Source organism: Bacillus sp. Bvel1 (genome assembly GCF_014872755.1).
In the GTDB taxonomy this organism is placed as follows: Bacteria; Bacillota; Bacilli; order Bacillales; family Bacillaceae; genus Bacillus; species Bacillus velezensis.
The window spans coordinates 286351-343796 of sequence record NZ_JAAOBZ010000008.1 but is presented as its reverse complement, the minus strand read 5'-3'; the positions used below and the strand labels follow the sequence as shown (position 1 = coordinate 343796).

Annotated in this window: 56 protein-coding genes and 1 other annotated feature (2 of these 57 only partly in view); of the genes, 44 read left to right on the top strand and 12 right to left on the bottom strand. The window is 48.5% G+C overall.

Going from position 1 to position 57446, the window contains the following annotated elements; genetic code table 11:
* The 5 genes in view from HAP68_RS16050 to HAP68_RS16030 are tightly spaced (at most 4 nt apart) and all read left to right on the top strand, a layout consistent with a single transcriptional unit that may run on beyond the window.
* Positions 1 to 984 carry the 3' portion of an MATE family efflux transporter gene (locus HAP68_RS16050; RefSeq protein ID WP_015387677.1) on the top strand. Its footprint begins 534 nt before the window's first position, so the window shows 984 of its 1518 coding nt (coding positions 535-1518); the start codon falls outside the window, past its left edge; its stop codon occupies positions 982 to 984.
* Complete coding sequence (locus HAP68_RS16045) at positions 981 to 1589, top strand: sugar transferase (protein ID WP_015387678.1); 609 nt, start codon at positions 981 to 983, stop codon at positions 1587 to 1589. Before HAP68_RS16050 ends, HAP68_RS16045 begins: the two co-directional genes overlap by 4 nt.
* Positions 1586 to 2233: an acetyltransferase gene (locus tag HAP68_RS16040; RefSeq protein WP_015387679.1), complete on the top strand. Its 648-nt coding sequence runs from the start codon at positions 1586 to 1588 to the stop codon at positions 2231 to 2233. The genes HAP68_RS16045 and HAP68_RS16040 overlap by 4 nt, the downstream gene beginning before the upstream one ends.
* Before the next feature lie 4 nt (positions 2234 to 2237).
* Positions 2238 to 3410 (top strand): DegT/DnrJ/EryC1/StrS family aminotransferase, encoded by a 1173-nt coding sequence (locus tag HAP68_RS16035; protein WP_015387680.1) that lies wholly within the window; start codon positions 2238 to 2240, stop codon positions 3408 to 3410.
* A complete protein-coding gene (locus HAP68_RS16030; RefSeq protein ID WP_024085827.1) occupies positions 3389 to 4354 on the top strand; it encodes a polysaccharide pyruvyl transferase family protein in 966 nt (321 codons plus the stop codon). The genes HAP68_RS16035 and HAP68_RS16030 overlap by 22 nt, the downstream gene beginning before the upstream one ends.
* 13 nt (positions 4355 to 4367) lie before the next feature.
* Here HAP68_RS16030 and yvfG read toward each other — a convergent pair whose 3' ends face one another.
* A complete protein-coding gene (yvfG, locus tag HAP68_RS16025) occupies positions 4368 to 4586 on the bottom strand; it encodes a protein YvfG (protein WP_003151570.1) in 219 nt (72 codons plus the stop codon).
* 77 nt (positions 4587 to 4663) lie between these two features.
* Here yvfG and rpoN point away from each other — a divergent pair, with 77 nt between their 5' ends.
* Complete coding sequence (gene rpoN / locus HAP68_RS16020) at positions 4664 to 5974, top strand: RNA polymerase factor sigma-54 (RefSeq protein WP_024085826.1); 1311 nt, start codon at positions 4664 to 4666, stop codon at positions 5972 to 5974.
* Positions 5975 to 6011: 37 nt separating this feature from the next.
* On the opposite strand, the gene lutP is transcribed toward rpoN, so the two are convergent.
* Positions 6012 to 7688, bottom strand: coding sequence for an L-lactate permease LutP (gene lutP / locus HAP68_RS16015; RefSeq protein ID WP_014305865.1), 1677 nt, complete (start codon positions 7686 to 7688; stop codon positions 6012 to 6014).
* Positions 7689 to 7893: 205 nt separating this feature from the next.
* Here lutP and lutR point away from each other — a divergent pair, with 205 nt between their 5' ends.
* From lutR to HAP68_RS15990, 5 genes are all read left to right on the top strand, one after another.
* A complete protein-coding gene (gene lutR, locus HAP68_RS16010) occupies positions 7894 to 8613 on the top strand; it encodes an L-lactate utilization/bacilysin biosynthesis transcriptional regulator LutR (RefSeq protein ID WP_024085825.1) in 720 nt (239 codons plus the stop codon).
* A 30-nt stretch (positions 8614 to 8643) separates the two neighbouring features.
* Positions 8644 to 9834, top strand: a complete 1191-nt coding sequence (locus tag HAP68_RS16005; RefSeq protein WP_024085824.1) for an aminotransferase-like domain-containing protein — start codon at positions 8644 to 8646, stop codon at positions 9832 to 9834.
* Positions 9835 to 10014: 180 nt separating this feature from the next.
* Positions 10015 to 10731: a (Fe-S)-binding protein gene (locus tag HAP68_RS16000; RefSeq protein WP_007613889.1), complete on the top strand. Its 717-nt coding sequence runs from the start codon at positions 10015 to 10017 to the stop codon at positions 10729 to 10731.
* Between the two features lie 27 nt (positions 10732 to 10758).
* The gene (locus HAP68_RS15995) at positions 10759 to 12189 is read left to right on the top strand and encodes a LutB/LldF family L-lactate oxidation iron-sulfur protein (protein WP_003151579.1); all 1431 of its coding nucleotides are present in this window, start codon (positions 10759 to 10761) and stop codon (positions 12187 to 12189) included.
* Positions 12189 to 12911: a LutC/YkgG family protein gene (locus tag HAP68_RS15990; RefSeq protein ID WP_024085823.1), complete on the top strand. Its 723-nt coding sequence runs from the start codon at positions 12189 to 12191 to the stop codon at positions 12909 to 12911. The genes HAP68_RS15995 and HAP68_RS15990 overlap by 1 nt, the downstream gene beginning before the upstream one ends.
* A 34-nt stretch (positions 12912 to 12945) precedes the next feature.
* Here the strand turns inward: HAP68_RS15990 and HAP68_RS15985 are convergent, their stop codons facing one another.
* From HAP68_RS15985 to HAP68_RS15975, 3 genes are all read right to left on the bottom strand, one after another.
* Positions 12946 to 14274: a GntP family permease gene (locus HAP68_RS15985; protein ID WP_003151583.1), complete on the bottom strand. Its 1329-nt coding sequence runs from the start codon at positions 14272 to 14274 to the stop codon at positions 12946 to 12948.
* Positions 14275 to 14300: 26 nt separating this feature from the next.
* Positions 14301 to 15845 carry a gluconokinase gene (gene gntK / locus HAP68_RS15980; protein ID WP_007407372.1) on the bottom strand — a complete coding sequence of 515 codons (1545 nt, stop codon included), beginning with the start codon at positions 15843 to 15845 and terminating at the stop codon, positions 14301 to 14303.
* A 182-nt stretch (positions 15846 to 16027) separates the two neighbouring features.
* Positions 16028 to 16885 (bottom strand): MurR/RpiR family transcriptional regulator, encoded by an 858-nt coding sequence (locus HAP68_RS15975; protein WP_003151588.1) that lies wholly within the window; start codon positions 16883 to 16885, stop codon positions 16028 to 16030.
* Positions 16886 to 17036: 151 nt separating this feature from the next.
* Here HAP68_RS15975 and HAP68_RS19665 point away from each other — a divergent pair, with 151 nt between their 5' ends.
* Positions 17037 to 17165, top strand: a complete 129-nt coding sequence (locus HAP68_RS19665) for a hypothetical protein (protein ID WP_254900093.1) — start codon at positions 17037 to 17039, stop codon at positions 17163 to 17165.
* 120 nt (positions 17166 to 17285) lie between these two features.
* Positions 17286 to 17525, top strand: a binding site (T-box leader).
* A gap of 61 nt (positions 17526 to 17586) precedes the next feature.
* Complete coding sequence (locus HAP68_RS15970) at positions 17587 to 18927, top strand: amino acid permease (RefSeq protein ID WP_003151592.1); 1341 nt, start codon at positions 17587 to 17589, stop codon at positions 18925 to 18927.
* Between the two features lie 34 nt (positions 18928 to 18961).
* On the opposite strand, the gene HAP68_RS15965 is transcribed toward HAP68_RS15970, so the two are convergent.
* On the bottom strand, positions 18962 to 19879 hold the full coding sequence (locus HAP68_RS15965; RefSeq protein WP_003151595.1) for a DMT family transporter: 918 nt from the start codon (positions 19877 to 19879) through the stop codon (positions 18962 to 18964).
* Positions 19880 to 19976: 97 nt separating this feature from the next.
* Between HAP68_RS15965 and HAP68_RS15960 the strand changes: the two genes are divergently transcribed.
* Positions 19977 to 20855: a LysR family transcriptional regulator gene (locus tag HAP68_RS15960; RefSeq protein WP_024085822.1), complete on the top strand. Its 879-nt coding sequence runs from the start codon at positions 19977 to 19979 to the stop codon at positions 20853 to 20855.
* 31 nt (positions 20856 to 20886) lie between these two features.
* Here HAP68_RS15960 and HAP68_RS15955 read toward each other — a convergent pair whose 3' ends face one another.
* Complete coding sequence (locus HAP68_RS15955; protein ID WP_003151600.1) at positions 20887 to 21294, bottom strand: hypothetical protein; 408 nt, start codon at positions 21292 to 21294, stop codon at positions 20887 to 20889.
* Positions 21295 to 21569: 275 nt separating this feature from the next.
* Here HAP68_RS15955 and HAP68_RS15950 point away from each other — a divergent pair, with 275 nt between their 5' ends.
* Complete coding sequence (locus HAP68_RS15950) at positions 21570 to 22577, top strand: LLM class flavin-dependent oxidoreductase (RefSeq protein WP_024085821.1); 1008 nt, start codon at positions 21570 to 21572, stop codon at positions 22575 to 22577.
* A gap of 35 nt (positions 22578 to 22612) precedes the next feature.
* On the opposite strand, the gene araR is transcribed toward HAP68_RS15950, so the two are convergent.
* Positions 22613 to 23701 (bottom strand): arabinose utilization transcriptional regulator AraR, encoded by a 1089-nt coding sequence (araR, locus tag HAP68_RS15945; RefSeq protein ID WP_024085820.1) that lies wholly within the window; start codon positions 23699 to 23701, stop codon positions 22613 to 22615.
* A 255-nt stretch (positions 23702 to 23956) separates the two neighbouring features.
* On the opposite strand from araR, the gene araE reads away from it, so the two are divergent.
* The 17 genes from araE to HAP68_RS15860 all read left to right on the top strand — a co-directional run bounded on the left by araE (position 23957) and on the right by HAP68_RS15860 (position 43610).
* Positions 23957 to 25351 (top strand): arabinose-proton symporter AraE, encoded by a 1395-nt coding sequence (araE, locus tag HAP68_RS15940; RefSeq protein WP_003151605.1) that lies wholly within the window; start codon positions 23957 to 23959, stop codon positions 25349 to 25351.
* A 264-nt stretch (positions 25352 to 25615) separates the two neighbouring features.
* Complete coding sequence (gene cggR, locus HAP68_RS15935) at positions 25616 to 26650, top strand: gapA transcriptional regulator CggR (protein WP_003151607.1); 1035 nt, start codon at positions 25616 to 25618, stop codon at positions 26648 to 26650.
* Positions 26651 to 26683: 33 nt separating this feature from the next.
* Positions 26684 to 27691 carry a type I glyceraldehyde-3-phosphate dehydrogenase gene (gene gap, locus HAP68_RS15930; RefSeq protein ID WP_003151611.1) on the top strand — a complete coding sequence of 336 codons (1008 nt, stop codon included), beginning with the start codon at positions 26684 to 26686 and terminating at the stop codon, positions 27689 to 27691.
* A 321-nt stretch (positions 27692 to 28012) separates the two neighbouring features.
* Entirely contained in the window at positions 28013 to 29197 is a 1185-nt protein-coding gene (locus HAP68_RS15925) for a phosphoglycerate kinase (protein ID WP_003151616.1), read from the top strand.
* A 25-nt stretch (positions 29198 to 29222) separates the two neighbouring features.
* Positions 29223 to 29984, top strand: a complete 762-nt coding sequence (gene tpiA / locus HAP68_RS15920) for a triose-phosphate isomerase (RefSeq protein ID WP_003151618.1) — start codon at positions 29223 to 29225, stop codon at positions 29982 to 29984.
* Positions 29977 to 31512, top strand: coding sequence for a 2,3-bisphosphoglycerate-independent phosphoglycerate mutase (gene gpmI, locus HAP68_RS15915; protein ID WP_003151620.1), 1536 nt, complete (start codon positions 29977 to 29979; stop codon positions 31510 to 31512). The genes tpiA and gpmI overlap by 8 nt, the downstream gene beginning before the upstream one ends.
* 27 nt (positions 31513 to 31539) lie before the next feature.
* On the top strand, positions 31540 to 32832 hold the full coding sequence (gene eno / locus HAP68_RS15910; protein WP_003151625.1) for a phosphopyruvate hydratase: 1293 nt from the start codon (positions 31540 to 31542) through the stop codon (positions 32830 to 32832).
* Positions 32833 to 33000: 168 nt separating this feature from the next.
* Positions 33001 to 34281 carry a M28 family peptidase gene (locus HAP68_RS15905; RefSeq protein ID WP_024085818.1) on the top strand — a complete coding sequence of 427 codons (1281 nt, stop codon included), beginning with the start codon at positions 33001 to 33003 and terminating at the stop codon, positions 34279 to 34281.
* Between the two features lie 265 nt (positions 34282 to 34546).
* On the top strand, positions 34547 to 35881 hold the full coding sequence (locus HAP68_RS15900; protein WP_003151628.1) for a nucleotide sugar dehydrogenase: 1335 nt from the start codon (positions 34547 to 34549) through the stop codon (positions 35879 to 35881).
* 48 nt (positions 35882 to 35929) lie between these two features.
* The gene (locus HAP68_RS15895) at positions 35930 to 37060 is read left to right on the top strand and encodes a DegT/DnrJ/EryC1/StrS family aminotransferase (protein WP_024085817.1); all 1131 of its coding nucleotides are present in this window, start codon (positions 35930 to 35932) and stop codon (positions 37058 to 37060) included.
* Complete coding sequence (locus HAP68_RS15890) at positions 37057 to 37986, top strand: NAD-dependent epimerase/dehydratase family protein (RefSeq protein WP_024085816.1); 930 nt, start codon at positions 37057 to 37059, stop codon at positions 37984 to 37986. The genes HAP68_RS15895 and HAP68_RS15890 overlap by 4 nt, the downstream gene beginning before the upstream one ends.
* Positions 37952 to 39208: an aminotransferase class V-fold PLP-dependent enzyme gene (locus HAP68_RS15885; protein WP_024085815.1), complete on the top strand. Its 1257-nt coding sequence runs from the start codon at positions 37952 to 37954 to the stop codon at positions 39206 to 39208. The genes HAP68_RS15890 and HAP68_RS15885 overlap by 35 nt, the downstream gene beginning before the upstream one ends.
* An 11-nt stretch (positions 39209 to 39219) precedes the next feature.
* A complete protein-coding gene (locus HAP68_RS15880; protein WP_003151632.1) occupies positions 39220 to 40101 on the top strand; it encodes a GNAT family N-acetyltransferase in 882 nt (293 codons plus the stop codon).
* Positions 40074 to 40832, top strand: a complete 759-nt coding sequence (locus HAP68_RS15875; protein WP_024085814.1) for a WbqC family protein — start codon at positions 40074 to 40076, stop codon at positions 40830 to 40832. Before HAP68_RS15880 ends, HAP68_RS15875 begins: the two co-directional genes overlap by 28 nt.
* A complete protein-coding gene (locus HAP68_RS15870) occupies positions 40795 to 41472 on the top strand; it encodes a PIG-L deacetylase family protein (protein ID WP_003151634.1) in 678 nt (225 codons plus the stop codon). The genes HAP68_RS15875 and HAP68_RS15870 overlap by 38 nt, the downstream gene beginning before the upstream one ends.
* 7 nt (positions 41473 to 41479) lie before the next feature.
* Entirely contained in the window at positions 41480 to 42400 is a 921-nt protein-coding gene (locus HAP68_RS15865) for a TIM barrel protein (RefSeq protein ID WP_015387694.1), read from the top strand.
* Positions 42375 to 43610 (top strand): MFS transporter, encoded by a 1236-nt coding sequence (locus tag HAP68_RS15860; protein WP_043867435.1) that lies wholly within the window; start codon positions 42375 to 42377, stop codon positions 43608 to 43610. Before HAP68_RS15865 ends, HAP68_RS15860 begins: the two co-directional genes overlap by 26 nt.
* A gap of 43 nt (positions 43611 to 43653) precedes the next feature.
* On the opposite strand, the gene HAP68_RS15855 is transcribed toward HAP68_RS15860, so the two are convergent.
* The gene (locus HAP68_RS15855) at positions 43654 to 44115 is read right to left on the bottom strand and encodes a GNAT family N-acetyltransferase (protein ID WP_024085812.1); all 462 of its coding nucleotides are present in this window, start codon (positions 44113 to 44115) and stop codon (positions 43654 to 43656) included.
* 131 nt (positions 44116 to 44246) lie between these two features.
* Here HAP68_RS15855 and HAP68_RS15850 point away from each other — a divergent pair, with 131 nt between their 5' ends.
* Positions 44247 to 46037, top strand: a complete 1791-nt coding sequence (locus tag HAP68_RS15850; protein ID WP_003151641.1) for a zinc ribbon domain-containing protein — start codon at positions 44247 to 44249, stop codon at positions 46035 to 46037.
* Positions 46038 to 46077: 40 nt separating this feature from the next.
* Here the strand turns inward: HAP68_RS15850 and HAP68_RS15845 are convergent, their stop codons facing one another.
* Positions 46078 to 46788, bottom strand: coding sequence for a hypothetical protein (locus HAP68_RS15845; protein WP_024085811.1), 711 nt, complete (start codon positions 46786 to 46788; stop codon positions 46078 to 46080).
* Between the two features lie 439 nt (positions 46789 to 47227).
* Here HAP68_RS15845 and HAP68_RS15840 point away from each other — a divergent pair, with 439 nt between their 5' ends.
* The gene (locus HAP68_RS15840) at positions 47228 to 47860 is read left to right on the top strand and encodes an NAAT family transporter (protein WP_003151647.1); all 633 of its coding nucleotides are present in this window, start codon (positions 47228 to 47230) and stop codon (positions 47858 to 47860) included.
* A gap of 20 nt (positions 47861 to 47880) precedes the next feature.
* Here HAP68_RS15840 and HAP68_RS15835 read toward each other — a convergent pair whose 3' ends face one another.
* Entirely contained in the window at positions 47881 to 48438 is a 558-nt protein-coding gene (locus HAP68_RS15835; protein ID WP_003151649.1) for a GbsR/MarR family transcriptional regulator, read from the bottom strand.
* A gap of 260 nt (positions 48439 to 48698) precedes the next feature.
* Between HAP68_RS15835 and opuCA the strand changes: the two genes are divergently transcribed.
* Genes opuCA through opuCD form a run of 4 tightly spaced genes read left to right on the top strand, consistent with a single transcriptional unit; the run spans position 48699 to position 52135 of the window.
* Complete coding sequence (gene opuCA, locus HAP68_RS15830) at positions 48699 to 49838, top strand: osmoprotectant ABC transporter ATP-binding protein OpuCA (protein ID WP_024085810.1); 1140 nt, start codon at positions 48699 to 48701, stop codon at positions 49836 to 49838.
* Between the two features lie 20 nt (positions 49839 to 49858).
* Positions 49859 to 50512, top strand: coding sequence for an ABC transporter permease (locus HAP68_RS15825; protein ID WP_003151654.1), 654 nt, complete (start codon positions 49859 to 49861; stop codon positions 50510 to 50512).
* Between the two features lie 37 nt (positions 50513 to 50549).
* Positions 50550 to 51443, top strand: coding sequence for an osmoprotectant ABC transporter substrate-binding lipoprotein OpuCC (gene opuCC / locus HAP68_RS15820; RefSeq protein WP_088412342.1), 894 nt, complete (start codon positions 50550 to 50552; stop codon positions 51441 to 51443).
* 17 nt (positions 51444 to 51460) lie between these two features.
* Complete coding sequence (gene opuCD / locus HAP68_RS15815) at positions 51461 to 52135, top strand: glycine betaine/carnitine/choline/choline sulfate ABC transporter permease OpuCD (RefSeq protein WP_003151658.1); 675 nt, start codon at positions 51461 to 51463, stop codon at positions 52133 to 52135.
* A 34-nt stretch (positions 52136 to 52169) separates the two neighbouring features.
* Here opuCD and HAP68_RS15810 read toward each other — a convergent pair whose 3' ends face one another.
* Positions 52170 to 52703, bottom strand: coding sequence for a GbsR/MarR family transcriptional regulator (locus tag HAP68_RS15810; protein ID WP_003151660.1), 534 nt, complete (start codon positions 52701 to 52703; stop codon positions 52170 to 52172).
* Positions 52704 to 52988: 285 nt separating this feature from the next.
* Here HAP68_RS15810 and HAP68_RS15805 point away from each other — a divergent pair, with 285 nt between their 5' ends.
* From HAP68_RS15805 to HAP68_RS15780, 6 genes are all read left to right on the top strand, one after another.
* Positions 52989 to 54134, top strand: coding sequence for a betaine/proline/choline family ABC transporter ATP-binding protein (locus tag HAP68_RS15805; RefSeq protein WP_024085809.1), 1146 nt, complete (start codon positions 52989 to 52991; stop codon positions 54132 to 54134).
* A 16-nt stretch (positions 54135 to 54150) separates the two neighbouring features.
* Positions 54151 to 54804 (top strand): ABC transporter permease, encoded by a 654-nt coding sequence (locus HAP68_RS15800; RefSeq protein ID WP_003151662.1) that lies wholly within the window; start codon positions 54151 to 54153, stop codon positions 54802 to 54804.
* 14 nt (positions 54805 to 54818) lie between these two features.
* The gene (locus HAP68_RS15795) at positions 54819 to 55736 is read left to right on the top strand and encodes an osmoprotectant ABC transporter substrate-binding protein (protein WP_014305837.1); all 918 of its coding nucleotides are present in this window, start codon (positions 54819 to 54821) and stop codon (positions 55734 to 55736) included.
* Positions 55737 to 55754: 18 nt separating this feature from the next.
* The gene (locus HAP68_RS15790) at positions 55755 to 56432 is read left to right on the top strand and encodes an ABC transporter permease (protein WP_007613829.1); all 678 of its coding nucleotides are present in this window, start codon (positions 55755 to 55757) and stop codon (positions 56430 to 56432) included.
* A gap of 110 nt (positions 56433 to 56542) precedes the next feature.
* Positions 56543 to 57256, top strand: a complete 714-nt coding sequence (locus tag HAP68_RS15785; protein ID WP_003151665.1) for a lantibiotic protection ABC transporter ATP-binding protein — start codon at positions 56543 to 56545, stop codon at positions 57254 to 57256.
* Positions 57253 to 57446, top strand: partial view of a lantibiotic immunity ABC transporter MutE/EpiE family permease subunit gene (locus HAP68_RS15780; protein WP_184123320.1) — the beginning only. It continues 541 nt past the right edge of the window; the window shows 194 of its 735 coding nt (coding positions 1-194); it begins with the start codon at positions 57253 to 57255; its stop codon lies beyond the right edge, outside the window. The genes HAP68_RS15785 and HAP68_RS15780 overlap by 4 nt, the downstream gene beginning before the upstream one ends.

The following is a 57446-nucleotide window of genomic DNA, read 5'->3' as shown; positions in this document are numbered from 1 at the left end:
ATCTGGCAGATCCAGCTTTCGGCATTAGCGGGAGCTGTCTGTGCAGCTGTGCTGACTTTTTTCTTCTTTAAGAAATTGATTCCGTGGTTTTCTTTCAGCCGTAAAACTTTATCATTACAGACAAGCAAAGTGCTGTTTTCGGCCGGTGCCTGGAGTTCTGTCAACCAGATCGGCGTGCTGCTGTTTCTGCAGATTGACCTCATGACGGCCAACCTCGTGCTGGGGCCGTCTGAAGCGGGTGTCTATGCGGCGATTATTCAATTCCCGCTTCTGCTCAGAAGTCTTGCCGGGACGCTTGCTTCACTGTTTGCGCCGGTTTTGACTTCCTATTATTCAAAAGGCGATATGGAAGGTCTCCTGTCTTACGCCAATAAGGCCGTGCGGATGAACGGGCTTCTCCTCGCGCTTCCCGCCGCATTATTAGGAGGGCTTGCCGAACCGTTTCTGGCGATTTGGCTGGGCCCGTCGTTTGTGCAGACGGCGCCGCTTTTATATATTCACGCCGCGTATTTGGCGGTCAGTCTCTCTGTCATGCCGCTTTTTTACGTATGGACGGCTTTTAATAAACAAAAAACGCCCGCCGTCGTTACTTTATGTTTAGGCGGACTGAATGTCATATTGGCCGTGGTTCTCAGCGGACCGGCACATCTCGGGCTGTACGGCATCACCATTGCCGGGGCTGTCTCCCTCATTTTGAAAAATGCCGTCTTCACGCCGCTGTATGTTTCGCATATTACCGGCTTTCAGAAAACCGCGTTTTACAAAGGCATGTTCGGCCCGTTGGCGGCGGCCGTATTTGCCTGGGCCGTCTGCCGGGGTATCCGGCTGTTTTCACCGCTTGACGGCTGGGCCGGTCTGATCGCCGCGGGGCTTGCCGTATGCATAAGCTATGCCGCATTCGCTTTTTTCTTCATTTGTACGAAAGAAGAAAGGCGGCTTGCTTTACAGAAATGCCGAAAAGTGAAAGGAGCTGTTCAGATTTGAAGGTGAAACGTGTATTTGATATAGCGGCCGCGACGCTGTTATTGTGCGGCGCGAGTGTCATTCTTCTCTTCGCCATGGCAGCCGTCAGATGCGCCATCGGGTCTCCGGTATTGTTCAAACAGACGAGACCGGGGCATAACGGGCGTCCGTTTACGTTGTATAAACTCAGAACGATGACGGATGCGCGTGATGAAAACGGTGTGCTGCTTCCGGATCATCTGCGCCTGACCAAAACGGGAAGGCTGATCAGAAAACTGAGCATCGACGAGCTTCCCCAGCTTTTTAATGTGCTCAAAGGCGATATCAGTCTGGTCGGCCCCCGCCCTTTGCTGATGGATTATCTGCCGCTTTACACGGCGGAGCAGGCGCGGCGGCACGAGGTGAAGCCGGGGATTACGGGCTGGGCGCAGGTCAATGGGAGAAACGCGATTTCATGGGAGGAGAAATTCAAGCTCGACGTGTGGTACGTCGACAACCGCACCTTTCTTCTCGACTTAAAGATTCTGCTTTTAACAGTGAAAAAAGTTCTCGTGTCAGAAGGCATACACCAAGCCGGCCATGTGACGGCAAAGCGCTTCACAGGCAGCGGAGATATGTCATCGTGAAAAAGGTCGTGCTGATCGGAAACGGCGGACACGGAAAAGTCGTGAAGGAAATCGTGCAGGCCCGTTCCGATATGGAGCTTGCGGGCATATTGGACGACGGATTCAGCGGTTTTACCGCTCGGAACGGTTTATATACGGGCCGGACGGAAGACGTGCACATGCTTCGGAAACTCGTCCCCGAGGCCGTGTTCACGATATGCATCGGCCGCAACGGCGTCAGAAAGCAGTTCGCTGAAACGCTTGGGATTGAAGCTGCCGATTATGCTTCACTCATTCACCCCGGGGCGATCGTCAGTGAAACGGCTTCCGTCGGACACGGAACGGTTGTGATGGCGGGCGCCGTCATTCAGGCGGGCGCTGACATCGGCGCCCATTGCATCATCAATACGGGGGCGGTTGCCGATCACGACAATGCAATCGGAGATTACGTCCATCTTTCACCGCGCGCGGCGCTTGCCGGCGGAGTGAAAGTCGGGGAAGGAACGCACATCGGAATCGGCGCGTCCGTCATACCGCAGATGGACATCGGCCCTTGGTCCGTTATCGGCGCGGGGGCTGCGGTCATCAGCAGAATTCCCGGCCATGTGACGGCGGTCGGCGTTCCGGCCCGCGTCATCTCCCCTATCCATAATGAAAAAGGATGATTTCATGCAAACAAACAAACGGATTTATTTGTCTCCGCCTCATATGAGCGGAAAAGAACAGGAATACATCGCAGAAGCCTTCCGAACCAATTGGATTGCCCCGCTCGGTCCGCTCGTCAATTCGTTTGAAGCGCGGCTCGCGGAATATGCGGGAGTGAAAAGCGCGGCGGCCTTAAGCTCGGGAACGGCCGCCATCCATCTTGCCCTGCGGCTTGCGGGTGTGAAAAAAGGAGACGTTGTATTTTGTCCTTCCTTTACGTTTGTCGCCACGGCGAATCCGATTGTGTATGAGCAGGCTGAGCCCGTTTTTATTGATTCGGAATGGGAGACGTGGAATATGTCGCCCGCTGCGCTTGAGCGGGCGCTCCGGGATGCAAAGCGGCGCGGCAGACTCCCGAAAGCGGTGATCGCCGTCAATCTTTACGGCCAAAGCGCGAAAATGGATGAATTAATGAGCCTTTGTGACGCATACGGCGTCTGTCTGATTGAAGACGCTGCCGAGTCCTTAGGATCAACATATAAAGGCAGGCAGAGCGGCACGTTCGGCCGTTTCGGCATTTATTCCTTTAACGGCAACAAAATCATTACAACATCGGGAGGCGGCATGCTCGTGTCTGACGATGAAGCCGCGATTGAAAAAGCGAGGTTTCTTGCGTCACAGGCGAGAGATGCCGCCGTTCATTACCAGCACAGCGAGCTCGGTTACAACTACAGGCTCAGCAACATTCTCGCGGGCGTGGGGATATCGCAGCTGGAAGTGCTTGAAGATCGCGTCCGGGCGAGGAGAGAAATCTTTCACCGGTATCGGGAAGCGCTCGAAACATATCCGGGCATCCGCATGATGCCGGAGCTTGAAGGAACGGTTTCAAACCGCTGGCTGACGGCTCTGACGCTTGATAACGGCGTGACGCCGGAAGAAGCCGTCGCCTGTCTTGCGGAACAGAATATTGAGGCCCGGCCGCTGTGGAAACCGCTGCACACGCAGCCGCTTTTCTCATCTTCCGTCTTTTATCCTCACAGCGACCATGAGCGTGTCTCTGAGAACCTTTTCAGCCGGGGGATTTGTCTGCCGTCCGGGTCTGACCTGTCTTCTGAGGAGCAGCAGCGTGTCATTGACGCACTTGCGCAACTGTTTGAAACGAAAGGGGAGAAAACATGGACAGCCGCCATGTTATGAGCCGATTAAAAGAGACGCTGACGGGTCTGCTCAGCGTTATACCGCCGCAATCCGACATCATATATGCCGACTATCCCCTCTACGGAAATGTAGGGGATTTATTGATTATGAAAGGGACGGAGGCGTTTTTTAAAGCGCACGGCATCCGCGTGAAACAGCGCTGGAATCCCGACAATTTTCCATTCGGGCGCCGGGCGGACAAAAAGACGATCATCGTCTGTCAGGGTGGCGGAAATTTCGGGGATCTCTATCCGTACTATCAGACGTTCAGGGAAAAAATCGTCAAATCCTTTCCGGAAAACAGGATCGTCATCCTGCCGCAATCGATTTATTATCAGGATGAGACACGGCTGCAAAAGACATCGGCGCTTTTTGCGGAGCACAAGGATCTCCACCTGTTTACGAGAGATCATGTGTCATACGAGACTGCGAAACGCTTTTTTTCGGCGAATCATATCGGGCTTATGCCTGATATGGCCCATCAGCTGTATCCGATCGCGGCGTCAGCGGTTCCGTCACGCGGCAGGCTTTATTTTATCCGCACGGATGGGGAAATCAACCCGAAGCTGCAAAACAATTCTTCCGTTAAAAGCTGTGACTGGCAGGATGTTCTGTCAGCAAGCGACCGCAGGGGAATCGCTTTTTTCCAAACGCTGAATGTTTTGAATAAAAAAGCGGGAAACCCGCTGCCGATTGCGCGGTTTTGGAAACGCTATTCCGATTTCTTAACGAAAAAAGCGGTCCTGTTTTTCAGCAGGTACGAATCGGTGGAAACGTCAAGGCTCCACGGCCACATCCTGTCCTCGCTTCTCGGGAAACCAAATACCGTCATTGATAATTCATACGGGAAAAACGCGAACTATTATTACACCTGGACGCACGAAGCGCCGGACGTCCGGCTGATCGGTGAAACCGCCGGCACGAAGGAAAACCTTCCGCTTTGAATGAGCGGAAGGTTTATTTTGTTTCTCCGCGTTTTACTTTGTTGTACGCCTCATCCAAATGCTGAATTCTTTTGAGCACAACCGAGTTTTTCGTCAGCTGATCCTGTACAAGGGTTGAGACGACGGAGCGGTAATAGCTGTTCATCGCATGAATTCGGTCTTCATTCGGATTCATTTCAATGTGCTGTGTAAAGTTTTCAATAAAATAGGGAACAGAAAAAAGTTCTGACATCTATAAAGCAACTCCTTTTAATAAGTATATACGGTATGAAACCAATCATGTACAATGAAAAAAGGGGAGTGAGCATGATGGATATCAAACTTCAGCAAACACAAATGTTAAAGCCTCAATTAACGCAAGAGCTTAAACAGGCCATCACATTACTCGGATACAATTCCGCGGAACTGGCCGGATATATTGATGAGCTCTCACTGGAAAACCCTCTGATTGAACGAAAGGAAACAGACACGCCGCCACTATCTTACCATAAAACAAATAAAAACAGGATGAAAGAACGGGACGGAAGCCAGCAGATCAGACTTACCCGCAAAACGCTGCAGGATTCGCTCAAACAGCAAGCCTTAGACATGAAGCTGTCCGATGATGAGAAAAAAATTTTCAATTATCTGATACATTCATTGGATTCAAACGGTTATTTAAAAGAGGACATACCAGCCGCCGCCGACCATGTATCCGCTTCACAAGAGGAGACGGAAGCGGTTCTGAAAAAGCTTCAATCCCTTGAGCCCGCGGGAATCGGCGCCCGGTCTTTGCAGGAATGCATCCTTCTTCAGCTCCGCCGTCTGCCCGAGCGGAACGAACAGGCGGAATGGATTGCCGAAGCCTATTTTGAGCTATTTGCAAGAAAGAATTGGAAAGCGCTTACACAGAAAACGGGCATTCCGCTTAAAGACATTCAGGACATCGCTGACATGATCAGCGCGCTTGATCCGAGGCCGGGGCTCCGTTATGCGCATGAGGAGCCGGGTTTTTACGTAGAACCGGATATTTTCATCACGGTGAAAAATGGCATCATTCAAGCGCGGCTCAACAGCCGTTCGTTTCCTGACATCCAGCTTCATGCCCATTATCAGCCGCTCCTGTCAGCCGCCGGGTGCCGTGACACGAAAAATTATCTGTCGGCAAAATATCAGGAATGGCGCTGGCTGAACCGGGCTTTGTCGCAAAGAAAACAAACGATCACGAGAATTATCGGCGTCCTGACTGAACGGCAGGAATCCTTTTTTCTCACAGGAAAAAGCGGAATGCAGCCGCTGACCCTAAGAGAGGTGGCGGAAACGCTGGAGCTCCACGAATCAACGATCAGCCGGGCCATCAAAGGGAAGTACGTTCAGACGCCGTACGGACTGTATGAAATGAAAACATTTTTCTCGGCGAAAGCTGAATCATCGGGGGACGGCGGCGCCTCCAATTATGCCGTAAAAGCGCATCTGGAAGCATTGGTCCGTAAAGAAGATAAAAAGAAACCTTTTTCAGACCAAAAGCTTGCCGATCTGCTGCATGAACAATATGACATCCGAATCTCAAGGCGCACCGTCGCCAAATACCGTGACCAATTAAATATTCCGCCGTCATCGGCGAGAAAACGGTACAGCTGAAACCTCCCCGAGCCAAACCCCGGGGAGGTTCTCCGTGTTACGGGATCATCCATGAAAACAGATGATGCTGTAAAAATGTAATGAGACAGACGAGCAGAAGCAAAAACAGACTGTGCTTAATCGTAAAGCGGAAAAGGTCGGCTTCCTTGCCCGCCAGACCGACAGCGGCACAGGCAACCGCAATGGATTGCGGAGAAATCATTTTTCCGGTGACACCGCCTGATGAATTGGCGGCAACGGAGAGAACCGGGTCCATCCCGACAGATAGCGCCGTCACCTTTTGCAATCCGCCGAACAATAGGTTGGCCGATGTATCAGAGCCGGTAATAAATACGCCGAGCCAGCCAAGCACCGGCGAAAAAAAGGTAAACATCGCGCCCGTCATGGCAAGCGCAAGACCGAGTGTCGTGCTCATGCCGGAAGCATTCGTCACATATGCAAAGCCGACAACAGAAACAATGGTCACGACCGGAAGCGTTAACTCTTTCACCGTTTCTATAAACGCTTCGCCCCACGTCTTCCACGACATGCCGAGGGCGAACTTGGAGATGACGGCGGCAATCAGAATCGCCGTTCCCGCTGAACCGAAAAGCTCAAGTTTGTACACGGCTTCAATCGGCGTGCCGTCCGCCTGAAGAATCTGCTGATTTACAAATGGGACGGGAGGCGTGAAGGTCAATGCTTTCCCGGCTGCATTCAGCCAGGAAAGCCACATTGACGTTCCTTCATAATGACCGGTTAAAGCAGCCTTCACGCCGGGAATCCCCCAAACGGATATCATGGCCGTCAGAAGAAGGAAAGGAGACCACGCTTTAAACACCGCGGCGCCCCCGTACTTGATCGGCGCCCGGTCAGCGGCCGCTGCTGATTCCCGTTCTGCCGCGAAACGAAAGGCCGTTTTCGGTTTCCAAAATTTCAAAAATACAGCGAGTGCGGCCATGGAAACAAGCGCCGACAGCACATCCGGAAGCTCAGGCCCTAAAAAATTCGAGCTTGCGTACTGCACGGCCGCAAAGGAGACGCCGGAAACAAGAATGGCCGGCCATACTTCAAAAGCCTTTTTAAACCCGCTCATCAAAATGATTAAGTAAAGCGGAATAAAGACGGATAAAAAAGGAAGCTGCCGGCCGACCATTTGGGAAATTTCCATTGCCGGTATCCCGGTCGGACCTTCGACGGCGGTAATCGGAATGCCGATCGCACCGAAGGCAACGGGCGCCGTATTGGCAATCAGGCAAATTCCCGCCGCATACAGCGGCTGAAAACCAAGTCCGACGAGCAAAGCGGCCGAGATCGCGACGGGAGCGCCGAAACCGGCGGCGCCTTCTAAAAATGCCCCGAATGAAAAGGCGATGAGCAGCGCCTGCAAACGCCGGTCATCTGTAATTGAGAGCACCGAACTCCGGATAATCTCAAACTGTCCCGTTTTCACGGTGATTTTATACAGAAAGACCGATGTGACGATAATCCAGCCGATCGGAAGCAGCCCGTACACCGCTCCCTGAGAAGCGGACATCACCGCTTTTTCCGCCGGCATGCCGTAAACAAATACAGCGATTAAAAGTGAAACGGCTAACGTTAAAAGCCCCGCTATGTACCCCTTCATCCGTTTCACCGCAAGCGCCCAAAAAAAGAAGATAATCGGCACGAGCGCGCAAGCTGCCGATAAAAGCAAATTTCCCCCTAAAGGAGCGTACCCCTGTGTCCATTGCATCCCTAAAAAACCCCTCCTTATGTCATGTAAACGATTACTTTTTATGATAAGGTCATCTGATGACCGGGTTAATTAGCATTATATTTTGAAAGTTTTGAAAGTACAATACTTTTCTTGAACAAATTGTCTGAACCTGTCGGCAACACAAAAAAAGAAGTATAATAGACGATAAACATCAAGATTCACAAGTGACGGGGTGATCGCGTTGAAATATAAACAAATTAAAACGAAAAAAATCTACGAGGAAGTCGCTGACGCATTGCTGGAGAAGATAAAAGCGGGCGAGCTTAAGCCGGGTGAAAAGCTTGATTCCGTTCAGGCGCTTTCCGAGAGTTTTCAGGTCAGCCGCTCGGCGGTCAGAGAAGCGCTGTCGGCTTTGAAAGCGATGGGGCTCGTCGACATGAAGCAGGGAGAAGGCACATACATAAGAGAATTTGAGCCGTCTCATGTTTCCCAGCCGCTTTCTTCCGCCCTCTTGATGAAAAAAGAGGACGTCAAACAGCTGCTCGAAGTCAGAAAGCTGCTTGAACTCGGCGTCGCCGCCATGGCCGCTGAAAAACGCACCGAAGACGATTTACAAAAAATCCGCCAAGCTCTCATGGAGATGAAAGACATTGACGGAGACGAAGAATTGGGCGAAAAAGCAGATTTCTCCTTTCACATGGCGCTGGCGGAAGCATCACAAAACGGGCTGCTTAAGCATCTCATGAATCATGTCTCCGCGCTCCTTTTGGAAACAATGAGAGAAACGAGAAAAATTTGGCTGTTTTCTAAACGAACGAGCGTGCAGCGATTGTATGAAGAGCATGAACGCATTTACAGCGCCGTCGCCGCCGGAGACGCGGATGAAGCGGAAGCCGCGATGACGGCGCACCTGACGAATGTGGAAGAAGTGCTGGGGGCTTATTTTGAAGAAAATGTATAGAAGCTGACTTGTGAAAGGGGATAACATCACATGCAGGCCGAATCTTTTTTTTCTGACCATGTAAAGAAAGCTCTGACAAATGATCCTCCCGGGGAATGGATGCCGGCAGTTCCGAAAGCGTGCATCCCTCTGCATTCCGGCTATCCCGATCCCGCACTCGTTCCTGATAAGGAGCTGAAAGAAGCCGCCTCCCGCCTTCTGGATGAGGAGCGTGATCTGCCGCTGCATTATATAGGAAGCCCGAGGACGGCCGTTTTAAAAAAGCAGATTCAAGAACGGTTAGCCATCCGCGGCATTCACTGCCGGGACGATGAGCTGATCGTGACGTCAGGCGCCTGTCAGGCGATAGATCTGGCTGCGCGGGTTTTCCTCGATGAACAAACCGCCGCTGCCGTTGAAGCTCCGGTCTATATGGAAGCGCTCGAGATTTTTAAAAATTATACACCGCATATCATGAGCATTCCGACAGATCAAGAGGGTCTGCAAACAGAAACATTAGCGTTTATGCTTGAGGAAAGAAAACGAAAAGGGCTTCTGCTTCCCCGTCTTCTCTACACGATACCCGCTTTTCAGAATCCGGCGGGAACCGTAATGTCATCGAAGCGGAGAACCCGCCTGCTTCAGCTTGCCGAAACGTATGATTTTCTCATCTTGGAGGATGATGCATACGGCGAGCTCGGATTCACCGATATTCCGCCGCCCTTGAAAGCCATGGATCAAAACGGCGGGGTGCTGTACGCCGGTTCATTATCAAAAGTCATCGCCCCGGGTATGAGAATCGGCTGGATTGCAGGGGACGCCGCATTCATCACGGCATTGTCATGGTTAAAAAAAGACTTAGGCCACCCGTTTTCCCAAGCGGTGACCGCCGTCTATCTGGAACAAACGAATATTGAAGAACGGCTCGCCGCCTTGCGGGAAGCATATCGAAGCAAACGTGATGTTTTGCTCTCCGCATCAGCGCGATATCTTCCGGAATCCGCATCCTGGCACGTGCCTGAAGGCGGTTACTTTGTATGGGTGAAAGCGCCGGGGGCTGATACGTCCGCACTGCTGGCGAGGGCTCTGTCTCACGGCGTTTCCTATGTACCCGGAAAATATTTTTTTCCGCATCAGGAAGACGGTGCCGAATATCTCCGCCTGTCGTTCAGTTTTCCCGGTAAAGCCGCGATAAAAGAGGGTGTGCAAAAACTGGGACACCTGCTGAAAAACGGGATCTAGAGGAGCATGGGAAGCTTTCAGGCTTCTCTTTTTTTGCACCCTTCAGCGCATCAGGCGAAAGGATTTTTCAGAAAAACCTTCCAATCCATATTCAGAATAGTGTAGGATATTTATAGAGCTTTCCAAAAACAGGTCATCAGATGACCGGATCACATACTGAGGATGAAAGAGGGGTTCATCATGAAAGTCTCATTATTTGTCACGTGCCTTGTGGATATGTTTCAGACCAATGTCGGAAAGGCGACGGTTGAGGTGCTGGAACGGCTCGGGTGTGAGGTGGATTTTCCCGAGGGGCAGATTTGCTGCGGGCAGCCCGCATACAACAGCGGGTATGTGACGGATGCGAAAAAAGCAATGAAGCGGATGATTGCCGCGTTTGAAGAAGCGGAGTACGTCGTCAGTCCGTCAGGTTCCTGTACGACGATGTTCCGTGAATATCCGCATCTGTTTCAGGACGATCCGAAGTGGGCCGCAAAAGCGCAGCAGCTTGCGGACAAAACATATGAGTTAACGGATTTTATCGTCAACGTTCTCGGGGTGGAGGATGTCGGGGCGGTGCTGCATAAAAAAGCGACAGTCCATACATCGTGCCACATGACGAGGCTGCTCGGCGTGTCGGAGGAGCCGATGAAGCTTTTGCGCCATGTCAAGGGGCTCGAGCTGACCGCGCTTCCCGGAAAACACCAATGCTGCGGATTCGGAGGAACATTTTCTGTGAAAATGGCGCAAATCTCTGAACAAATGGTGGATGAAAAGGTCGCCTGCGTGGAAGACACGGAGGCCGAGGTGCTGATCGGGGCGGATTGCGGATGTCTGATGAATATCGGCGGGCGTCTTGACCGTAAGGATAAAAACGTCAGAGTCATGCACATCGCAGAAGTGCTGAACAGCAGATAAGACGAGAAACAACAAGGGGGTAAAATCATGGCGATGAAAATCGGTACCGCCGCTTTTAAAGAGCGGGTATCAGAAGGAATAGATAATGAGTTTATGAGAGGAGCCGTCTCCGGAGCGCAGGAACGGCTCAGGACAAGGAGGCTTCAGGCGGCCGAGGAATTGGGAAACTGGGAGGATTGGCGTTCACATGCGGAAGAAATCAGACAGCATGTGCTGGACAATCTTGATTTCTATTTGGAACAGCTCGCCGAAAACGTCGCCAACAGAGGCGGGCATGTCTTTTTCGCCGAAACGGCGGAAGAAGCGTCCTCCTATATCCGCGATGTCATCCGGCAGAAAAACGCCAAAAAAATCGTAAAATCCAAATCCATGGTGACAGAAGAAATCAATATGAACGAAGTGCTTGAGGAAGAGGGCTGTGAAGTCACAGAAACGGATCTCGGCGAATACATTCTCCAGATTGACGATCACGATCCGCCGTCACATATCGTTGCTCCCGCTCTTCACAAAAACAAAAAGCAGATCCGTGACGTGTTTAAAGAGAGACTCGAATACAAACAGACGGAAAAACCGGAAGAGCTCGTCATGCACGCGCGCAGCGTTCTCCGGAAAAAATTTCTCGAAGCGGATGTCGGCATCACGGGCTGCAACTTTGCAATCGCGGATACCGGATCGGTCAGTCTCGTGACAAACGAAGGAAACGGCCGCCTTGTGTCCGCGCTGCCGAAGACGCAGATCACCGTGATGGGAATGGAGCGGATCGTTCCTTCATTTTCTGAGTTTGAAGTGCTTGTCAGCATGCTGACGAGAAGCGCGGTCGGCCAGCGGCTTACAAGTTACATTACGGCGCTGACGGGCCCCCGGCAGCAAGGAGAAGCTGACGGGCCTGAGGAATTTCATCTCGTGGTTGTGGATAACGGGCGTTCCCGCATACTCGGCACGGAATTCCAATCGGTGCTGCAATGTATCCGCTGCGCCGCCTGCATCAACGTCTGTCCCGTGTACCGGCATGTCGGCGGACACTCGTACGGGTCCATCTATTCGGGTCCGATCGGCGCCGTCTTATCGCCTCTTCTCGGCGGATATGACGAATACAAGGAGCTCCCGTACGCATCTTCCTTATGCGCGGCCTGTACGGAAGCGTGTCCCGTTAAAATTCCGCTGCACGAGCTGCTGCTCAAGCATCGGCAGAACATTGTGGAAAAAGAGGGCAAAGCGCCGATCAGCGAAAAACTGGCGATGAAAGCCTTCGGGCTCGGCTCGTCATCCCCGTCCCTTTATAAACTGGGATCGAAATGGGCGCCTGCCGCCATGACGCCGTTTACGGAGGATGACAAAATATCAAAAGGGCCGGGGCCGTTAAAAGAATGGACGGCAATACGGGACTTCCCGGCGCCGCATAAATCGAGATTCAGAGATTGGTTTAAAGACCGGGAAAAACAAAAGGGGGAAGAATGATGATGAAAGGGACGGTTACACATCAGGAATCCTTTCTAAACCGGATCGCCGGAAGTCTGGGCAGAGAGCGCAGGAAATCAGGCGTGTCCCTGCCTGAATGGAAGTATCAGCCTCAATATCAAACGCATGCGGACTGTACGGAAGACGATCTTGTCACGATGCTGAAAGACCACTGCGTCAACATTCATACCGAACTGATCGAAACGGATGCAGCCGGGCTTTACGACGCTTTGCGCACGCAGGTGAACCGCTTTGAAGGAGGGCCTGTCATCATTCCGAAGGACAGCCGGTTTGAAATGTACGGCTTGCAGACCCTTATGACAGAAGAGTGGCCGGACGAAGGGATTCCCGTTTGGGAATGGGACGCGGAACAAGGAGCGAAAAATATTGAAAAAGCGGAACAAGCGAATGTGGGCATCACATTCAGCGAGATCACGCTTGCGGAATCAGCCACCGTCGTTTTGTATGCGTCAGAGCATGCCGGCCGTTCCGTCAGCCTGCTTCCGACCACCTATATCGCAATCATCCCGAAATCTTCCATTGTGCCGAGAATGACACAGGCCAGCGATATACTGAAACAGCAGATCAGAGACGGCGTCACCGTTCCTTCCTGCATCAACTATATTACCGGACCGAGCAACTCGGCCGATATCGAAATGGATTTGGTTGTCGGCGTCCACGGACCCGTTAAAGCCGCTTATATCCTTGTGAATGACCGATAAAAAACAAACCCCGGTTTGCGGCCGGGGTTTGTTTTTATATAAACGCGTTAATGATCATGATAAAACAGATCGCACTGACAGAAATAATCGTTTCCATCGCCGTCCATGTCAGGAACGTTTCTTTTACCGTCATTCCGAAATACTCTTTAATGAGCCAGAAACCGGAGTCATTGACATGTGACAGAATCAAAGAGCCCGCTCCCGTTGCCAAAACGAGAAGCTCGCTGCTGACGCCCGGCATGACAGATGCAATCGGAGCAACAATGCCGGCCGCCGTCATCATGGCGACAGTCGCTGAACCTGTGGCGACACGGATGACCGCCGCGATCGTCCAGCTTAAAAGAACGGGAGAGAAGCTTGAGTGCTTCGCCATGTCAGCGATATACGTGCCGACGCCTGAATCAATCAGGACGTTGTTAAAAGCGCCGCCGGCTCCGATCACAAGCAGAATGGAAGCGATCGGTCCCAGACAGTCATTGCTGAATTTTAAAATGCTTTCCCTGTCGAAGCCCTGATAAAAACCAAGGCTGAAAAAGGAGTAAACCGTGGCGATCAAAAGCGCCGTGACAGGGTCGCCGATAAATTTAAAAGTTTCATAGAGCGTGCTTTTTTCCGGAAGCGCAATTTCGGCAAGCGTTGCCATAAGCATCAGGATCACCGGTACCAATATCGTAAACAATGTATTTGCGAATCCCGGAAGCTTGCGTTTTTCATTCCGTTCAATAAATTGTTTTTTCAACAGTTCGGGAACGGGTTTATGAATGCGCTTACCAATCCATTTTCCGTAAAGCGGCCCCGCGATGATGGCAGTCGGAATACCGACGATTAAAGAATACAAAATCGTTTTTCCGACATTGGCGTGATAAATGCCGACAGCCGCCATCGCCGCCGGGTGGGGCGGAACCAATCCGTGCACGACGGAAAGTCCCGCAAGGAGCGGAATCCCGATCGTCACTAATGAAACCCCGGTTTCAATCGCAATCGTAAACAAAAGCGGCACGAGCAGGACGAAGCCGACCTGGAAAAAGACCGGGATGCCGACAATAAAAGCGACGGCCATCATCGCCCAATGCACTTTCTTTTTGCCGAAGCGGCCGATCAGGGTGTGGGCGATCCGCTCCGCACCGCCTGATTCAGCCATCATTTTTCCGAGCATCGTACCGAGGGCCAGCACGATCGCAAGCAGAGACAGCGTATTGCCGAGCCCGGTTTTCATTGAAGTGATAATGTCCGGCAGATTCATGCCCGTTGCGAAACCGACAAGGATGGATGTAATCAAAAGACTGATAAACGGATTTAATTTAGCGACCGTAATCAATAAGAGTAAAACGATAATAGCGGCAATGACAATAAACAGTAACATGACCTTTTCACCCTTTCAAAGAAGAATTAACGGCTTTGTTTGAGCTGAAATTCACTGATGACGTCAAATTCATCTTTGAGCTTGTCATACAGCCGCTCGTATAAGTAAAACAGCTCAATATATGTTTCGCTGTTTTTGACGTTCGGTTCATGGCGGTGCGAAATTCTGATCCAGTCCTGAACATCCTCGATCCGTTCCATTTCGCCAAGGCTGTGCAAAGCGAGAACGGCCGCTCCGAGCGCAGAGGCTTCGTAACTTTCCGGAACGAGGACTTCCCGTCCCATCGTATCGGACAAAATCTGCCTCCACAGCGGCGATCTCGCAAATCCTCCCGAAGCCCGCACGTCTTTTGCGGGGCCCGCCAAATCTCTCAATGCGACACCGATTGAAAAGACGCTCATGATGACGCCTTCCAGCACCGCTCTGATAAAATGCTCCCGTTTATGGCGGAGGCTGATGCCGAAAAACGTTCCGCGGGCATTCGGGTTCCAAAACGGCGCGCGCTCCCCTGATAAAAACGGCAGAAACAGCAATCCCTCAGAGCCTGCGGGCACTTTATCAGCAATATCAATCATTAAATCGTACGGATCAATGCCGAGCCGCTTCGCCGTTTCAACTTCCGGAGAAGCGAATTCGTCTCGAAGCCAGCGCAGCATAATGCCTCCGTTATTCGTCGGGCCTCCGATGACCCAATGCTTGTCAGTCAGCGCGTAACAGAATGTCCGCGCTTTTTCATCCGTAATCGGCGCATCCGTCACCGAACGCACGGCTCCGCTTGTTCCGATCGTAACGGCCACTTCGCCTTTGCCGATCGCGCCGACTCCCAGGTTGGCGAGCACGCCGTCATTTGCGCCGATAATAAACGGTGTATCCGCATGAATGCCCATCCGTGCAGCGATTTCCGGCGCAAGGCCGCGCAGCTGATGAGTGGTCGGCACAATGTCCGACAGCTGATCTTCCCGGATTCCGGCAATCCTGAGCGCTTCTTCATCCCAGGAAAGCGTATCTAATCGGAACAGTCCCGTTGCCGAAGCGATCGAATAATCGACGACATAAGTTCCGAAAAACTCGTGCAGAATATATTCTTTAATACTGATGAATTTGGCGGTTTTCGCGAATGTCTCCTTGTCCTGTTCTTTCATCCACACAATTTTGGAAAGCGGAGACATCGGATGAATCGGCGTACCCGTTCTTTTATAAATATCAAAACCGTTCATCTCTTTTAAAATCCGTTTTGATTGCTCGGCGCTGCGGTTGTCCGCCCAAATGATGCTTTTGGTCAGCAGGCCGCCGTTTTGATCGACAGCTATCAATGAGTGCATGGCGGTGCTGATGCCGATTGCAAGCAGATTGTCAGGACTCAGTCCGGCCTTTGTGACGGCGCCCCTGATGCTTCCGATCACCGCTTCCAAAATGTGCTCAGGATCCTGCTCGGCCCATGCCGGCTTTGGCTGTATTAAATCATAGTGAACCGAATGCTTGGCTAACACTTTGCCTCTTGGTCCGAACAGAACAGCTTTCGTACTGGTCGTGCCGATATCCAGACCGATAACAGCTTGGGTTTCCTTCATAATATATCCCGCCTAATCTGATTGAATAATAAGATAGATTTATAATGTATGCCCTTACAAAGTCAATTATAGGAATAATTTTTTTATAAATCAACGATGAAGAAGAAAAATTTTTTCATAAAATTGCCTCAATTCCCGCTGTATCGGCTTTCTCTCTTTTGAAAAAAATATTTAGAAAACGATTACAAACGTTTGTGCGCGATCATTTTTCTGATTTGCTGCAAGTTGGCGAGCGTTTTCTCCTGCCGCAGCCGGGCCGTGGCGAAATACAGTGTATCAATGACCGACAGCTGGGCAAGCCTTGCGGACATCGCCTCCGTTCTGAAAGCCGTCTCCCTTGTTGATGTATACAGCACAACGTCGGAAATCTGGGTGAGCGGCGACTTTTGGTAGCTTGTAATGCCGATCGTGCCGGCGCCGAGCGATTTGGCCGTTTTGACCGCGTCGAGCACGTCCTTGTTGCTCCCCGAATGAGAAATGCCGATGACTGCGCTTTCAGGACCGAGAAGACCCGCTGACATCGCCTGAAAGTGAGAATCCGTATGCGCGATGCAATTTATACCCGTACGCATAAATTTATGATACGCGTCAGTGGCGATCAGCCCGGAACCGCCGTTTCCGTAAAATTCGATTCTGTCTGCGCGGTGGATCATTTCTACCGCTTTTTCAACGTCGGCCGGATCTAATAATTGAAAGGTATCGGTCAGACCGGAAATGTTTGTGCGGAAAACTTTCCGGATGATGACTTCGATATCGTCGTCGGGGCTCATTTCTTCATGAATGTGCTGCACCGGCTCCTGAACGATCTCCTGAGCCAGCGCGATTTTTAAATCCTGATAGCCGGAAAAACCGAGCCGCTTGCACAGCCTGAAAATCGTCGCTTCAGAGCTTTTCGTTTTTTCGGCCAGCTGAATGATGGAAAGGTGAACCACGTCTTTCGGTTCCTTCACGATATGGTCTGCAATCGCTCTCAATTTTGGCGACAAACCTTTGCTGGCCGCCTGAATCTTCCCGATGCTGCTTGAATTCACAGGGGTCATACTATAACCTCCCTACTCGAATGTAAACGCATACTTTTATGATAAAGCAAGTTTCAATATAAGGAAAACAGAATTTTAAAATTGTTTTTTCAATTTTGTGTGTAAAAAAAGAGAAAAAGCCGCCGATGATAGAAAGTGAGGAGGCATCTGAATGAAAAAAGCATGGATTCTCGTCATATCATTCGGCATTGCGCTTGCGCTGTTTTTATACGCAAACACAAAGGTGAAAGCGGAAAGCATGGCGCCGGAAAGCAAAGCCTTGTGTCCGGATTTCAGCTGAAATTTCCGAATCACCGGGAAGGACAATAGACGGAAAAAATTAGTATTGACTTTGAAAATAGAAGACTGTATATTATGTTACTATATTCAGAAAATAAAAACTCAAGAGATTCATTTAACATAAAACACTGTGAACGGGAGCAGTAAGAGAATCCAGTCAGAAAAAGAGAGCCGCGGGTTGGTGAAACGCGGACTGATTGTTCTTTGAACTCGCCCGGAAGTGGCAGGGCGGAACGGAATTGTCGGAATATTCCCTATGTCCTAACGGCTGACCTTCGTTAAAAGGTTTTTAAGCTGGATTCCGGATATTCGGGATCAACAAGAGTGGTACCGCGGCTGCCTGAGGCACGCCGTCTCTTTTCCTAAAGAGGCGGCGTGCTTTTTTATGTGATGAACACTTTTTGCGAGAGGGCGTGTGATAGATGGAAAAGGACAAGCAAACGTTAAAACGGACGATGTCGTCCAGACACATTATGATGATGGCGCTTGGAGGCGCAATCGGGGCCGGGCTCTTTAAAGGCAGCAGCACGGCGATTGATGAAGCGGGGCCGTCCGTGCTGTTGGCCTACCTCCTCGGCGGAATCATTCTGCTGTTTATTATGCAGGGGCTGGCCGAAATGGCCGTCAGAAACAAACATGCAAGGACGTTCCGTGATTTGGTTCAGCAGTCTCTCGGTTCGTACGCTGCATACTTTTTAGACTGGATCTATTGGAAAATGTGGGTGCTCAATATTGCCGCGGAGGCGGTCGTAGCCGCCATTTTCATTCAATATTGGCTGCCGGAATGTCCGATATGGATACTGGCTTTGATCATTTCCATCGTGGTGACGGTCGTAAACATGCTTTCTGTGAAACTGTTTGCCGAGACGGAGTACTGGCTCGCGCTCATTAAAATTACGGTGATTGTCATCTTTATATTATGCGGAATTCTGCTATTATTTTTCTCATTCGGCAATCACACGGCGCCGGGGCTGTCTCATTTAACGGATCACGGAGGGTTTTTCCCGCATGGAGCGGGGGGCGTCATTACGGCGATGCTCGTCGTGATCTACTCATACGGAGGAACGGAAATCATCGGCGTCACGCTGGCGGAGACAAAAAACCCCGAAAAGGTGATTCCGAAAGCTGTCCGAAGCACGTTAACGCGGATTGTCGCTTTTTACTTGCTGCCGTTTTTCATCATCGTCAGCCTGATTCCTTGGAATCAAGTCAACAGCGTTCCCGAAAGCCCGTTTGTCATAGTATTTAAGATGATCGGAATTCCGGGTGCCGACCATATTATGAATGCCGTCATTCTTCTTGCGATTATCTCGTCTATGAACTCGGGACTGTACGGATCATCCCGCGTCTTATTTACGCAGGCTTCTGACGGCCGGGTGCCGAAAATCTTTTCAAAACTATCGAAGAAAAAGGTTCCTGTCTATGCGATTCTGACTTGTACGTCATTTTTATATGTAGGCGTCCTGATTTCTTTATTCGCAGGAAGCCGGACGTTTAATTATTTGATGGGTTCCCTCGGCTATACCGTGCTGTTCATCTGGCTGATTATCGGATTCGCCCATTTAAAATCAAGAAAACATTCAACAGAACAGCCGGCTTATTACGTCAAATGGTTCCCGTACACGACATGGTTCGCGGTGCTTGCGCTTTTGGCCATCCTGATCGGCGTAATTGCGACGACGTCCATCGTCATCACATGCATCACTGCGGCCATCTACCTGCTTATTACGGCTGCGTATCTCGTAAAAGGGAGACGTCAATAAATAAAAAAACTCTTGCCCAGCGGCAAGAGTTTTTTTAATGAACGGCCTTTTTTTCTGCGGCCAGAGCAGGTGTTTTCAGTTTCTTCGGTGTTATATTCACAAAACAAATGCTTGTGACGATCAGAAGCAGTCCGGCTAAAAGGCTGACGGTCAGCGGCTCATGCAGAAATATCGAGCTGACGACAATGGATATGAGCGGGATCAGGAAGGTGTAAGAGGCAACCTTGCTTGCTTCCCCTGAACCGACAAGCGTAAAAAAGGCGAGCCAGCCGAGTGCGATGACAAATACCGAAATGAACAGAAGGCTGAGAATGAACGGAGCTTTCCATTGAATCGCTGAAAAGCTTTCTGAAAAATGGCCGGAGCTGACAAGCAGCACGCCGCCGATCAGAAGCTGAAGAGCGACCATCCAGATAGAGTCCGCCCGTCCGCCCGTTCTTTTCACATATACCGTGCCGAGCGCCCAGCTGACCGCGGAGCCCAGAGCCAAAAGAATGCCGGCGATGGAAATATGGCCTCCGAAACCGGCTGCGCTGATGACGGCGACACCGGCAAAGCCCAGAATAAGACCGGCTATTTTTAAAGGATACATCGATTCCCCGAGCCACAGCCAAGAAAAAACGCCCATTAAAACCGGCTGGAAAAACACGATGGCTGAAAATAAGCCGGCAGGCAGGTAATTCAAGCCGACCGTTTGCAGGCCGTAAAATAAAGTAATATTTAAAATGGCAGAAATAAGATAGATCGGCCACGTTTCTTTAAAACGCAGCTTTTTAAAACGGGGCAGCGCCACCATTAATAATAGAAGTCCGCCGATCAGCGTGCGGATTCCGGCAAACAGAAGAGGCGGCGAATAGGCGAGCGCAGCTTTTGTCAGCGGCCAGTTAATTCCCCATACCGTGACTAGAAACGCCAGCATAAGAGCCGTCTGTATTTTCGAAAGCTGTTTCACGTCGTTCACTCCTTGTAGAACAATTCCATCATATGATACGGTAATCAGTAAGATAAATAAAATGAATCTTTTTTATAAGGAGCATAAGTAAAACGTTATGACGATTACACAACTGCGGGTTTTTGTTCAAATCGCTGAAACGGGAAGCTTTACAAAAGCGGGGCAGGCGCTGAATATGACACAGCCCGCCGTAAGCCATGCCATCTCGGCGCTTGAGTCAGAGCTCGGCATCAAGCTGATCATCCGCGAGCGCCGCAACGGCGTAAGGCTCACGGACACGGGCGGAAAAATTCTCGTTCATATCAGAGAGGTGCTCAAAGGCATAGAAAAAGCCGAGCAGCTGGCGGCCGCGGAAAGAGGGCTTGAACAGGGAACGATTCACATCGGCACATTTCCGGCCGCTTCCGCTTATTTCATTCCAAAACTGATCAGCATGTTTAAAAAACGGTATCCGAAACTTGAGTTGGTGCTTCATGAAGGAACGGTTAACGAAGTAAAGGAATGGCTCCGCTCCCGGGTAATAGATGTGGGGATCACTCTTTTTCCTACGGAAGACATGGAATATCTGCCGCTGAAAAAAGATAAAATGGCCGTCGTGCTTAGAAATGATCATCCGCTTTGCAGCTGTGAGTCAATTACTCTGAAAGATCTAGACCGCCAGCCGATGATCATCTGTGACGGAGGATACGAATCACCGTTTATTGATATGTTTAAGGAGGCAGGGTCTGTGCTGACTGCCGCATTCACTGTTTACAACGTCAATACGTCCATCAGCATGATCAAAGAGGGGCTGGGAATAGCGATATTATCACAAATGTCTATGTCCGGAATATCGCTGCCGGAAAATGTCGTGACAAGGGAACTCAATCAGGCGGTGTACCGTGATGTTCTGCTTGCCGTTCCTTCTGTAAAAGAGGCTTCATTGGCGGCAAAACTTTTTATTCAAATCGCGCAGGAGCTCACAAAGAATGAATAAAAAGACCCTAATGATCTTAGGGCCCTGAATCTTATCGGTTAATTTTAAAAGAGTTTGTCGTATTGACAAGTTTTGAACCGCTGAACGTAGCTTTGACACGATAATAACCTGTCTTGCATCCTTTTAAAGAGAATGACTTAGTCACCCTTACTGAGAAAGAAAAGGTTGTTTTTTTGCAAGTCGTCCATTTCTTTCCGGACTTTCGCTGTAAGTATAGGTTTCCTTTAAAGGTTCGATCTGACGGATACGCTGTACTGAGAGTGAAATCGACACTTTTCGCTTTTTTCGTGTAGTAGGAGGCATCGGTAAATCCGCTTACATTTAAATGCTGCTGAGTGCCGGAATAAAAGTCTGCGGCATATGCCTTATCGGTGTTTCCGGTAAAGAAGATTGCTGCCAGTAAAGCTGTTGTGAGTGCCATTAAGATTTTTTTACGCATATAGACTATGACTTCCTTCCTATTCAATATATGACATATGTTAACATTATTGGTTCTGTTCTTTCAATGATATCTTTTCATTTTTATATCATTCTAGGCTCTTCATATCTGAATGTAATAGATTCATTCATACAGAGTTCACTAGTGACGACCGCTGACTGATTGTTCGAAGATCATCGAATCAAATTGTTTAACTCACGGGAAAAGCTGTGGTAAGGTGTGTGGTAGAGACCTTGTTTAAGATCTGCTTACACTAAACCATAAAGGAGAAAACGATGGCTGAACATACATTGAAAGATACTGCGTTTTCCGTATTGAATTTATCGCCGGTCGTACAGGGGGGAACGGTTGCTGAATCGTTCCGTAACAGTATGGATTTAGCGCGCCGCGCCGAGGAGTGGGGCTATAACCGCTATTGGCTTGCGGAGCATCATAATATAGAAGGAGTCGCCAGCTCGGCAACGGCGGTGCTGATCGGTCACATCGCCGGCGGCACGAAAAAAATCCGCGTCGGTTCAGGGGGCATTATGCTGCCGAATCATTCGTCACTTATAATCGCGGAGCAATTCGGAACCCTTGAAACGTTATATCCGGGGCGGATTGACCTGGGGCTCGGGCGTGCGCCAGGAACCGACCAATTAACGGCGAGGGCCTTAAGAAGAAACATAAACAGCGGGGAGGATTTCCCGGAGCAGCTTGAAGAATTGAGAAATTACTTCAAACCGTCAGGCAATGTGCGCAATCAAGTCCGCGCCATTCCGGGCGAAGGGCTGGACGTGCCGATCTGGCTTTTGGGATCGAGCGGCTTCAGCGCGCGTCTTGCGGGAGAGCTCGGGCTTCCGTTCGCCTTTGCGGCTCACTTCTCACCGAAAAACACCGTGCCCGCCCTTGAGCTGTACCGAAGCTCCTTCCGTCCGTCAGACGTACTGGATAAACCGTACGCGATGGTCGGCGTCACCGTCATTGCCGCCGATACGGATGAAAAGGCGGAGCATCTGGCGACATCGCATTATCAAAGATTTTTAGACCTCGTCCGCGGCACGCCGAACCAGCTGAAGCCTCCTGTTGAAGACATGGATCAAATCTGGTCGCCGTATGAAAAAGCGATGGTCAATGAACAGCTCAGTTCAACGATCGTCGGCGGACCGGAGCGTGTGAAGGAAAAGCTGGAAAGCTTCATCCGGACAACACAGGCGGATGAAATCATGGTGAATTCAGAAAGCTTTGAGCATGCCGACAGAATGAGATCATTTGAGATCATCGCCGAATTAAAAAACAGCTGAGCAAAAAAAGCAATGTGCCGCGCACATTGCTTTTTTTATTCGCCGATCCGCCTGACGGAATTTCGGATGACGAGTTCCGGTTCATACACGACGTCATCCTTCTTCGGTTTTTTATGCTCTAAGCAGTCGATGACGTATTTTGCCGCCGCTTTCCCCATAATGGATTTCGGATGCTTGACAGAGGTGAGCTTCACCTCGGAAATCTGGGCGAAATGTGAATCATCATAGCCCATGATTGACACGTCATCAGGCACCTTTAAGCCGAATTCTCTGAGAAGATTAATCGTCTTCAGCGCAATTTCATCATTATAACAAAGAATGGCCGTTGGGTATGATCCGCTGTTTTGCTCAAGGGTATGCTTAATTTTTTGAAGAAGCACGGTTTCTTTTTCTTCAGTCGTGTAAGTCACGATCATGTCCGGAGACGGAAAAATCCCGCGCTCCCGGTGCGCCTGAAGATAGCCGTTCATCCGTTTGACGCCCTGCGTGTCATCCGCTTTAAAGATTCCCATAATGTGCGTGTGGCCGAGGGACATGACGTATTCGCAAGCCATCATACCGCCTTTGACATCATTGACGGAAAAGCTCGGTGCGGCCAGCTCCGCATAAGAGGCGTTAATCATGGCAAACGGAATGCCGTTTTTCTCCAGGTTGAGATAGTAGCCGATGTTGGGCGTCTGCAGCGCGCTTTTCGTAGGCTCGACAATCAGCCCGTCTATATTTTTGGACAGCAGGTTTTCAAGGCCCCGCCGCTCACTTTCTGTATTGTTGTTGGTGCTCGTCAGCAGCATGGAATAGCCCTGTTCGCTTAAATAAGATTCAATTCCCCTGATGATGCTCGGGAAAATATAGTCTGATATGTACGTTGTAATGACACCGATCGTTTTGTTTGAATGCATGGCTGATTTCGCCGTGCGTGAAGCGACAAAGGTGCCTCCGCCCTGAACGCTGTACAGCAGCCCCTGCGAGATCAAATCTCCGATCGCCTTTCTGATGGTATGGCGGCTGACCCCGAACTGCTGCATCAGCTCATTTTCCGTAGGCAGCTTTTCGTCCGGCTGTAATTTTCCCTGATTCAGCCATGAACAAATTTCTTCTTTTACTTGAGCATATTTCGGTAGCATATCAATTCCTCCAAAATGTATACGGACAAATTCCAGTATAACATAGTAAGCCCTTTCATCAAGCTGTAAAAATAATTGACAGATTATGAAAAACTGCTTATTCTTTATTTGTACGTACTAATTTTCCTTATTTTTAGATAAAATTCTTTATAAGTACGTACAAATGTGGCGGTTCTGAAGAAAACAAAGCAACTCAAGCGCCGCACTCTGTTTTGTAAGCGTTTTTATTCTATTATTCGCGGGAGGATAAAATTCATGAAGAATCACCCGGCACCAATTGGCTCAAATGTACCTGTCACTCGGCAGCATTCGAAGTGGTTTGTCATTCTCATCTCATGCGCGGCCGGACTGGGAGGGCTTTTGTACGGTTATGATACGGCGGTGATTTCCGGCGCCATCGGTTTCCTGAAAGATTTGTACCGCTTAAGTCCTTTTATGGAAGGGCTCGTGATTTCAAGCATTATGATCGGCGGTGTTTTCGGCGTCGGAATTTCCGGATTTTTGAGTGACCGGTTCGGACGGAGAAAGATTTTGATGGCAGCGGCGCTGTTGTTTGCGGTGTCAGCGGTTGTCTCTGCGCTTTCTCAAAGTGTGTCTTCCTTAGTGATCGCCAGAGTCATCGGCGGTCTGGGAATCGGCATGGGCTCCTCGCTTTCTGTCACGTATATTACAGAAGCCGCTCCGCCGGCCATACGCGGCAGTCTTTCCTCACTGTATCAGCTGTTTACGATATTAGGGATCTCCGGCACTTATTTTATTAACCTTGCCGTCCAGCAGTCCGGCTCGTATGAATGGGGGGTGCACACCGGCTGGCGGTGGATGCTCGCTTACGGCATGATTCCGTCCGTCATCTTTTTTATCGTGCTGCTTATCGTGCCGGAAAGTCCGCGCTGGCTTGCGAAAGCGGGGCGCCGGAATGAAGCCCTCGCCGTGCTGACGCGCATTAACGGCGAGCAGACCGCGAAAGAAGAAATCAAACAAATCGAAACGTCTTTACAATTAGAAAAAATGGGTTCATTGTCTCAGCTGTTTAAACCGGGGCTGAGAAAAGCGCTTGTGATCGGGATTCTGCTGGCTTTATTCAATCAGGTCATCGGCATGAACGCAATTACGTATTACGGGCCGGAAATTTTCAAAATGATGGGCTTCGGACAGAATGCGGGGTTTATCACGACATGCATCGTCGGTGTCGTTGAAGTGATTTTCACCATTATCGCGGTTCTTTTAGTTGATAAGGTAGGCCGGAAAAAGCTGATGGGGGTCGGATCTGCCTTTATGGCGCTGTTCATGATCTTAATCGGGGCATCCTTTTATTTTCAGCTGGCGAGCGGTCCGGCTTTAGTCGTCATCATATTGGGATTCGTCGCCGCTTTCTGTGTATCAGTCGGGCCGATTACGTGGATCATGATTTCGGAAATCTTTCCGAACCACCTCCGCGCACGCGCCGCCGGTATTGCGACGATATTCTTATGGGGGGCCAACTGGGCGATCGGCCAGTTCGTGCCGATGATGATCAGCGGGTTGGGGCTCGCGTACACCTTCTGGATATTCGCCGTCATTAATATTCTCTGTTTCTTGTTTGTCGTGACGATCTGCCCTGAGACGAAAAATAAATCATTAGAAGAAATAGAAAAACTCTGGATAAAATGAAAGCGTTTTACAACAAAAGTCCGCTCCGGCGGGCTTTTGTCTGTCACCTTCATTCCGTTTCTGTATATAATGACTGTATCAAGGAGATACTGGTAAATCCTGCGAAGAATGTCGAGGAATTGACCTTTAACAGTTGAATTAACAATGTCATCCTGTTAAAATAATTAAAGAAAGCAGACATAATTTTTTTTGGCTATGATGGGACGTTTTTTGTCATAGCGGGACATTTTCTGTCCAGTATGAATAGGAAGGAACGTTTGAGTCATGAACCAGTTAATACAAGCTCAAAAAAAATTATTGCCTGATCTTTTGCTTGTGATGCAGAAAAGATTTGAAATCTTGCAGTATATCAGGCTTACAGAACCGATCGGCCGCAGAAGTCTTGCAGCCAGTCTCGGATTGACCGAGCGCGTTCTCAGAAGCGAGGTTCAGTTCTTAAAAGAACAAAATCTCATCGATATTAAAACAAACGGCATGACAATGACGGAAGAGGGCTATTCACTGCTTTCGATTCTGGAAGATACGATGAAGGATGTTTTAGGATTGACGCTTTTGGAAAAGACATTAAAAGAGCGGCTCAATCTGAAAGACGCTATTATCGTTTCCGGAGACAGCGACCAATCTCCTTGGGTCAAAAAAGAATTAGGGAGAGCGGCCGTTGCATGTATGAAAAAGAGATTTTCAGGCAAAAATATCGTCGCTGTAACCGGCGGTACGACAATTGAAGCCGTCGCCGATATGATGACGCCGGATTCAAAAAACCGCGAGCTCCTGTTTGTGCCCGCAAGAGGCGGTTTAGGCGAAGACGTGAAAAACCAGGCGAACACCATATGCGCGCATATGGCGGAAAAGGCTTCAGGCACTTACCGGCTTTTGTTCGTTCCCGGCCAGCTGTCACAAGGCGCCTACTCATCTATTATTGAAGAGCCTTCCGTAAAAGAGGTGCTTCACACGATTAAATCAGCGAGTATGCTCGTTCACGGAATCGGCGAAGCTAGAACAATGGCGGAGCGAAGAAACACGCCTTTGGAAGATTTGAAGAAAATAGATGACAATCATGCGGTGACAGAGGCATTCGGCTACTACTTTAATGCGGACGGAGAAGTCGTTCACAAGGTGCATTCAGTCGGAATGCAGCTCGATGACCTCGATGCCATTCCCGACATTATCGCGGTAGCGGGCGGATCATCAAAAGCAGAAGCAATCGAAGCTTATTTTAAAAAGCAGCGAAACACGGTTCTCGTCACGGACGAAGGAGCCGCAAAGAAGTTATTAAGGGATAACAGTCCCTCAATATAAATATCTCTCACTTATTTAAAGGAGGAAATAATCATGGCAGTAAAAGTCGGTATTAACGGTTTTGGTCGTATTGGACGTAACGTATTCCGCGCAGCATTAAACAATCCTGAAGTTGAGGTAGTAGCAGTTAACGATTTAACAGACGCTAACATGCTTGCTCATCTTTTACAATATGATTCCGTACACGGAAAATTAGATGCAGAAGTTAAAGTTGACGGCAGCAACCTTGTTGTTAACGGCAAAACAATCGAAGTTTCTGCTGAGCGCGATCCTGCGAAACTCAGCTGGGGCAAACAAGGCGTTGAAATCGTAGTTGAATCTACTGGTTTCTTCACAAAACGCGCAGACGCTGCGAAACACTTAGAAGCAGGCGCGAAAAAAGTTATCATCTCTGCACCTGCTAACGAAGAAGATATCACAATCGTTATGGGTGTTAACGAAGACAAATACGATGCGGCTAACCACCATGTTATCTCTAACGCATCTTGCACAACAAACTGCCTTGCGCCGTTTGCAAAAGTACTTAACGACAAATTCGGCATCAAACGCGGTATGATGACAACTGTTCACTCTTACACAAACGATCAGCAAATTCTTGATCTTCCGCACAAAGACTACCGTCGTGCGCGTGCAGCAGCTGAAAACATCATTCCTACATCAACTGGTGCTGCTAAAGCAGTTTCCCTTGTTCTTCCTGAACTGAAAGGCAAACTGAACGGCGGAGCTATGCGTGTGCCGACTCCAAACGTTTCTCTTGTTGACCTAGTTGCTGAACTTAACAAAGACGTAACGGCTGAAGACGTAAACGCAGCTCTTAAAGAAGCGGCTGAAGGCGATCTTAAAGGAATCCTCGGCTACAGCGAAGAGCCATTAGTATCCGGAGACTACAACGGCAATGCTAACTCTTCTACAATCGATGCTCTTTCTACAATGGTTATGGAAGGCAGCATGGTAAAAGTAATCTCTTGGTACGATAACGAAAGCGGCTACTCTAACCGCGTTGTTGACCTTGCAGCTTACATCGCAAAACAAGGTCTTTAATTCATAGCTCCCGGAAAGGGCCGGACTTGGTTCTTTCGGACAGAAACGCTATAATGAAAGCGGACAAGGGAAGGGGACGGACTCCCTTTCCCTTTTTCCATGAGAACCGGCTTTCAGAAAGCGCCGGATTGCTGCAGAACGTCCGCGTTTTGAAGTTTCCGCGGCACTTTCGTTTTCTGAGCCGCCTGCCCTGGCTCAGAAGACGATCTGCCCCGTGCCCGGAAGCTGCAATCTGCCCCGCGGCGGAAGCATCATGAGGCGGTTTCACGTTTCACGTTTTTCGTGCTATGCAAACCATTTTGAAGGAGGATCTCCTAAGGCATGAATAAAAAAACAGTAAAAGACATCGACGTAAAAGGCAAAGTCGTATTCTGCCGCGTTGACTTTAACGTTCCAATGAAAGACGGGGAAGTAACAGACGATACTCGTATCCGAGCTGCGCTTCCAACAATCAAACACCTTGCAGACCAAGGCGCGAAAGTCCTTCTTGCGAGCCACTTAGGCCGCCCGAAAGGCGAAGTGGTTGAGGAGCTTCGTTTAACTCCTGTCGCTGCACGCTTAGGCGAACTGCTCGGAAAAGAAGTGAAAAAAGCGGATGAAGCTTACGGCGATGCTGTAAAAGCACAAATTTCTGATATGAAGGACGGAGACGTTCTTGTATTGGAAAACGTACGTTTCTACCCTGGTGAAGAGAAAAACGATCCTGAGCTTGCTAAAGCATTTGCTGAGCTTGCGGATGTATATGTCAATGACGCATTCGGTGCTGCCCACCGTGCTCACGCATCTACAGCCGGAATTGCCGAGCATCTGCCGGCGGTTGCAGGATTCCTGATGGAAAAAGAGCTTGACGTTCTCGGCAAAGCCGTGACAAATCCTGAGCGCCCGTTTACGGCAATCATCGGCGGCGCGAAAGTAAAAGACAAAATCGGCGTAATCGAAAGTCTGCTTGATAAAGTGGACAACCTGATCATCGGCGGAGGTCTTGCTTACACATTCGTAAAAGCGCTTGGCTATGAAGTCGGTAAATCTCTTCTTGAAGAAGATAAAATCGAACTTGCAAAATCATTCATGGACCGCGCGAAAGAAAAAGGCGTTAAATTCTATATGCCGGAAGACGTTCTCGTTGCTGATGATTTCTCTAACGATGCAAACGTTCAAATCGTGCCGATCTCTGAGATCCCAAGTGATTTAGAAGCGATCGACATCGGAACGAAAACCCGCGAAACGTACGCTGAAGTTATCAAAAACAGCAAACTTGTCGTATGGAACGGACCTATGGGCGTATTCGAAATCGACTTGTTCGCTCAAGGCACAAAAGCAGTGGCTGAAGCATTGGCAGAGGCAAACGATACATACTCTGTCATCGGCGGAGGAGACTCTGCGGCAGCCGTTGAAAAATTCGGCCTTGCTGACAAAATGAGCCATATCTCAACAGGCGGCGGCGCATCCCTTGAATTCATGGAAGGCAAAGAGCTTCCGGGTGTAGCTGCGCTGAACGATAAATAAAAACTGCTATAAGGAAGTGGAACAGATGAGAAAACCAATTATAGCCGGTAACTGGAAAATGAACAAAACACTCGGCGAAGCTGTCAGCTTCGTTGAAGAAGTGAAATCTTCCATTCCAGCAGCAGACAAAGCGGAAGCCGTTGTTTGCGCACCAGCTCTTTTCTTAGAAAAGCTGACTTCTGCTGTTAAAGGAACTGACCTGAAAGTCGGCGCCCAAAACATGCATTTTGAAGAAAACGGTGCGTTCACAGGTGAAATCAGCCCGGTCGCTCTGAAAGACCTTGGCGTGGATTACTGCGTCATCGGACACTCTGAGCGCCGTGAAATGTTCGCTGAAACTGATGAAACAGTTAACAAAAAAGCGCATGCCGCTTTTAAACACGGCATTGTGCCGATCATTTGCGTAGGTGAAACGCTTGAAGAGCGCGAAGCCGGAAAAACAAATGATCTTGTTGCCGATCAAGTGAAAAAAGGGCTTGCGGGTCTTTCTGAAGAGCAAGTTGCTGCTTCCGTTATTGCGTACGAGCCAATCTGGGCAATCGGAACAGGCAAATCTTCTACAGCGAAAGATGCAAATGACGTCTGCGCGCATATCCGTAAAGTCGTTGCTGAAAGCTTCAGCCAGGAAACTGCTGACAAGCTCCGCATTCAATACGGCGGCAGCGTAAAACCTGCAAATATTAAAGAATATATGGCAGAGTCCGATATTGACGGTGCTTTGGTCGGCGGCGCAAGCCTTGAACCGCAGTCATTCGTTCAATTATTGGAGGAAGGTCAATATGAGTAAAAAACCAGCTGCACTCATCATTCTTGATGGGTTCGGATTACGCAATGAAACAGTCGGAAACGCAGTCGCACAAGCGAAAAAACCGAATTTCGACCGTTATTGGAACCAATACCCTCATCAGACGCTGACGGCATCAGGCGAAGCAGTCGGACTGCCTGAAGGACAGATGGGGAACTCTGAAGTCGGTCATTTAAATATCGGCGCCGGACGTATTGTGTACCAAAGCTTAACACGCGTGAACGTTGCCATCCGCGAAGGCGAATTCGAACGCAATCAAACGTTCCTTGACGCCATCAAAAACGCGAAAGACAACGACAAAGCGCTGCACCTGTTCGGCCTTCTTTCTGACGGAGGCGTACACAGTCACATCAATCATTTATTCGCGCTGCTGAAACTTGCGAAAAGTGAAGGACTGACGAAGGTGTATATTCACGGTTTCCTCGACGGCCGCGATGTAGGTCCGCAAACGGCGAAAACTTACATTCAGCAGCTGAATGAGCAGATCGAAGAAATCGGTGTCGGCGAAATCGCCAGCATTTCCGGACGCTACTACTCCATGGACCGCGACAAACGCTGGGACCGTGTGGAAAAAGCGTACCGCGCAATGGCTTACGGCGAAGGCCCGTCTTACCGCAGCGCGATGGATGTAGTCGACGATTCTTATGCGAACGGCATTCATGATGAATTCGTCATTCCGTCCGTCATCACAAAAGAAAACGGTGAACCCGTCGCGAAAATTCATGACGGCGATTCTGTGATTTTCTATAATTTCAGACCAGACCGCGCCATCCAGATTTCAAACACGTTTACCAACAAAGATTTCCGCGATTTCGACCGCGGTGAAAATCATCCGAAAAACCTGTATTTCGTCTGCCTGACTCACTTCAGTGAATCTGTTGACGGATATGTGGCTTTTAAACCGGTAAACCTTGACAATACGGTCGGTGAAGTATTAGCACAGCACGGGTTAAAACAGCTTCGCATTGCAGAAACTGAAAAGTATCCGCACGTTACGTTCTTTATGAGCGGCGGCCGCGAAGAAGAATTCCCGGGCGAAGAGCGCATCCTCATTAACTCGCCGAAGGTCGCGACATATGACCTGAAGCCTGAAATGAGCGCGTATGAAGTGAAGGATGCTCTTGTAAAAGAAATCGCGGCTGACAAGCACGACGCGATCATCCTGAACTTTGCAAACCCTGACATGGTCGGCCACTCCGGAATGGTCGAACCGACGATTAAAGCAATTGAAGCAGTGGACGAATGCTTAGGCGAAGTGGTTGACGCCATTATCGCTAAAGGCGGACATGCCATCATTACCGCTGATCACGGTAATGCGGACATTCTGATTACAGAAACAGGCGAACCGCACACTGCCCATACGACAAACCCAGTCCCTGTCATTGTGACGAAAGAAGGCGTGACGCTGCGCGAAGGCGGAATCCTAGGCGACCTCGCACCAACGTTATTAGACCTTCTCGGTGTTGAAAAACCGAAAGAAATGACCGGAACATCTTTAATTCAAAAATAAGCGTAAATCAAAAGGAGAGACAAACTCATGCCATACATTGTTGATGTTTATGCACGCGAAGTCCTTGACTCCCGCGGCAACCCGACAGTTGAAGTTGAAGTATATACAGAAACAGGAGCTTTCGGCCGCGCATTAGTGCCCAGCGGAGCTTCTACAGGTGAATACGAAGCGGTTGAGCTTCGTGACGGCGACAAAGACCGTTACCTTGGAAAAGGCGTGTTAACTGCTGTTAACAACGTAAACGAAATCATTGCTCCAGAGCTTCTCGGCTTTGACGTAACTGAACAAAACGCAATCGATCAGCTTTTAATCGAGCTTGACGGTACTGAAAACAAAGGCAAACTCGGTGCGAACGCAATCCTTGGCGTATCTATGGCTTGTGCGCGCGCAGCTGCTGATTTCTTACAGATTCCTCTTTACCAATACCTTGGAGGATTCAACTCAAAAACGCTTCCTGTACCGATGATGAACATCGTAAACGGCGGAGAGCATGCTGACAACAACGTAGACATTCAAGAATTCATGATTATGCCTGTAGGCGCGCCTAACTTCCGTGAAGCGCTTCGCATGGGCGCTCAAATCTTCCACAGCCTGAAATCAGTTCTTTCTGCTAAAGGAATGAACACAGCTGTAGGTGACGAAGGCGGATTCGCTCCGAACCTTGGTTCTAACGAAGAAGCGCTTCAAACAATCGTTGAAGCAATCGAAAAAGCCGGCTTCAAACCTGGCGAAGAAGTGAAGCTTGCTATGGATGCTGCATCTTCTGAGTTCTACAACAAAGAAGACGGCAAATACCATCTGTCTGGCGAAGGCGTTGTGAAAACATCTGCTGAAATGGTTGACTGGTACGAAGAAATGGTTTCTAAATACCCAATCATCTCTATCGAAGACGGACTTGACGAGAACGACTGGGAAGGCCACAAACTTCTTACAGAGCGTCTTGGCAAAAAAGTTCAGCTTGTCGGTGACGACCTTTTCGTTACAAACACGAAAAAGCTTGCTGAAGGTATCAAAAACGGCGTAGGCAACTCTATCCTGATCAAAGTAAACCAAATCGGTACATTGACTGAAACATTCGATGCGATCGAAATGGCGAAACGCGCAGGCTACACTGCCGTTATCTCTCACCGTTCCGGTGAAACTGAAGACAGCACAATCGCTGACATCGCTGTGGCAACTAATGCAGGACAAATCAAAACAGGTGCTCCGTCCCGTACGGACCGTGTTGCGAAATACAACCAGCTTCTTCGCATCGAAGATCAGTTGGCTGAAACTGCTCAATACCACGGTATCAACTCTTTCTATAACTTAAATAAGTAATGTAATGGACGCCGGGAGAATATCTCCCGGCGTTTTTTTATGGTCCCGGGCTTTTCCCTCCTTTTTCATCATCTTCATTTGGTCAATAATATTCATTTTTCCCCTTTTTAAAGGAATCAGTGTTCTTCAATCGAAAGGGAAGAGGTGTTAATAAGAGGAGGGATTATGATGAAATTTTCATTTATGTCAGCCGCGGTGGCAGCAAGCGTCATATGGGGCGCGTCTGCCGGGCCGCTGTCCGAAACTCATGCTTATTCAACTGTGACCGCGCCGGTTTTTGATGCTGATGAGGCATTGGACACTATGCATGATCTGAGTGAAACCATCGGTCCGCGGGAAACCGGAACTGCGAAAGAAAAGGAAGCGGCTGAATACATATCGAATCGTCTGCGGGCTCAGGGCGCCAGTGTCAAAGTACAGTCATTTCCATTGAAAAAGTACTTTTCAGGTTCAGTCACAGCGGGAGATCATGAATTCCCGCTCCGCTCCGCTGATCAATCCGCTGTTGAAAAAGAGCTCAAAATAGAAGGCGGGATTTTTGACGGCGGCTGCGGATCACGCAATGACGTAACAGGAGCCAAAGGAAAGATTGCAGTGATACGCGAAGGAAAGATCCCCGTTTCTCAAAAGATCAAACATGCCGAACAAGCGGGAGCCAAAGCAGTCATTATTTATAATCAGACAACAAAACCGCTCGCCGTCCGTCCGCATACCGATAAAGGAATCACGATACCGGCGGCGGGTATGAAAAAAGAAGACGGTGAAGCATTGCTGCAGGAAAAGAAGGCAGTCATTCAATTTAAAAACTATAAAAACCGCATCTCACAAAATATTATAGGAACGCGCAAAGCGGCACAGGCCAACTCTTCTGATGCTGATATTATTTATGTCACAGCGCATTATGACAGCGTAAAAGGCGCGCCCGGAGCGGATGATAACGCCTCAGGCACATCTGCCGTTCTGGAAATCAGCAAGCAACTCAAACATATACCGAAAGACAAAGAGATCCGCTTTATCCTGTTCGGTGCAGAAGAATTATGGTCTGCGGGTTCATCTTATTACGTCAGTACACTCACGAACAATGAAAGAAAGCACAGCCGGGCCAATTTTAATGCCGATATGATTGCGACTGACTGGGAAGAAGCGAGTCAAATGTGTGTCACGACTCCTGACGGCAGGGAAAACCCGAGTGTCCGGTATGCTGAAAAAGCCGCTGAAAAATCCCGGTTGGTCAAGCCAAACCTGATTCAGCTCGGTTACTCAGACCATGTCTCTTTTTATGAAGCGGGGATTCCGTCGGCTAACTGGATTTGGCTCAGCCCCGATACACAGGAGCCGGGGCCCTGGTACCACACCGAAAATGATAATATGAAACACATCAGCAAAGAACGGCTAGAGAAAGCTGGGGCACTCGTTTCCGCGGCGGTAACTGAGGCAATGAAAGAATAAAAAACAGGCTTCGGCCTGTTTTTTTATATTATTTTCTGTATATTCTATCAATTAAGGGAGATTTTCTCACTCGTTACCAGATATATACCATTTAACAGGATTTTATTTTACAAATAAAAGAAAAATAAATAGATAATACCTAATTCACAAAAGGATGTAAAACTCATTTATCAAATTTTAACTTTTGTTATAATTGCGATATCGATCGATATTTGTTTTAAATTGTAAAAAACAATACTCTTTTCTATCTATTAGGGGGCGAAAAATGAATACTGTCACAAAAGAAGCCAGCAACCTTGGTCAAAAACGGCTGTTACATCTGATTGAAACGAAGCAGGCGATAGTAGGCGTGTTAGGCATGGGATATGTGGGATTTCCTCTTGCACTGGAATGTGTCGATAAAGGATACAATGTTATCGGATTTGACAAAAACAGTGAAAAGGTTTCCTTGTTAGCCGCCGGAAGCAGCCATATTCAAGATATAGAGGACGGCAGACTGAACTCGGCTTTACAAACAAAACGCTTTCAAATCAGTGCCGACATGTCGCTCATCCAAAAATGCGACATCATTGTGATATGTGTGCCGACACCCCTGAACAAAAAAGACAAGATCCCCGATTTAACCTACATCGACAGTGCAGTTGACAGCATGATCGCTTATGGAAGGCAGCATCAGCTTTTAATTTTAGAAAGCACCACCTATCCCGGAACAACGAAAAAAAAGATTGCCGACAGAATGGCATCAAGCCGCGGCATGAAAATAGGAACAGACTTTTTTACGGCTTATTCTCCGGAAAGAATCGATCCGGGCAACAGGCAATATGAAGTTTCAGATATTCCTAAAGTAGTCGGCGGAACCACACAGACTTGCACAGAACTTGCCTCAGCGTTTTACAACACCATTGTTACAAGCATTCACCCGGTCACCTCACCCGAAGTAGCTGAAACAGCTAAACTCCTAGAGAATACTTATCGTTATGTCAATATAGCTCTTATCAATGAAATGGCGCTTAATTGCCGTGAACTTGATATTGATATATGGGAAGTCATCTGCGCGGCGGACACGAAGCCGTTCGGCTTTCAAAAATTTATCCCTGGCCCCGGAGTCGGAGGCCATTGTATCCCGATTGATCCTTTTTACTTCAAATGGATCGCGAATGAAAAAGGGCTGCAGACAAAATTAATTGATCTGGCGGACGAAATCAATTCTAACATGCCGATTTCTGTCTCTGACTATGCTTTGAAACTGGCGGGCAAAGACAAATGCAGCATCTTAATAATAGGGGCCGCTTATAAAAAAAATACAAATGACCCGCGTGAATCCTCAGTGTTTACGATAATGGAAGAATTGATGGACAAGGGATGCGCGATTGATTATCATGATCCGTTTATCAGCGAGATCCGCTTGAATGACGGAAGCCGCAAACAATCTGTCCCTTTCACAAAAGAACAAATCAATCAGTACGACGTCATCATCATTCATACAGATCACGATGTAATCGACTACAGTATTTTGAAGGATGCCTCACCGATTATCTTTGACACAAGAAATGTATGCAGGGAAAAATCAGCCGACAATTGCAGAGTTGTCACTTTATAGGAGGGAACGGTCATTAGTAATCGATTTATCTCTTTTCACAGACCTGATATGACAAACGAAGAAATCGCAAGCGTAACCGAAACGATTCAGTCGGGCTGGATTTCGAAAGGCCCGAAGGTAATCGATTTTGAAAAAAAGCTGGGAGAATGTATTGGAGCCGAACACGTCATCAGCTGTAATTCAGGCACCGCTGCCTTACATATGGCTTTATTGGCGCTCGGTGTGGGAGAAGGCGATGAAGTCATCGTGCCGAGCTTCACGTTCTGTTCCAGCGTCAATGTCATCCTGCACGCCGGAGCCGTTCCGGTGTTTGCGGATATATGCGAGAAAAGTCTATGTGCCGATCCTGAAGATGTCAGGAAGAAAATAACGCCGCGCACAAAAGCGGTAATCGCGGTTCATTTTGCCGGCTATCCGGCTGATCTGGAAAACTTGCAGTCCATTTGTAAAGAAAACGGATTGTATCTGATTGAAGACGCCGCTCATGCGCTCGGTACAAAATATAACGGAAGCATGATCGGCACTCACGGTGATGCCGTGTGCTTCAGCTTTTATGCCACCAAAAATATTACAACGGGGGAAGGCGGAGCCCTCGTCATGAAAGACGAACAGGCCGCAGAAAGAGCGAGGCTGTACGGCTGGCACGGCATCACAAAAAATGCCTGGAACCGGTACGGTGAAAAAGGCAGCTGGAGATACGACGTGTTACTGCCGGGTTTTAAATATAATATGACGGATATTCAGGCCGCGCTCGGTCTGGTTCAATTGAAGCGCGCAAACGAAATTCAAGAAAAACGGGCACAGATCGCTCAATTTTATGTACGTGAACTGTCGGGCCAATCTGACAAAGCAGCGCTTCCGCTTTCTGACATTCCGCACGGCATAACGCACTCATGGCATTTATTTATTTTGCGGATCCGAGAGAACGGCGGCATGGACAGAGATCTGTTTATTGAGAAAATGAAAGAAAAACAGATCGGGCTGAGCGTGCACTTTATTCCCGTGCATATGCATCCTTACTATCAAAAACATTTTCCGGCCGAGCTGCCGGTTACTGAACGTGTTTTCCGGGAGATCGTGTCACTGCCTCTTTACAGCCAGTTATCAGATGAGGATTGCAGCTATATTGTCAAGTCTATAAAAGAAGTTTTGACTATCAGCCAGGAGGTAGGATCATGAAACATATTGCGATTATCGGAGGATCCGGTTTTATCGGAAGCGAATTGGCGGCATTATTACAGGCTAAAGGTTATCACACCATTATTGCAGACCAAAAAGAGCCGGCTTTTGACACTGAATACCGCCAAACGGATATCCTTGACCGGACGTCCCTCCGCGAATCACTGCAGGGAGCGGATGCGGTTGTCCATTTGGCGGCAATGGTCGGTGTAGACAGCTGCCGAAGCAATGAAGAAGACGTCATACGGGTTAATTTTGAAGGAACGAAAAATGTCACCGAGGTATGCGGTGAATTGGGAATCAGAACACTTCTTTTCTCATCGAGCTCAGAAGTATTCGGAGATTCACCTGATTTTCCTTATACCGAGACAAGCAGAAAGCTTCCGAAATCGGCTTACGGAAAAGCCAAACTGCAATCAGAGGAATATTTGAGAGAACAGGCATCCGACGAGCTTCATATTCGGGTTGTCCGGTACTTTAATGTATACGGGCCGAAACAGCGCGAGGATTTTGTCATCAACAAGTTTTTCAGCCTGGCCGAGAATGGCTCTGAGCTGCCTCTTTACGGGGACGGCGGACAAATACGCTGTTTCAGCTACATCAGTGATATCGTCACCGGAACTTATCTCGCGCTCATTCATGAAGGGGCCGTCTTTGAAGACTTCAATATCGGGAACGACCAGCCGATCACGATAAAAGAACTGGCTGAAAAAGTCAATGTGCTCTCAGGCAGAGAGAAGGATAACTATCTGTTTAAAAAGCTGGGCGAAGACGGCGTGAGGGGAAAAGACATCGAGATTTTTAAACGGGCGCCGTCAATCGAGAAGGCGAAACGTTTACTCGGTTACGCTCCAAAAGTAAGTCTGAATGAAGGCCTGGAGATCATAAAAGATGAAAGACAAAAGCACAAACTTTCACTTTCCTGAAAACCCGGAAGTAGTCAAATATCCCGTTTATCCCGGACAGCTTTCCGTCAGGGGCCGTCTGCGCGCGGTGAAGCACTTGCTTACTGGCGGACAAAGCGGACTGACTGAAAAACTGGAAAAACGGTACGGAAAAGGGGTTGTGCTGACCTCCAGCGGCAGTGCGGCACTGGTGCTCGCATTAACTTATTCGGGAGCCGGGCCGGGGAAAGAAGTGATTTTCTCATCCTTCAGCTGCCCGAATGTCATTGATGCCGTATTGCAATCCGGTGCAACGCCTGTTTTTGCGCAGCTGGATGAGCATCTTTCTTTATCGTTTGAGGATGTCAAAAAAAAAGCGACGCGGCAGACGTGTGCGGTTATCCTCACGCACGTATACGGCCGGAGAGAAAATACCGCCATCATTGACTGGGCGAAGGAACACGGTATTTTTGTCATTGATGATGCCGCTCAAGCCATGTTTACAAAACAAGCGGATACATATGCCGGCGGTCTGGGCGATTTCGGTGTTTTAAGCTTCGGCCCGTCAAAACCGCTTGCGAGTATCGGAGGCGGCGCGTTAATCGCGCCGAAAGAATGGCTTCGGCAAAAAGCAAATCTCCCGATGGAACAGCGCAGCCAAGTGGCAGCTGACTATCGAATTTATATCAGAAATCAAAGAATACAGGCTGTTATGAAACGGAAACGGCATCATCCCGTTTCATATATTTATAGGAAAGCGGGCATCATGCCTTCCATGAAAGCCACTAAGCTCGAAGCTCTGCCGGATAAACCGGCTGTTGTACCGGTGCTTCGCATGCATCCGGCAAGGGAAGCCATTATTGAAGATCAGCTTTCACGTATGGATCAGCTTGTAACAGCTTCGCTCCGAAACTTACAAGCGGCGGGAGAAATCTTTATAAAGGCGGAAGAGACGTACGGCATAAAGATGATCCAGCCCCAAGAAGGAGAACATCTGAATTATTTAACGATTGTATTCCCCCGGGATGAAGAGCGGTACGGGTGTTCCGTTTATTTAGCTGAAAGAGGCATCCAAACATGCTGGAACTATCTTCCCCTCGGACGTATTCCGATTTATGAAACATATGCGGCGGAAGAAGGGGAAGATCCGCTTTGGAAAAGAGTTCTTTCTCTGCCGTTTAAACCTCCTCTTCAAAAGGAGCAAGTCAGATATATAGCCGAATCCGTTTTATCATATTGTGAGCAAAAGAATAAGACTGAATAGTGGTGATAACAATGCAAAAAACAGCAGTATGCACGAGCCGCCAGGCATGGGATCGGGCCGCTGACATGTATCAGGCGGGGTTGTTTCAAAGCTATGATTGGGGAATTCTCATGGAAGAGCTTCCCGGCACGTCATTTCACCCTGTCAGACTGACAACGGACGGAGGACAGGTCATCTATCTTCCGCTTTTTGAACAGAAGGGCGTATTATCCGGCAATATGATCGGATACGGCGGCGTTATTTCAGATCGCCCCATCTCATTTGAATGGCTTCAAAGTGAAATCGAGGCCATATTCGGCCGGAACATATCCCGGATGCTGCTGCCGTACGGTCAGACTTCTTTTACAGAAGAAATCGGGGAAGGATGGACGGAAAAGGCGACACGGATTCTTACGCTTCCGGACACGTTTGACGAACTTTGGACGGGCATTTCCGGAAAAGCCCGGACGGCAGTCAGATACGCTGAAAAAGAGAATATTGTCACCAGGCTGATCGGGCGACAAGAACTTGAATCATTTTACGACCTCTACAAGGAGCATACGGCGGCAATCGGCGCTGCTTATGTGCTGAGTCAAGGATTTTTCCAAAAACTGCTTGACACGTTTGGGGACCGGATGTTTTGGGTCGGAGCATATCAGGATGAGACGCTGATCAGCAGCAGTATTTTTCTCTATGACCGCTCTCATTTCTATTATTGGCAGAATGTAAACAGCCTGGCGGGAAAAAAAGCGCAGGCCTCTTACTTGTTGATGCGTGACGCTTTGCAATTCGCCATCAGCCGCAAGCTTCAATGGGCTGATTTTGGCTATTCACACAGTAAAGAAATCGCAAGACCGAAACGATATTGGGGAGCTGAAGAAAAACAATGCCGACTTTTTACGAAACCGGAATGAAAACAATAAGCGGCCATCAATCCAGTTATCTGCCGTGGTACGGTTTTTTTGAAAAAATGTATAAGTCGGATCTGTTTGCCATTCATGACACGGCTCAATTTGAGAAAAAAGGGTTTCTGAACCGCAACAGAATCAAAACGCCGCAGGGCCCCAGATGGCTGACGGTGCCTTTGCAGATGAAACAATATAAAGACATAGAGCTTCGGCATATGAAAATCGACCAGACACAGGATTGGCGGAAAAAACATTGGATGGCGATTAAGATGAACTATGCGAAAGCTCCCTATTTTGAGCGATACCAGCAATTTTTTCAAGATGTCTATCAGCGGGAGTGGGAATATCTCCATGATTTGAATATGCACATCATTGAATTTTTCCGAAAAGAGCTCCGAATCGAAACGCCGCTCTGTTATGTCTCTGAGCTTGAATGCCGGAAGGAGAAAAAAAGCGATTTTGTTTTAGCGCTTTGTCAGGAGCTGGGGGCGGATCGTTATTATTCAGGCAGTCAGGGTTCCGACTATTTAATAGAAAGCGATTTTGAAAGAAACGGAATTGTCATTGAGTATCAGCAGATCCGGCATTTTGACTATCCTCAATTATTCGGGGAGCATATCCCTCACCTCTCCATGCTTGATATGCTGATGAACTGCGGAGCGGATACAGCTGAAATGTTAGTTAAAGGAGGGCAATATGATGAAAGTAATGGTATTTGCAGCGCATCCCGACGATGAAATTATCGGCGTCGGCGGCACGCTCGCCAAACATGTCCGCCAAGGTGACAGCGTGTCGGCAGTCATTATGGCGGAAGGCAAGTCATCAAGAAAAACGGATTATGAGAAGCCTGAAGAGTCTGTTATGCAGCATTCTGCTCAAGAAACGGAACAAGCGCTCAGCACTTTGGGCATCCATGATTTTGTCAGGCTGAACCTTCCTGATAACAGAATGGATTCAATGGATTTGCTGGATGTCGTGAAGGAAGCGGAGAAACAAATCAATCGTTTTCAGCCTGACATTGTGTATACCCAGTACGGCGGTGACATTAATATTGACCACTCCGTCGTATTCAGAGCGGTCATGACCGCAACCCGTCCGCTTCCCGGCCATACGGTAAAACGGGTTTTTGCCTATGAAACATTGTCTTCGACGGAATGGAATTACTGTCAGAAGGATCAGTTTCATGCCAATTTCTTCGTTAATATTGAAGACGAGCTTGAAACAAAATTGAAATCGATGGCGTGTTACGGCTCCGAGCTCAGAGACTTCCCTCATCCCCGCTCTTTGCAGGCAATCGAACATAATGCCCGTGTATGGGGAGCAAAATCGGGTTTTTCCGCTGCGGAAGCGTTTATGCTTGTGAGAGGAACATGGTGACTGTCCTATGATTGCTCAAATTCCGTTTTTCGGACTTGATCCGAAGCAAATCGATGAGAAATGGGTGGAAGCGGGATACGGTCTGGAAGCGAATATTTTTGATGGCCGCTCCTTTAGTGAAGCGGATTATCTCAAAACATTCAATCAGACGCTGGAATATGCAAAACAGCTGGATCCTTCATTATTGACGCTGCATTTCCCGACAGATCATGCCGATTATGTGCATGAAGATCACATCAAAAAACAGCTTTATCACTTTGCGGAGCTCGCTGTGAAATACGGCGCCAAAGGCATAACCGTTCATGCGAATCAATTTATGACGGTTGAGGAATTTCAAGTGTATGACCTGGAAGGAAACCGTAAAAAAATCATTGAGTTTTTCGCAGAGTTTGATGAGCAGCTGAAAGGGACGGACATTTGGATCGGTGTGGAAAACCTTCCGATCATCGGGAATCTGGGAGAGGATTTTGATCCGATTTTCATTTATCCTGAGGATTTTACAGAGCTGGTTCAGCTGGATCTGAAGCATGTCGGTATTACGTGGGATCTGTGCCATTGGGCGATTACCTATCAGACTCACTTGTCTTCCGCGCTTATGTTCAGAAATGACCAGCTGAGATACCCGGATTTCTTTCAGTTTCTCTCGATAAAAGAGAGCATTAAACATTATCACTTCAGCTCATTTCGCCAGCTTGCGTTCCCGCATGGCGGCGTCCGCTGTTTTGAGGGCCGCCATCCGAGTGAAGGGACGATCGCTGAGGAGCTGCTGAGACGGGCTGCCGATACTTTGCAGGAGCTTTATCGGAATCAAGATACCGGCATTGTATTTGAGGTGATGGAAGAGGATTATACGGAAAGACGGGAATCATGGAGAACGCTGGAATGGTTCGGCGGTGTTTCTGATGCCGAGGATCAAAAAAGGGCCTGATATGACATATCGAACACCGAACTATGCAAAGCTTTGGTGTGCGCAGGTGTTTTCTTCAGCGGCGGACGGTATCTGGCTTATTGCACTGCCGCTGTTAGTGCTGGAATTGACCGGCAGTAAAATTCTTGTCGGCGTTATTTCTTTTATCGAACTCGTGCCGTTGACATTTGGCGTGCTGGCGGGACCGCTGATTGATTTATTCCGAAAAAAGTCGATCTTGTATTTGTGCAATACGGGCCGGGCCGTCATCATGATCCTCTTGGCGGTGCTCAGCGCGAACGATTTATTAACCGTGTGGATAGCAGGGGTGTGCGCCTTTTGTCTATCTCTGCAATCGATGCTGTTTGCGCCGGCGAAAGTCGCGATCATTCCGCTGCTCGTCCGCAAACAGCATCTTGATCAGGCGACATCTCTGATCAATACGAGTGACTTGATCGGACTCATCGTCGGAAAACTGATCAGCGGAATCATGATTGCGGCTATTCCGTTCGGGCTGCTGTTTGCCATAAACGGAACTGCTTTTTTTATCTCCGCGGCATTTATCGCGTTCATTCGTATTTCAGAACAGCCCAATGAAAAAAGCAACGGGGCTGAAGATGTAAAAGCCGGCTACAGAATGCTGAAAGGAAATGCGGCATGGCTGACATCGGTCGGATACTTTTTCGTCGTAAATCTCGTCATTGCCGGTCTTATTTCAGTAATGGGGCCGATTCTTGCTGTGGAACGTTTTCAGCAGAACTATTCTGTATGGTTTGCCGTCATGTATTCAATGTTTCAGGCGGGGATGCTTTTGGGCAATCTGGCCGTATTTTTCAAATGGAATACAAAACGCTTGAACCGGCTGTATCCGCGGACGTTAACGGCAGCGGGACTGCTCATTTTGGTGCTGTTTTTTCCGCTTCACGGGTTTGAGTGCATCATTTTCCTGGTGCTTGGCATCATCATCTCGTATATTGATGTGCAAACGGTGCTGTATTTCCAAAAGACGGTTCCGGCCGCATATTTCGGAAGGGTTTTTGCACTGATTTTTTCCATTGTCAAAATGGGTGAACCGCTGTCTGCCGCTGTCTACACAGGGCTTCTGCTGTTGATGAATGCGGATTATATTTTTGCGGCGGTCGGACTGACCCTTACGATCGTTTTTGCTGTTTTTTCAGTCAGACAAGGGAGTCAAAGAAATTCAGAGAAACAAGCGGATCAATCCGTCTGAATGGTAAACGAAGGGGCGCCGGTATCAGCCGGCGCCCTTTTTATCATAAATCCAAATAAAGCCGTATCATATCCCGGCATTGAATGCCGTTTTCAAAAATGTCTTCATCATAATGTCTGATAAAAAAATCATGGTCGACAGCCTGAATGCGGAATCCGCATTTTTGATAGAGTGACAGCTGATGAATACTGGAATTTCCGGTGCCGATTTCAATCGTGTCAGCTCCCGATTGTCTCGCTTTTTCAATGGCATCTTGCACCAGCTGTTTTCCGAATCCCCTGTTCTGCAGCGATTCTTTTACCGCGATGTTTACGATTTCTATCGTTTTAGGCCTTGTTTGCAATAAAACGTAAACCCCTGCAAGCTCGTCTGACGTCCAAGCCGTATAGCATTCTCCTCTTACAAGATAATCATCGACAATCTCTTTCGACGGATCGGCCAGCAGCAATAGTTCATACAGCGCTTCATCCGGATCCGCGGCTTTTCGGATGCTCAGTTTTTGCATGTCCGTTTCTCCTCCTCCGTTATGATCGACAGCTATTTTTCAAAATAACTCCAAAATCATTCTACTTTATTATAAAATATGAAACATAGGAAAAGTTATACAAGTTTTGTAGATTGAATAGGAGGAAAGTCATGTTTTTTTGTAAGTATTGCGGCCGACAGAACAACGAAGAGGCGCATTTCTGTAAAGAATGCGGAAAACCGATCGGGAAAGGAAGCCGGCTTGAACGGCAGGCGGCTGTAAGAGCGGCTGAACCTGCTTCACAAATGAGAAAGCCGATCCCTAAAAAAACGCTCTTCATATGGGGCGGCATAGCCGCAGCGCTGATCTTATTGATTGCCGCATATAAAACCGGAGCCTGGCTGACATCTGAAAAAAGGCTCACGGATCAATTCGAACAGGCGGTTCATGACGGGGACACGAAAAAGCTCGCAGCCCTGCTCACTCCTTCAGACAAAAAACTGAAGCTGAATGAGACCAATGTCAAACCGCTCCTTGCATACGCAAAGAAACACGATGAACTGCTGGAAACGCTTCGCGGCAATTCATCAGAAAAAGATGCGGTATACGTCAAAAAAGAGGGTAAAACCCTTCTTTTGTTTGACCATTACGAACTGAAAGTCGATCCGGTTTATTTCCGCGTCACCAGCAATTATAAAGGCGCCGATCTTTATATCAACAGCGAGAAAACAGGGACGGTCAAAAAAGCCGATGAAACCCAAATCTTCGGCCCGTATGCACCCGGTGTCTACACGGCGGAAGCCAAGCTTAAAAATGACACGGTTGACGTTGTCAAAAAGCAAGAGGCAGAGGCGGCCGGCAGCCGGAATGTTGATTTTGATCTGCCGTTAGACGCCGAGGATGTGACGTTCACTCCGGCAGACAGCTTCAAAAGCGCGAAAGGCGATCTGCTGATAAACGGCAAGTCCGTCCATAAAGATCCGTTTACATCCGTTACATACGGTCCGCTCTTAACTGACGGTTCCATGACAGCCGCCGTGGAGGCTGATTTTCCTTGGGGAAAAATGAAAACTGCCGATGTTCCGATCAACGGTACTGATATGGAATTAACGCTTATCCCGGATCAAGATACACAACAAACAATCATGGACACGATTGTCAAAACAACGAAGCAGTATACAAAAGCGATGGCAGACGGAAATACCGATCAGATGACCGAGGCTGGTTCCGCCTGGAAAGAGCAGACGAAAGAAGTGGTATCCGGCATGAAGAGTTCCGGCACCTTTTTGAAAGATCAGTATAAAGAGACAAGCTTTGATCTGGATTCATTTGCGATTTCTCAAGAGAACGGCCGCTGGCAAGTAACTGTTACGGGTAAAGAGCTTCATGAGTCTGCTTATTTCGACGGGAATACGAAGCCTGATATGGAAGAGGCTGAGCCGAGCTTTCATTATGTACTCTCATATGATACAAAACATAAAAAATGGGTTTTTGAAAAAGCTGATCCAGCCTCAGATTCTTCTGGGACAAATGTAAAAAAAATAAAAAACGACCAGCCGAAAACCTATACATCCGCATGGGCATCTTCCAAAGGAAATACAGCTTCAGGCAGCGTGACAAACGAGCAAGTCACATCGTTTATGACTGATTACCTGACAAATCAATCAAGCGCCGTCAGCCTTAACAATTTTGCCATCATGGCGGGCAATTTAGAAGAGGGAAGCCCTTTGTATGCTGATCAGCAGAAACTGGTCAAAAAACTGTACAGCGAGGGGACGACTGAAGTATTTAATAAAGTGAATGTCAAAAGCTTTTCACAGAAAGGCTCTCATCTGACGATTCATACGTACGAGGAGTTTTATATTACGAAAGCCGGCGGCAGTCCGAAGCTCAGAACATACAATTGGACGTATGGCGGCGTTGTCAAAGACGGAAGAATTTATTTAACATCCATTCAATAAAAAAACCCCCGCGCCAATCAGGCGGGGGGGTTTTCCGTTTTTAAAAGAAGAAATAATGCATGAGTTCTTTCATATAATGCTTGATCGTGAATTGAAACGTTACGCAAATGATCAAATAGATGACGATAACAGAATAAATGATATCCGCCTTAGTAGTGAGCTGATGCTGATAGCTCGCCAGCATGAGCGGAGGCACGGCAAACGCCGCTCCTAAAAGACCGACAGCCAGAATGGTAAAGCAAACGGTTGTATGAAGCAGCATAAAAATGAGGGCAAGAAGCAAAATAGCTGTAAACGGAATCAAAAATGCTCCGAATCTGGACAGCGAATCTTTAAATGACACCTGCGCGCCGCCGGCCTTCAAAGCGATAAAAATCAAGAGATACAGGCAGAAAACGCATAATGCAAAGGTAAGCGCCGGTTTGATCACAACCGCCGTAAAACTGACGTCACGAAAGCCGTCTGATAAGAGAATATAAAACATAATCGGCGTCACCAGGCAGAAAAGCACCATGTTGATGATGCTGCTGACAAGCTGTTCGCCGCCTGTCGTTTTACATGTTTGATACGGTCTCTTTAACACATCAAGCACGAATAAGGCAAATTGCTTTGAAGCCTGCTTAGCCGCGGCGCCGGCCTGAGCGGCCTGACCCTGTGTTTGGCCTGCGCCTCCCTGCCCGGGCTGGGGCGCACCGCATTTTTCACAAAATTTTCCGCCATCAGTATGATGGCCGCATTGAGAACAATACATTCTAAAACTCCTTTTACAAGTAATATAGGGATTTTGTTCAATATTTACATTATAAAAGAAAATAGGACGGATGTAACGGAGTTTTCTAAAGATATATAAATCACCTTCTCTATGAATTGATAATAGAGAAAAAGTACCCATTATGGTAGAATTTTATTGGAGCTGATAGATATCATGTCTCTCGGCGCATTGATTCAGAGTGAAAAAGGAAATTAACACATGCTAAAAAAATTGAAAATGCTTTATCGGCTGTTGAAATTCGGAAAAGGCTTATGGAGATAGCAAACAGAAAAAAACCGTCCTTACAAGGACGGTTTTTTCTGTTTTCCGGATCGTCCGGCTGAGGTTATAAAAAGCAGACCCCGGGGTAAAAATCATGCATAAGAAACAGCGGAGAACAAAACATAACTCAATAACGGCAAGTCATAAGGAGGTACGCATGTTTTCATTCATCATTCATGTCTTCATTTCACTGTTTGCAGTCTCCAATCCCATCGGAAACGTGCCGATTTTTCTTTCACTGACGGAAGGATACCCGGAGAAAGAACGGACAGCGATCGCACGCAAGGCTTCCGTGCTGTCGTTTATCATCTTGGCTGCTTTTTTAATCTTCGGCCATCTGATCTTTAAACTGTTCGACATTAACATTCATGCCTTGCGTATCGCGGGCGGCATTTTTATTTTCGGCATCGCTTATAATCTTCTGAACGCGAAGAAATCTCATGTACAGTCTCTCCATCATGAAGAGAAAGGGGAGAGCAAGGAGAAAGCCGATATATCCGTGACGCCTTTGTCGATTCCGATTATCGCCGGACCCGGTACGATCGCGACGGTGATGAGTCTGTCGGCCGGCCATGGCGGCATCATCCATTACATCAGCGTGCTTATCGGCATTGCGGCCGTCATCGCGATGACGTTCATCTTCTTTCACTATTCTTCTTTCATCAGCAATAAGCTCGGGAAAACCGAAATGAACGTCATTACCCGACTGATGGGGCTGATTTTGGCGGTGGTGGCGATCGGCATGATCGGCGCCGGTCTGAAAGGCATGTTTCCGATATTGGTTTCCTGACTTAAAAAAGCAGCGCCCGGTTATCTTCGGGGGCTGCTTTTTTCTATTTTCGGCACATGCTGAAACACTTCTTCACTCTCAAAAAATTCTATCAAACGGCTCAGCCAGTCATAATAATGGAGCCAATCCGTCAGTTCATCCAAAAGCTGACGGGCTTTTTCTTCAATATCGGGACTGAGATTTTCCGATTCCAGAAGCTCAGTCAGCTCGCGGTTCAGCTTTTTATAGAGCATTTTGTTTTTGCTGACCGCCTTTGTCCAATTTGCCGTAAACAGGGAGATAAACGTCTGGTAATAATCACGCTCCACGTCGTAAAGGTCTTTGCGAACGCCTTTTTCAAACACTTTTTCCGCCAGATTGGCATCAGTCATTTCACGGACCACCTGGCTCATCCTCGTTTTGCTCATCCCGGTCGCCTCTGACAGCTCATTTAACGTCATCGGCTTGCGGTTCATATAAATAATACCGAGCACACGACCAAGTGTGGCCGGCATTCCGAATGTATGCATATTCTCGGCGATTCTCTCAATGAGATGCTCTTCAGCATGCCCGATGATATCAAGAGCGTTTTTTTCCACGGCTGATCATCCCTTCACTGGCTTTTCATGCTGACAATATATCATATTTTTTACAGTTGATGAAAAAGATGATGCGGCAGGATATGCGAGCTATCGGGAGCGATTGTAAGAACATCCGCATTGTCAGCGGGATAACATGAAAAAATACGTATATTGTATATAATTTCAACACATTGTAAACTTTTTATTTTACAAATTTCATCTTATAATAAAGATTATACTTTTCAGAAAAATAACGGAACCCTTCGGAGGTGCACGGATTGCTGAGATTAGAAAATGTATCGAAAGTCTATAAAGGCGGAAAAAAAGCTGTCAACAGCATTGATTTAAATATCGAAAAAGGCGAGTTTATTTGTTTTATCGGGCCGAGCGGCTGCGGAAAAACGACGACGATGAAAATGATTAACAGACTGATTGAGCCGTCATCCGGAAAGATTTTTATCGATGGCGAAAACATTATGGAGCAGGACCCGGTGGAGCTGAGACGGAAAATCGGCTACGTCATTCAGCAGATCGGACTTTTCCCTCATATGACCATTCAGCAGAACATTTCTCTCGTGCCGAAACTGCTGAAATGGCCGGAACAAAAGCGGAAGGAACGGGCGCGGGAGCTTTTGAAGCTCGTCGATATGGGCCCTGAATATTTAGACCGCTATCCTCACGAGCTGAGCGGGGGACAGCAGCAGAGAATCGGCGTGCTGCGCGCCCTTGCAGCGGAACCGCCTCTTATTCTTATGGATGAACCGTTCGGAGCGCTTGACCCGATTACACGGGATTCCCTTCAGGAAGAATTCAAAAAACTGCAAAGAACATTGAATAAAACGATTGTGTTTGTAACCCACGATATGGATGAAGCCATTAAGCTGGCTGACCGGATCGTCATTTTAAAAGCGGGAGAGATCGTTCAGGCCGGCACTCCTGATGACATTCTCCGGAATCCGGCTAATGAGTTTGTCGAAGAATTTATCGGCAAAGAACGGTTATTGCAATCAAGACCGGACATTGAGCGCGTCGAGCAGATGATGAACAAAAAGCCTGTCACCGTTACGGCGGACAAAACACTTTCGCAGGCGATCCAAGTGATGCGGGAGCACCGTGTCGATTCCCTGCTTGTCGTTGATGACCTGAATGTGCTGCAAGGGTATGTCGATGTCGAGATCATTGATCAGAACCGGAAAAAAGCGAGCCTCGTCGGCGACGTGCTCCGCTCTGATCTGTATACGGTCGAGCAGGGTACACTGCTGCGTGATACCGTACGCAAAATTTTAAAGCGCGGAATGAAATATGTACCCGTAGTTGATGGACAAAGGCATTTAGTCGGAATTGTCACGCGGGCGAGCCTTGTCGACATCGTTTACGATTCAATCTGGGGCGAGGAAGACCAGCTGGTGACAGGCTGACAAGGGGAGGAACGCTTACAATGAATGAAATGATCAAGTTTTTGCAGACGAACGGCGGAGAACTGTTATATAAAACGTGGGAGCATTTATACATTTCGATCATCGCCGTCATATTAGGCATTGTCGTCGCCGTTCCGCTCGGAGTGGCGCTGACGAGAATGAAAAAGGGCGCAGGCGCCGTCATCGGCGCCGTCAACATTGTGCAGACCTTGCCGAGTCTCGCGATACTGGCGTTTTTTATCCCGCTGTTAGGCGTGGGAAAGGTGCCCGCGATCGTCGCGCTGTTTTTCTATTCGGTGCTGCCGATTCTCCGAAACACGTATACCGGCATTCAAGGCGTAAACAAAAATCTGCTGGAATCGGGAAAAGGCATCGGGATGACGGTCTGGGAGCAGATCAGGCTTGTGGAACTGCCGCTTGCGGTTCCGGTGATCATGGCGGGCATCCGCACATCCACCATTTATCTGATCGGCTGGGCGACGCTTGCTTCCTTTATCGGGGGCGGCGGGCTCGGAGACTATATTTTTATCGGCCTGAATCTCTATCAGCCTGAATATATTATCGGCGGCGCCGTGCCCGTCACCATTTTAGCCATTATCATTGATTATCTGCTGGCGGCGACGGAACGGAAGGTGACGCCGAAAGGGCTGAAAGGACTGAAGGAAGTATCATAAGGAGTTGGCTGTTTTGAAAAGAAACCAAAAGAGATGGATGTGCGCACTGGCGCTGTCGGCTGCTCTGCTTCTGGGCGGCTGTTCCCTTCCCGGCCTGAGCGGGGCTTCCGATGATACGATTAAAATCGGGGCGCAAAGCATGACGGAATCAGAAATTCTCGCCAATATGCTCGCACAGATGATTGAGCATAATACAGACTTGAATACGGCATTAATTAAAAACCTCGGATCGAACTATGTCCAGCAGCAGGCGATGCTCGGCGGTGAAATCGATATCGCCGCGACGCGCTACTCGGGAACGGATTTAACGAGCACCCTCGGCATGGAAGCGGAAAAAGACCCGAAAAAAGCATTATCTATCGTCCAGAAGGAATTTGAGAAACGCTTCCATTACAAATGGTTTGATTCTTACGGATTTGAGAACACATACGCTTTTACCGTCACGAAAGAGCTTGCGGAAAAAGATCATTTAGACAAAGTGTCCGATATTAAGAAGCATGCGGATCAATTTAAGCTAGGTGTAGACAATGCGTGGCTGAAAAGAAAAGGCGACGGCTATAAGGGCTTCACCGACACGTACGGTTTTGAATTCGGCACAACCTATCCGATGCAGATCGGACTTGTATACGATGCCGTGAAAAACGGGAAAATGGACGCCGTCCTCGCTTATTCAACGGACGGAAGGATTAAAGCGTACGATCTGAAAATTTTAAAAGACGACAAGCAGTTTTTCCCGCCGTATGACTGTTCGCCGGTCATTCCCGACAGCGTGCTGAAGCAGCATCCTGAACTGAAGGGCATTGTGAATAAACTGATCGGCAAAATCGATACGGAAACGATGCAGGAATTGAATTACGAGGTGGACGGCAAGCTGAAAGAACCGTCCGTCGTCGCTAAAGAATTTTTGGAGAAACATCATTATTTTGAATAAGAAATGAGGTGGGGCAAATGGAAGTGCTGCAGCAGCTCGGCACTTATTATTCTCAAAACGGCGCCTATGTGCTTCAGGAGTTTTACCGCCATTTTCTCATGTCGGTATACGGCGTTTTATTTGCGGCGATCGTAGGTGTCCCGCTCGGCATCTTCATTGCCAGGTACAGAACATTAAGCGGCTGGGTATTCGCGGTGACAAACGTGATTCAGACCGTGCCGGCGCTTGCGATGCTTGCGGTGCTGATGCTCGTCATGGGGCTCGGCGCCAATACGGTGATTTTGTCGCTGTTTTTATATTCGCTTCTTCCGATCATCCGGAATACGTACACAGGAATCGCCAGCATTGAACACGCTTATCTTGAATCGGGAAAAGCGATGGGCATGACCAAATTTCAGGTGCTCCGCATGGTGGAACTGCCGCTTGCGCTTTCCGTCATCATGGCGGGGCTGCGGACGGCCCTTGTCATCGCGATCGGCATTACGGCAATCGGAACGTTTGTCGGCGCGGGCGGACTCGGTGACATCATTGTCAGGGGCTCAAACGCCACGAACGGAACAGCGATTATTTTAGCCGGCGCCATTCCGACAGCGCTGATGGCCGTTATCGCAGATCTTGTGATGGCATGGCTGGAGCGGGCGCTGAGTCCGGTGAGAAAGAAAAAACGAACCAAAGCGCCGAATGCGGCATGAAAAAAACGCCTTGCGGGTCAGGGCGTTTTTTTTCTTATGGCTTCGGAACATGCTTGAATATTTCTTCGCTTTCAAAAAACTCGATCAGACGGCTGATCCAGTTGTAGTAATCAAGCCAATCCTTTAATTCTTTCAGCAGTTCGTTGATTTTTTCCTCAGCTTCTTCCGGCACGCCGTTTTCAAGGACGGCCGTCAGTTCGCGGTTCAGTTTTTTATGCATCATTTTATTTTTGCTGACGACCTTGCTCCATGTGGCCGTAAACAGCGTAATAAAGGTTTGGTAGTAATCCTGCTCGACGTCGTATAAATCTTTGCGGACGCCTTTTTCAAACACTTTTTCCGCCAGATTGACGTCAAGCATTTCACGGACCGCCTGGCTCATTCTCGTTTTGCTCATGCCGGTCGCTTCTGATAATTCAGTTAAGGTCATCGGCTTGCGGTTCATATAAATAATGCCTAAAATGCGCCCCACCGTCGCGGGCATTCCGAATGTATGCATATTTTCAGCGATTCGTTCTATCAAATGATCTTCAGCTTGTTCGATTACGTGTAACGGATCTTTCTCCAACAGTTTCAATCCTTTCAGTCAGCAATTCCGATGTCAATATACCACATTTTTAAACCGGCGGAAATGCTCTTCCGAGAGAATTTGGCAGTAATTCGGAGCAATAAGAAGAACTTTGCCGGTCAATATGGGTAAATCAGTGCTTACACAACCTTTATATATAATATGGACAAATTGTAAACTTTTTAATTTACAAAGTTTAATTTATAATGGGAAACGTTCAATTGTCTGAAAAGTTAAATTTGAATTTAACGATTTGAACAAATTTAATATCGGAGGTGTGAGTGTTTGCTGACATTAGAAAATGTCTCGAAAACGTATAAAGGCGGGAAAAAAGCCGTCAATAGCATCAACCTGAATATCGACAAAGGCGAATTTATTTGTTTTATCGGACCGAGCGGCTGCGGCAAAACGACGACGATGAAAATGATCAACCGCTTAATTGAACCGACAGAAGGCAGAATCCTGATAGAGGGCCGAAACATTATGGAACAAGACCCGGTGGAACTCAGAAGAAGCATCGGCTATGTCATCCAGCAGATCGGGCTGTTTCCGCATATGACCATTCAGCAGAACATTACGCTCGTTCCGAAGCTTTTAAAGCATTCTGCCGAAAAACGGAAGGAACGGGCGCGCGAGCTTTTAAAGCTCGTTGATATGGGGCCTGAATATTTAGACCGTTACCCTCATGAACTGAGCGGAGGACAGCAGCAGCGAATAGGTGTATTACGGGCACTTGCCGCAGAGCCGCCGCTTATCTTAATGGATGAACCGTTCGGGGCGCTTGACCCGATTACGAGAGATTCCCTTCAGGAAGAATTTAAAAAACTGCAAAAAACCTTACATAAAACCATCGTATTTGTTACCCATGATATGGACGAAGCCATCAAGCTTGCGGACAGAATCGTCATTCTGAAAGCGGGAGAAATCGTCCAGGCCGGAACGCCTGATGAGATTCTCAGATTTCCGGCGAATGAATTTGTTGAGGAGTTTATCGGCAAGGAACGGCTGATTCAATCATCCAGCCCTGATATTGAACGGGTGGAGCAGATCATGAATCCCGATCCCGTGACGGTAACACCTGAGAAAACACTGTCAGCCGCCATTCAGCTGATGCATGCCGAGCGGGTGGATTCGCTGCTCGTCATTGATGAAAAGAACGTTCTCCAAGGTTATGTCGATGTGGAGATGATTGACCGCAAACGAAGACAAGCGGTAACCGTCGCGGAAGTGCTTGAACGGGATCTGTACACGGTCAGAAGCGGCACCCTGCTTCGCGACGCCGTCCATAAAATTTTAAAAAGAGGCGTGAAATTTGTGCCGGTCCTTGATGAGGACGGCCGGCTAACGGGAATCGTGACAAGGGCAAGCCTCGTTGACATCGTCTATGACTCCATCTGGGGAGAAGAGAATCAGCTCGCGGTGATGTCATGAGGAGGCTTCAATTGATATGAATCAGACCGTACAATTTTTACAGGCAAATGGAGGAGAGATGCTTTATAAAACATGGGAGCATCTGTACATCTCATTAATCGCCGTCATGGCGGGCATTCTCGCCGCCGTTCCGCTCGGCGTCCTGCTGACGAGGATGAAAAGAGGAGCCGGCGCCGTCATCGGCATCGTCAACATCATTCAAACCTTGCCGAGCCTTGCCATTCTTGCGTTTTTTATTCCGCTTTTAGGCGTAGGAAAGGTCCCGGCCGTTGCGGCGCTGTTTTTCTATTCCATGCTGCCGATTCTCAGAAACACGTATACGGGGATTCTCGGCGTCAATCGGCACCTTCTGGAATCGGGAAAAGGAATCGGCATGACGGCATGGGAGCAGATCAGGCTTGTAGAGCTCCCGCTTGCCGCCCCGGTCATCATGGCGGGCATCAGGACGTCTTCGATTTATTTAATCGGCTGGGCGACGCTCGCCTCCTTTATCGGCGGAGGCGGGCTGGGAGATTACATTTTTATCGGCTTGAACCTTTATCAGCCGGAGTATATTATCGCAGGCGCCGTTCCGGTCACGATGCTGGCGGCCGCCGTCGATTACATGCTGGGGGTGACAGAACGGAAAGTCACGCCTGACGGGCTGAAAAGCATAAAGGACGCTTTATAAGGAGGAGGTCTCACATGGGGAATAGATGCAAAAAACGGCTGCTCGCAATCGCCTGTCTCGGCATGCTGCTCCTTGGCGGATGCTCGCTCCCGGGATTGAGCGCCGCATCGGAGGACACCATTAAAATCGGCGCGCAAAGCATGACCGAATCGGAAATCATCGCAAGCATGCTCGGACAGATGATCGAACATCACAGCGGGTTGAAAACATCCGTTATTAAAAATCTCGGCTCCAACGCCGTACAGCAGCAATCCTTGATCAACGGTGATATTGATATCGCCGCGACGCGCTATACAGGAGACGCGCTGACCGGGACGCTTCGCATGGAGCCGGAAAAAGACCCGGACAAAGCGCTGCGGCTCGTTCAGCGTGAATTTCAAAACAGATATGACATGAAATGGTTTGATTCTTACGGCTTTGATAATACATACGTCTTTACCGTTTCCGGACAGCTTGCCAGCAAGTACCATTTAGAAACGGTATCCGATGTCAAAAAAGAAGCATCCCATCTGAAATTCGGCGTAGATAACTATTGGATGAAGCTGAGAGGCAACGGATATCAGGATTTTATGAAAACATACGGAATGTCATTTGAAGGCACGTATCCAATGCAGATCGGCCTCGTATACGACGCGCTGAAAAGCAGAAAGATGGATATCGCGCTCGCTTATTCCACCGACGGAAGAATCATCGCTTACGGACTGAAAACGCTGAAGGATGATAAGCGGTTCTTTCCTCCGTATGACTGTTCACCCGTCGTTCCGGATCATGTATTAAAAGAGCATCCCGAACTGGAGGGCGTGATCAATCAAATGATCGGCGCGATTGATACAAAGATGATGCAGAAAATGAATTACGAAGTTGACGGCCGATTAAAAGAGCCGTCCGTCGTGGCCAAGGAATATTTAGAAAAACATCATTACTTTGAATAACGGAAAGGAGATGTGCGGATGGACACGATGAAAGAGCTGTTTACGTATTACGCTCAAAACGGCAGCTATGTTCTGTATGAGTGCTGGCGGCACTTTCTCATGTCGGCGTACGGCGTCGTTTTCGCCGCCGTTTTCGCCATTCCGGCCGGAATTGTGACAGCCAGGCACGGGCGTCTCGCCGGCTGGGTGTTTGCTGTGGCGAACGTGATTCAAACCGTTCCGGCGCTTGCGATGCTCGCCGTCCTGATGCTTGTCATGGGGCTCGGCGCCAATACGGTCATCACGGCTTTGTTTTTGTATTCACTGCTGCCGATTCTCAGAAATACGCACACGGGCATTATCAATATCGAGCACGCTTATCTCGAGTCGGGAAAAGCGATGGGCATGACGAAATACCAAATCCTTCGTATGGTGGAGCTGCCGCTTGCGCTTTCCGTCATTATGGCGGGTCTCCGAACGGCGCTCGTCATTGCCATCGGCATCACGGCGATCGGCACTTTCGTCGGCGCAGGCGGTCTCGGGGATATGATCGTCAGAGGCTCGAACGCGACAAACGGAACCGCCATTATTCTGGCGGGCGCCATTCCGACCGCGCTGATGGCGGTGGCCGCAGACCTGCTGATGGCGTGGCTGGAACGAGCCCTCAGCCCTGTGAAAAAACAAAAAAGAAAGCTGATCGTACGCTCAGCCTCATGAAAAAAAGCATTCTTCCGCGTGAAGGATGCTTTTTTTGATTTCTTGATTAAATTTTGATAACTGCGCTGTAAAGTCTTACATATCAAATAACAAAGCAGAGGGGTAATCATATGAGCAACATCATAGAAACGAGACAGCTGCAAAAATCATTCGGCAGACAACAGGCAGTGGCTGATGTGTCTCTATCGGTTAAACGCAACAGTATATACGGCCTGCTCGGTCCGAACGGCGCGGGAAAATCGACGACTCTCAAAATATTGACCGGCATGCTGCAGCAAACATCCGGCGAGGTTCTGTTCGACGGACATACATGGAAGCGCGAAGATTTGAAAAGCATCGGTTCCCTGATTGAAGCACCGCCGCTTTACAGCAACCTGACAGCCGCTGAAAATCTGAAAGTCCGCTGCGTGATGCTCGGACTGCCTGATTCAAGAATTGCGGAGGTGCTGGAAATCACGGGATTAACGGGAACCGGAAAAAAGCGCGCCGGACAATTTTCCATGGGAATGAAACAGCGTCTCGGCATCGCGTTAGCATTATTAAACCGTCCGTCGCTCTTAATTCTTGACGAGCCGACAAATGGATTGGACCCGATGGGGATTCAGGATTTGCGGGAATTTATCCGCTCCCTGCCCGGACAGGGAATGACGGTGATTTTATCAAGCCACCTGTTATCAGAAGTCGAGCAGATCGCAGACCATATCGGAATCATCAGTGACGGCGTTTTAGGATATCAGGGAGAAATCAGCCGGGAAGACGATCTGGAGCGGCTGTTTCTGGAGGTTGTCAAATCAACACGGGAGAAAGCGGGGACAGGAAAATGATTCAGTACATGCAGGCGGAACACCTTACATCTAATAGAACATTTATCAGAAAGCTGATCATTCTGATTCCGCTTCTGAACGCGGCTTTTTCTTTTCTGCTGAATGCCGCCTATTTTATGACGGGCACGTTCAATTGGTGGGCGGTTATTTTCATGCCGCTCATGATTGCTCTAATGTGCGGTTTATCTGT

Excerpts from the sequence above, each read along its gene's own strand:
- HAP68_RS15800 (WP_003151662.1), top strand. The coding sequence starts at position 54,151 with ATGAATCAGACCGTACAATTTTTACAGGCAAATGGAGGAGAGATGCTT.
- HAP68_RS15840 (WP_003151647.1), top strand. The coding sequence starts at position 47,228 with ATGTTTTCATTCATCATTCATGTCTTCATTTCACTGTTTGCAGTCTCC.
- gntK (WP_007407372.1), bottom strand. The coding sequence starts at position 15,845 with ATGAAGGAAACCCAAGCTGTTATCGGTCTGGATATCGGCACGACCAGT.
- HAP68_RS15795 (WP_014305837.1), top strand. The coding sequence starts at position 54,819 with ATGGGGAATAGATGCAAAAAACGGCTGCTCGCAATCGCCTGTCTCGGC.
- HAP68_RS15950 (WP_024085821.1), top strand. The coding sequence starts at position 21,570 with ATGGCTGAACATACATTGAAAGATACTGCGTTTTCCGTATTGAATTTA.
- HAP68_RS15845 (WP_024085811.1), bottom strand. The coding sequence starts at position 46,788 with ATGTATTGTTCTCAATGCGGCCATCATACTGATGGCGGAAAATTTTGT.
- HAP68_RS15990 (WP_024085823.1), top strand. The coding sequence starts at position 12,189 with ATGATGAAAGGGACGGTTACACATCAGGAATCCTTTCTAAACCGGATC.
- HAP68_RS15785 (WP_003151665.1), top strand. The coding sequence starts at position 56,543 with ATGAGCAACATCATAGAAACGAGACAGCTGCAAAAATCATTCGGCAGA.
- gap (WP_003151611.1), top strand. The coding sequence starts at position 26,684 with ATGGCAGTAAAAGTCGGTATTAACGGTTTTGGTCGTATTGGACGTAAC.
- tpiA (WP_003151618.1), top strand. The coding sequence starts at position 29,223 with ATGAGAAAACCAATTATAGCCGGTAACTGGAAAATGAACAAAACACTC.
- opuCC (WP_088412342.1), top strand. The coding sequence starts at position 50,550 with ATGTGCGCACTGGCGCTGTCGGCTGCTCTGCTTCTGGGCGGCTGTTCC.
- yvfG (WP_003151570.1), bottom strand. The coding sequence starts at position 4,586 with ATGTCAGAACTTTTTTCTGTTCCCTATTTTATTGAAAACTTTACACAG.
- HAP68_RS15925 (WP_003151616.1), top strand. The coding sequence starts at position 28,013 with ATGAATAAAAAAACAGTAAAAGACATCGACGTAAAAGGCAAAGTCGTA.
- HAP68_RS19665 (WP_254900093.1), top strand. The coding sequence starts at position 17,037 with ATGAAAAAAGCATGGATTCTCGTCATATCATTCGGCATTGCGCTTGCG.
- HAP68_RS15850 (WP_003151641.1), top strand. The coding sequence starts at position 44,247 with ATGTTTTTTTGTAAGTATTGCGGCCGACAGAACAACGAAGAGGCGCAT.
- HAP68_RS15870 (WP_003151634.1), top strand. The coding sequence starts at position 40,795 with ATGAAAGTAATGGTATTTGCAGCGCATCCCGACGATGAAATTATCGGC.
- rpoN (WP_024085826.1), top strand. The coding sequence starts at position 4,664 with ATGGATATCAAACTTCAGCAAACACAAATGTTAAAGCCTCAATTAACG.
- HAP68_RS15885 (WP_024085815.1), top strand. The coding sequence starts at position 37,952 with ATGAAAGACAAAAGCACAAACTTTCACTTTCCTGAAAACCCGGAAGTA.
- HAP68_RS15890 (WP_024085816.1), top strand. The coding sequence starts at position 37,057 with ATGAAACATATTGCGATTATCGGAGGATCCGGTTTTATCGGAAGCGAA.
- HAP68_RS15855 (WP_024085812.1), bottom strand. The coding sequence starts at position 44,115 with ATGCAAAAACTGAGCATCCGAAAAGCCGCGGATCCGGATGAAGCGCTG.
- HAP68_RS15865 (WP_015387694.1), top strand. The coding sequence starts at position 41,480 with ATGATTGCTCAAATTCCGTTTTTCGGACTTGATCCGAAGCAAATCGAT.
- HAP68_RS15985 (WP_003151583.1), bottom strand. The coding sequence starts at position 14,274 with ATGTTACTGTTTATTGTCATTGCCGCTATTATCGTTTTACTCTTATTG.
- eno (WP_003151625.1), top strand. The coding sequence starts at position 31,540 with ATGCCATACATTGTTGATGTTTATGCACGCGAAGTCCTTGACTCCCGC.
- HAP68_RS15875 (WP_024085814.1), top strand. The coding sequence starts at position 40,074 with ATGCCGACTTTTTACGAAACCGGAATGAAAACAATAAGCGGCCATCAA.
- HAP68_RS16000 (WP_007613889.1), top strand. The coding sequence starts at position 10,015 with ATGAAAGTCTCATTATTTGTCACGTGCCTTGTGGATATGTTTCAGACC.
- HAP68_RS15960 (WP_024085822.1), top strand. The coding sequence starts at position 19,977 with ATGACGATTACACAACTGCGGGTTTTTGTTCAAATCGCTGAAACGGGA.
- HAP68_RS15975 (WP_003151588.1), bottom strand. The coding sequence starts at position 16,885 with ATGACCCCTGTGAATTCAAGCAGCATCGGGAAGATTCAGGCGGCCAGC.
- HAP68_RS15955 (WP_003151600.1), bottom strand. The coding sequence starts at position 21,294 with ATGCGTAAAAAAATCTTAATGGCACTCACAACAGCTTTACTGGCAGCA.
- HAP68_RS16005 (WP_024085824.1), top strand. The coding sequence starts at position 8,644 with ATGCAGGCCGAATCTTTTTTTTCTGACCATGTAAAGAAAGCTCTGACA.
- araR (WP_024085820.1), bottom strand. The coding sequence starts at position 23,701 with ATGCTACCGAAATATGCTCAAGTAAAAGAAGAAATTTGTTCATGGCTG.
- HAP68_RS15880 (WP_003151632.1), top strand. The coding sequence starts at position 39,220 with ATGCAAAAAACAGCAGTATGCACGAGCCGCCAGGCATGGGATCGGGCC.
- gpmI (WP_003151620.1), top strand. The coding sequence starts at position 29,977 with ATGAGTAAAAAACCAGCTGCACTCATCATTCTTGATGGGTTCGGATTA.
- cggR (WP_003151607.1), top strand. The coding sequence starts at position 25,616 with ATGAACCAGTTAATACAAGCTCAAAAAAAATTATTGCCTGATCTTTTG.
- HAP68_RS15895 (WP_024085817.1), top strand. The coding sequence starts at position 35,930 with ATGACAAACGAAGAAATCGCAAGCGTAACCGAAACGATTCAGTCGGGC.
- HAP68_RS15995 (WP_003151579.1), top strand. The coding sequence starts at position 10,759 with ATGGCGATGAAAATCGGTACCGCCGCTTTTAAAGAGCGGGTATCAGAA.
- HAP68_RS16035 (WP_015387680.1), top strand. The coding sequence starts at position 2,238 with ATGCAAACAAACAAACGGATTTATTTGTCTCCGCCTCATATGAGCGGA.
- HAP68_RS15970 (WP_003151592.1), top strand. The coding sequence starts at position 17,587 with ATGGAAAAGGACAAGCAAACGTTAAAACGGACGATGTCGTCCAGACAC.
- HAP68_RS15825 (WP_003151654.1), top strand. The coding sequence starts at position 49,859 with ATGAATGAAATGATCAAGTTTTTGCAGACGAACGGCGGAGAACTGTTA.
- HAP68_RS16030 (WP_024085827.1), top strand. The coding sequence starts at position 3,389 with ATGGACAGCCGCCATGTTATGAGCCGATTAAAAGAGACGCTGACGGGT.
- lutP (WP_014305865.1), bottom strand. The coding sequence starts at position 7,688 with ATGCAATGGACACAGGGGTACGCTCCTTTAGGGGGAAATTTGCTTTTA.
- opuCD (WP_003151658.1), top strand. The coding sequence starts at position 51,461 with ATGGAAGTGCTGCAGCAGCTCGGCACTTATTATTCTCAAAACGGCGCC.
- HAP68_RS15905 (WP_024085818.1), top strand. The coding sequence starts at position 33,001 with ATGAAATTTTCATTTATGTCAGCCGCGGTGGCAGCAAGCGTCATATGG.
- HAP68_RS15790 (WP_007613829.1), top strand. The coding sequence starts at position 55,755 with ATGGACACGATGAAAGAGCTGTTTACGTATTACGCTCAAAACGGCAGC.
- HAP68_RS15900 (WP_003151628.1), top strand. The coding sequence starts at position 34,547 with ATGAATACTGTCACAAAAGAAGCCAGCAACCTTGGTCAAAAACGGCTG.
- HAP68_RS15860 (WP_043867435.1), top strand. The coding sequence starts at position 42,375 with ATGCCGAGGATCAAAAAAGGGCCTGATATGACATATCGAACACCGAAC.
- araE (WP_003151605.1), top strand. The coding sequence starts at position 23,957 with ATGAAGAATCACCCGGCACCAATTGGCTCAAATGTACCTGTCACTCGG.